The following is a 47774-nucleotide window of genomic DNA, read 5'->3' on the forward strand; positions in this document are numbered from 1 at the left end:
TCATTTGGGATGGTGAGGTTGAGCTACCATCAGGCACATTTGATTTTGTTCCTACCAACAATCAGTCTGCAAGTTATGAGATCAATAATTTCACCGATCTTGGAGCTCTTGTGACTGCGAATCAAAGTGCTGGTTTTAGTATCAACATAACAGACGAATGGTACGCATCATTAGGTTCGTTCTGGATCGATGGTATTAATGGAACTAACAATGAACCATGGGGTCCTACCTCTAAATCATGGTCGATCTTGATCAATGATGTGCCAGCTTCTGAAGGACTTAGTAAGAACAAGCTGAGGAATGGGGATATTGTCAGTTTCTGGTTCTGTCCAACGAACAGTACGACATATGAACCCATCATCGATGAAGCAACATATGTCCTGAACATCACTCTGAAACCTACAACTGTCATTTGGGATGGTGAGGTTGAGCTACCATCAGGCACATTTGATTTTGTTCCTACCAACAATCAGTCTGCAAGTTATGAGATCAATAATTTCACCGATCTTGGAGCTCTTGTGACTGCGAATCAAAGTGCTGGTTTTAGTATCAACATAACAGACGAATGGTACGCATCATTAGGTTCGTTCTGGATCGATGGTATTAATGGAACTAACAATGAACCATGGGGTCCTACCTCTAAATCATGGTCGATCTTGATCAATGATGTGCCAGCTTCTGAAGGACTTAGTAAGAACAAGCTGAGGAATGGGGATATTGTCAGTTTCTGGTTCTGTCCAGCGAACAGTACGACATATGAACCTATCATCGGTGAGGCAACATATGTCCTGAATATATCTGCAGCAATTGAAAGTAGTACTAAAAGTAAAAGTAGCGGTGGTGGAACGGGTAATGCCACTATTTTGAAAGTTGTCGATGAAACACAACCAGAAGAAGATGAAGGCCAAATTGCACCTGGCAAGGATGCGGATGCAGGCTCTGCAGAGCAGTCTGATGCACCAATCGATGAAGCCGAAGAACCCAAAAAAGGTCTGCCTGGATTTGAAGGAATAGTTGCAGTATTCGGTTTGTTGCTCTCAGCTATCTTTATCGTGAGAAGAAGGATGTGATAAATCGACATACAAATATTGAGACCGTGTCGGGAAAGTGATGAAGAGCATTTTCCGATACTCTCATATTGAGATTTGAAATATAGACGTTGGGGGGGGCTAAATGGATGAACAAAAAAAATAAAAACGTTTTCGCTTTTTTTTTGAGTGCAATACTATTCATTTGTATCTTGTCGGGTATAGCATGCGCATCTGATTGGTCTCAGTTCCAGAAGGACAAAATTAACTCCGGAATTACAAAGGATGAAGCACCGATATCCGATCCGATGACTGGTAGTTCCTTATCATGGGAAAGGAAATTATCTTCTAACATCGACATTGCACCCATAGTTGTTGGAGACCTTGTATACGTGGCAACCGGTGACAACAAAGTGTATGCCATCGATAAAGAGACAGGAAACATCACATGGGAAAACTCTTCAAGCGGTAGCGGTTTCCTTCTTGCAAATATAGCCTACGGGAAGAACATGATCTTTGTTCCCACTAAAAATGGAAAAGTATATGCTTTTGATGCAAAGACAGGAGTTGAAATGTGGGATGTTAAAATATCCAGTAATCAACTGAATACGCCTGTTACATACGACAATAAACGGATATTTTTCGGGGATGCTGTCAGTGGTGGCACTGGCTCATCCACTGATGGAACATACTATTGCTTTGATGTGAAGGACGGTACTGAGCTCTGGAGTCGTGACTCTACCAGTGGCGGAGGTTATTACTGGGCAGGCGCAGCTCTGAAAGGGGATTATCTGATCTATGGTGATGACAGATCACATCTGACATCGGTTGAAAAAGATACGGGTAATACCACTGATGAAATAGATGTCTCTTCCGTTTTTGGTGTTGATGTAAAGGAGATCCGTTCCTCTATTGTTTGGAACAGTGAAAAGTTATATTTCACATCAAAAGGTGGATATTGTTTTGTCCTTGGATTCAATCATAGCAGTGGCAAGTTTGACACCATGGATAGTTACAACACGTATATAGGTCCCAGTGTATCCACACCGGCAATCTACAATGGAAAGGTCTATGTCGGAAGTGCTGGAGCTTTATCCTGTTTAAATGCATCCGATTTAACTGGTATCTGGACTTTTGCAGTATCTGGTGATGTAATGTCCTCTCCTGCTGTATCGGAACGTTATGATACAGGAAATGGCAACGTTTACATCTATTTCACAACAAACGATGCACATGGAATGATATATTGCCTTAAAGATTACAATGGGAACAGTAATCCTGTAGAACAATGGTCATATGGGGAACCGGGAAAAACAGACTGGTCTCTTGCAGGTGTCGCGATATCTGATGGATGGATATATTATGGTACTGACACGAATTATTTGTTTGGCTTAACAAACAAAAAAACTGTTATTGATAGTGGCGGCAGGAGAGGGGGTGGGGGTAGCGGTAGCAGTGGTTCAGCAAACATCTTATTTAGTACTGGAGAAGCGCCTGAGAATATCATTGCATTCGAAACAAGTATAAGTTACATGGCATTTGGTCATAAAACAACGTATGAGTTCTATAATCCAGATAACTATATCACCTCAATATCATTTGACGCGAAGCAGAATTGGGGGAAACAAGCTGCCGTTGTTGAGATATTGAATTCCAATTCTACGTACGGAACATCAATAGAGAAACAGGTCTATAAGTACCTAAACATCTGGATCGGTAAAGCTGGATTTGCAAACCCTGTACGCATGGATAATATAACTGTAGAATTCAAAGTTCTTAAATCAGAAATCAACGAAAGTACTGTAAACAGATCCACGATCACTTTGAACAGGTTCTATGATGATAAATGGAACTCTCTAAACACAGAGGAACTCGAGGACAGGGAGGATAATGATACCATCTATTTCAGAGCAGAAACCACCGGTTTTACACCATTTGTCATATCATATGAAAATTTTTCCGAAGTTGGTGTTTTGGAGTCTGATCATATAGATGGATATAAAGTTAATTCTTCGTACACAAAAACAATAACCGGAGATTACCAAAATCTTGACATCTGGTCTGCTCTGGTTGGATTTACAACGCCTGAACGCACGGAAAATATGACCATAGAGTTCAGAGTACTAAAATCAGAAATCAACGAGAGTAATGTAAACAGGTCCACGATCACTTTGAATAGATTCTATGATGATAAATGGAACTCTCTAAACACAGAGGAACTCGAGGACAGGGAGGATAATGATACCATCTATTTCAGAGCAGAAACCACTGGTATTTCACCATTTAAGATCACAGCTGAAGCGACTCTGGAAGTGGAGGATGGAAATCGAAACCAATAAAAGAAGGACGGTTTGTTTCTACAGATCTTTGTAGATGTGGGCTGAAAAGTTATCAACATTTTGTGGATTCAAATTTGAGGTAAGTGAGGGTCAAACGATTCTGTATCAAGGATGAATGTAAAATGAACAAAAAAAGAATATCTAATAAAGCATTCGTATTTTTTTTCATTTTTATATTTTTAACTTCAATGTCGACAGTCGCCACATCGTCCGATTGGTCACAGTTTCAATCTGACTGGGAACATACCGCATTAACACAGGACCCTGCAGTCAAGGATAATCCGGAAACAGCCTGGAGTGTTACCACCTCTATGTATGAAGAGAATGGTATCAACGCCCCACCTATAATTGCAGACGATCTTGTGTATATCTATACAACGAATGGTTCCATCTGGGCATTTGACAAGAACAATGGGGATCTGGTCTGGAGAAATAAAACCACTGGGGGAACTGCACTTCAATCATCGACACCAGCTTATGGCAATGGAAAGATCTTTGTTGCCAGCAATAGTGGTGACTTGTTTGCATTCGATGGATTAACAGGTGAAAAGCTTTGGAATGAGCATGTGACTGACAGCAATTTTGAATGTCCTATAACCTATTTCGATCACATGATATATATCGGAGATGGACTTAAGGGCGGAGTTGCTACAAAATATTACTATTGCTACGATGAGAACGGACAACAGCTCTGGAAATATGCTAATGAGCGATCTGCAGGATTCTTGTGGAATGGTGCATGCGTTATAGAGGATTTCATTGTATATCCAACGCACGAAGGTAAGTTGGTAAGCCTCGATAAAGAAAACGGAGGCCTTGTAGATGAGATCGATCTCTCTTCTGAAGTTCTCGATTTTGCAAAGGATGATCCTGGAATGTTCCGTTCATCTGTAACATATAACGATGGATTCGTATATACTACCTCAGAAAGGGGACAGTCTTTAGGATATGTATGGAAGATCGGATATGATAATGGAAAGTTCATCAATGATGGTTGGTCTACTCAGAACGGTTTCAGTACATCAACACCTGCTATCCACGATGGGAAAATCTATGTAGGACAGGGGGAACATGGTTACACAGGTAATCTCACCTGTTTGGACGATTCAACCGGAAATATTTTGTGGTCTTATTTTGTTGATGCGGGTGTGAAGTCGTCGCCAGCCATTGCTGTGGAGGGTGAGATGACGTACATTTATTTTACAGGGGCAAAAAGTAATGGTTCTCTTTATTGCCTGAAAGAAGATGGTTCTCTTGCCTGGGAATATAATCCACCGGATGATGGATACATATTACAAGGTGCCGCAATATCTGATGGAAAAATTTACTTTGGAACGGATAGTGGATACCTCTATTGCATTCAGGAGTCAATCCCAAAAGAGTGGGAGCAGTTCCATAAGGATGCTCAAAATACTGGATATTCCCCATCTGATGCCCCGAATACGAACAACATATTATGGGCCAGCGGAGATATAGGGGCAGTAAAAGGTTCATCACCTGTTATCGCTGACGCGAAGGTTTACGTAAACTGTGGAGACTACGTTAAATCTTTGGACCAGTATACCGGTGAGTTCCTGACAAATCACAGTAGAGGTAGCACCAAATATAATTCAATAGCTTCTCCTGCCTACCACAACGGCAGTGTGTGGTGTGGCTTGCCTGATTCGGTTAATAGCGGTACAACAGTGGCAGATGGGAAACTATTCGAAGGTGAGTGGGACGGTCACTATTACTGCTTCGATGAAGTGACCGGAGAGGAGTTATGGAATTTTAGTGCTAATGGGAATGTACAGGCGACACCTGCGTATGAGGAAGGCAGGGTTTATTTCACAAGCTGGGAATATGGGCAGACCTATGCAGGGTCTGTCTACTGCGTTGATTCAAATACAGGAAACCTGATCTGGAATCAGAGTGAAATTGTGTATAACTGCTGTGGTTCTCCAACGATCTATGGCAATATTGTTTATGTGACTACCTACAATTTCTATGGCGAAGGCGAGATATACGCACTGAACAAAAACAATGGTTCCATTTTATGGAAAAGGTCGATACATCGGACAGATTCAACACCAACGGTGGCTTATGGCAACGTCTATGTTTCCGGAGGAATTTATGGATACACTGATCTACAGACATACTGTTTCGATGCAACAACCGGAGATCTCAAATGGAACACGACTCCCGGTGATGGGATTGGGGGATGGCTCTGTTCGGTTGCCGTTGCAGATGAAAAAGTATTTGTAGGCACCGCTCTTGAGACAGAAGATGATTATACCGGACTTAATGGAACATGTGCCTTGGACGCATTTACCGGGGAATTGATATGGAATTCGAAATACGGAGGATCCTCTCCAGCCGTTTCGGATGGAATGGTATTTACCATTGCGGATGGCAGAGTCTATGCTTTTGGTGATGTACTAGCTAGAGATGAATCAACTAATGAGGAATCACCCGGTTTTGGATCATTCGTTGCAGCATCAGGATTGTTGATTTCAGCCATTTATATGATGAGAAGAAAAAGGAAAGACTGAATTGTTCTTTACGGAAAAGATAATTGCTGACAGGACTTTAACCCCCAAGCAAATTTGTAACGAGTTTGATGCCTCCTACAGTATAACTATAAAACAATCGGATCTGATCGAAATACTTGAAGACCTGAATGAGAGGGGATGTATGGAGTGCATTGATGATAAAGAGAATATATTATGGAGAAAAGCCAACGTTTCGAAGTAAATCGTGGATAAATACAGTAGTTCGCGAATTTCGGTTTAAACTCATATAAAAGAAATCATACTATACATTTACACGTGGTATAATTCCTCCGCATGTATTCCCAATTGCAAAAAAAGCCTCTTCTACTCGATTTAAATTAAATTTTACCGAATGCGCCAAAAATACACTACAACTTTTTTGAGCGATGAAGTTTGCCAACCAAAGTATCTAATATTAATTATATTTATGAGTGTTTCAGACAAACCATATATTAGCTAATCTAATGTATATTCTGTTGGGGTTTTAAAATGTGGAGTTTTTCAAAAATAGACACCGAAAATCTGAAAGCTATCACTGATCTAGAAAGCAAATTAGGTATAACCTTAATTGCTTTTTCAGATGATGGAATCGAGTATGCAGACTTAAATGAAGATGCTACTAAAGAAGTAAAGGACTTAGAAAAGAAACTGGGTCTTTCACTGGTAGCCATTAAAGCATAATAACATAGTGGATTGCAATATTTTGCACCCACTACCTTTTTTCAATATCAATGCTTCCTACGTTAAAAAGTTACGCTTTTAAAACGAAAAGCTAATTTGATGACATTTTTTTTAATAACATCTTCCAAATGATACCAAATATCAGATGATTGCGGAATGGATCGTAACCTCCATCCACAGAATCGAATTCAATATTATTACAACATATTATAAATATTAATGCGGTTGGGCAGGTTTATCGGAATTCTCTACAAAGTATAGTAATAGTGCAAAATAATTTTGTTTGCCATTATGATTTACATATTTTTATCTGCGAAATATCTATGATATCAACACTTTTTGCAGTTCCCACATCGATATCTTCTCACGATTTATGCACACGGAGGAAATGTGAATTTTGGTGGTTAATATTCAACACCTTCCCTTGCCGGGATGTTTTTTTCGTAAGGATGCTTCAGAAACCTCATTTCCGTTACAAGGTCTGCCCTTTCTATCAGTTCCTTGGGAGCCCTTCTTCCTGTCAGGACTAGTGTAGTCTCCTCCGGGATATCCTCCAACAGTTTGAGGATGTCTTCAGTCTTCAGAATTCCAAAGTGGGCCGCAAGGTTTATCTCGTCCAGTATCAAGAGCCTAGGTCCCGTCTGGATAGCTTTCTTTGCAAATTCCAAGGCCTCTGCCGCCAGCTTATAGTCCTCAGGCTCAGGAGTCTTGAGGTTTATGAACTCCTTCCTCCCGAACTGGTAAATCTCATACTCTGGTGACAATCTATCCTTTATCTTGTACTCCCCTATGTATTTTCGATCTTTCATGAACTGGATAATTATGACCTTGTACCCGTGGCCCACCGCCCTAAGAGCCAATCCAAAGGCGCTTGTGGACTTCCCCTCACCTTCCCCTGTGTAAAGATATACCATGCCTTTACCCACTTAAACACCTCCGAGGGGACACTCCTCGGTAATACAATCTCCAGAGAATTCTGAATCCGCCACAATTCCCTCCTCCTTATCTTTTCTTAAACCAGCTATCACTAAAACCTGCTTGGTCTTGCTCCCGTAGCGGTAGACAGTGATTCCCTTGCACTTCAGCTTATAAGCCATCACATAGATTTTTCTGACGTCTTCTAGGGTAGCGTTGGCTGGCAGATTAACTGTTTTGGCAACAGCATTGTCCACATACTTCTGGAAAGCCGCCTGCATCCTGACATGCCATTCCGGGGCAATGTCCAAAGATGTGACAAATACACGCTTAATATCCTCGGGTATCTTCGGGATGTTCTTAATAGACCCTGTCTTGGATATCTCTATCAGGAGGTCAGTGCTGTAGAATCCCCTCTCCTTTGCGATTTTCTCGAACACCGGGTTTACTTCCAGCAACTGCGTCCCCATGACATTTCTTACAAAGGATAGGGCAAAGATGGGTTCTATACCGGAACTTGTATTGGCAATTATGCTTATGGTCCCAGTGGGAGCTACGGTATTTACAGTAGCATTTCTCATGGCCTTGTAATCATTCGCCCACATGCTACTCTTGAAGTTCGGAAATGATCCCCTCTTCTCACCAAGTTCCACTGATTTCTTCACCGATTCGTCCCTGATGAACTTCATTAATTTTTCGGCGGTCTTTATGGCTTCCTCCGAATCGTAGGGTATTGCAAGTATGGTGCACATCTCAGCAAACCCCATCACACACAGGCCAATCTTACGGTTATTTTTTGTGATCCTGTCAATCTCTTTCAAGGGATACCTATTGGCATCAATCACGTTGTCCAGGAAATGCACACACAACCTCGTGGTCTTCCTTAGCTTCTCCCAGTCAATCTCACCGTCCCTTACCATCTTGGACAGATTGATAGACCCGAGGTTGCAGGATTCGTATGGAAGGAGGGGTATCTCACCGCATGGATTGGTGCTTTCAATGATACCAACATGAGAGATGGGATGTTTTCGATTAATCTCATCCAAAAAGACCATCCCCGGATCTCCAGTCCGCCAGGACATGATTACTATCAAGTCAAAAACATCCCTAGCCTTCAGCTTTCCTGTGGATTTTCCCGTCCTAGGGTTTATGAGGTTATATTCCCTGTCCTCTTCAACCGCTTTCATGAATTCGTCTGTAACACCCACGGAGATATTGAAGTTGTCCAAGAAACCCTCATTTCCCTTAGAGATTATGAATTCGATTATGTCAGGATGATCAACCCTCAGGATGCCCATGTTGGCACCCCTCCTCTTCCCACCCTGCTTTATCACTTCAGTAGCCTGGTCAAAGATTCTCATAAAGGACACCGGCCCCGAGGTCACGCCCTTGGTAGACATTACTATGTCCCCCCGAGGCCTTAATTTCGAAAAAGAAAAGCCAGTTCCACCCCCTGATTGGTGTATCAGGCTCATGTTAGTCAAAGCCCCAAAGATGCTCTTCAAGGAATCCTCCACAGGTAACACGAAACACGAACTCAGCTGCCCTAGGTCCGTACCAGCGTTCATCAGTGTTGGAGTATTGGGCAGGAACTCCAGACCTGCCATCATCCTGTAGAACTCCTCTTCTGTCTTTTTCACATCCCCTCCGTATCTTTTATCAACTGAGGCTACAGCCTTGGCCACCCTCTTGACCATCCCGGCAGGGGTCTCTATGATGTTGCCTTTCTCGTCCTTCAGCAGAGATTTTCTCTCCAGTACCCTAATAGCATCGATACTAAGCTTGAGCTCATCTTTTTCCACTCCCAAAAGCTTCTTTGCTTCCCTCACATCTGTCCTTTTCTGGCGATACAGAATATAGGCTTTGGCCACCTTGGCGCATCCATTCCTGATTATAATCTCTTCAACTATATCCTGTACATCTTCTACACCAGGAATCCTGTCTTTGAACTTATCTTCAAGAGCCTCCACCACTTGGCAGGATATTTTACTGGTCAGGTCGCCGTTCTTTTCCCTTACCGCCAAAATGGCCTTCTGTATTGCTAAAGTAATCTTTGCAGAGTCAAATGCTACGATTCTACCGTCCCTTTTTCTTATCTTTTCCATCTCGCACCCCAATTAGAGTTGATAAATGTTCCAATTAAATGTTTCCCCATTATATTGTTAGGAGACTTCAGCTCTGTAGAATTCCTCTATAAATGACAGCAAAAATTCAATACAATGGTAGGTGGCAATCAAAAACTATAACAAAAAATACCTGAATAATATATTGGGGGTAAATAAGTGAAAATATGTGTAACAGCTACGTCTGGAAATTAATTCTTTTATCGAGTTCCCCATACATGTGGGGATAAAACGGCACGAACCAATGGATTCCAAGGCAAACGCAGAATTACTCATGCATCAATTCCCAATTGTAACAATTGTACCAAATGAAGTGAAGACATTTTCTGCCAAAATTTATCATTCCGATTAATCGACTCCTTGCCTTGATTCCATAGATTATAGATTTGAGATCTATCATATTGAGTTGATATTTTTAACTACTATTCGACCACTCGCTCCCCATGGGAGACGGCCTTTCCATTCAGCACAGGCAGGATTTAGACCCTCTTAAAATTCTGCCCATAGGCAATCCGACATCTCAACAAATGAACTAGCTGTGATATTCTACCTCGAACTAATGGGCCGATAGCCCGCAGGATACCAATCACTCAACATATTCCCAAAGACCCACCGATGACGTCAAGTAGGACACTTGAGCTACTCAGACCGACTAACCTTGCGATGAAGTATTTACTGGTTGTCCGTCCGCAGGTGAGATACCCTCCCTATCAAAATAATATACATCATCATCCCCTATTACACGTCCCAGCATGCTCAGCTCGAGGTCAAGATGTTTCACGCTCAAAACAGAATCAATGGATCAGAGCCAAGACATTCGGTGTCGTGTCGTTCGTCTTATTCATACCACACGGTCCAGTACATTACAAAGCTGCTTCTCATTGGAACTGCCACTAAACGCAGGTCTGCGTTGAGTGTGATAGTAACACCATTTCTCCCACGGACGCTGCAAGGTATTCAAGGCTGAGCAGTTGTGGAGTACAAATTGAAGTGTCAATAACAGCTGATAACTCGCATCAAAATACCAGGGGGGTGTATGTATTATTGTTGTTACCCCATTTACCCTCGCTTTTCCAATTTTTGAAAATAACGTATTTACTGTTACAAAAAACACACATAGTTATAAACACAAGCATACGTATAAAAAAAATGGTGCGAGGGGTGTGATTCGAACACACGAATTCCTACGAAAATGGGTCCTAAGCCCATCGCCTTTGACCTGGCTGGGCAACCCTCGCATTGAGAGATGTAATTAAACGCGTTTCTGAATATTAACGTTGCGCTTTCTATGTTGCTAGTTCCTTTGAAATATTACGAAGCCCTTTGAATAAAGTCCTAAGCCCTGCGCCTTTGGCCAGGCTGGGCAACCCCCGCAAAAAAGAACAATCTCTAAACTCATTTTTCATATTTAATCTTATGCAATGATGCGACAAGGCATATCTCTGCATGACCTTATCGCAGCCTTACAAAATTTATTAATTGACTTCGTTCGGAGGATGTTTGAGAATTTTTATTTCTTTCAGGAACATGACCGCCACAACTGCGAACATCAGATATATACCCACAGGGGCTGCCATCCAGACACCTGTAAGACCGTAGTATCTCGGCAGGATGAACAGTAAGGGAAGAATGAAGATGAAGATCTTGCCGAAATGGATGAACAATGAAGGTTTTATCTTGTTCACTGACTGGTAATAGACAGCCACGGATATGATGACACCCTCAACAAGGATACCGAAAATGAATATCCTCATGCCTTCGACGGCTGTTGCTAGCAATTCGGGATCATTGCGATTGAAAAGCTGGATGATCGTTTCCGGGAACAGGTATAGTAGAGTGAATCCTGAAAGCCCTACAAAAAAACATGATAGTATGGCCATTTTGGTAGCACTGTAAACCCTGTCGTAAAGTTTTGCGCCGTGGTTGAATCCTATTATCGGCTGTACACCTCCGGAGATGCCTTCGAATATCATGTAGAAGATGGCGAACGAATACTCGATGACACCATAAGAAGATACAGCAATTTCAGAACCGTATTTCAGGAGCATATAATTATAGCTCAGCACAAGCACTCCAAGGGATGCCTGCATGACGAATGCCGGAAAACCAGTCTTTAATATGCCTGCAATGATCTCAAGGTCAGGGCTTATGTCGGAAAGGTAAAGTCTCAACTGCGCATGCCTGCTGAAGAAATAGGATACGAATGCGACCATGGAAACTGCAAACGCGATAATAGTAGCAATGGCAGCACCCTGCATACCCATACCCCAGCGCATGACGAAAAGATAATCAAGCACGATGTTCGTCACAGCGCCCACAAACATCATCTTCATAGCAAAGTTAGGGCGACCGTCATTACGCACAAGAGGATCAAGCCCTATACCTGCAATGAAACAGATAGAACCTATGAACATTATTTGAAGATAGTCGTTCGCCATAACGAAAACAGTACCGGTAGCACCTACCATCCTGAGCAACGGTTCAGTGAAGAACAGCCCCAGTATAGCAAAGAATGTACCCACCACAAACATCAAAGGCAGCATATCAGAAGCGATCCGATGGGCACGCTTACGATTACCATTCCCAAGCTCTATGGCCACAAGGGAAGCACCGCCCGTTCCTATCAGCATGGCAATTGCAATCATACCAATGAGCAAAGGATATACAAGTGTCACCGATGCGAGACCAAGAGTACCTACGCCATTACCGATGAAATAGCCATCAATGGTAATCTGCACACCACCGATAATGAATCCCACGACCGCAGGAAGTGCAAATTTTCTGAACAATTTCCCTATACTTTCAACTGCTAATTCGTCTCCGCTCATTTCCCACCATCCCCTTCAAGATTAGAAGTTATCTTTTCCCACAAGCCTGAAAATACCTCGAACTCATTGTCATCAAGAATAGCACGGACCTTGTTAAAGAACAGAACATCGCCCGAACTGGCCACACTGACAACTTCCGTCCCTTTAGGGGAAAGTTCTATCCGACACACTCGCCGATCATCTTTAGAGCGAATAACTTTGACAAGGCTCTTTCCAACAAGCTTATTCACCATATTGCTTGCAGAAGGCTTTTTCACATCCATTGCAGATGCAAGTTCGGATAGCGTAGGTTTATCAAGGGACATAATTTCACGAAGATACAGAATCGAACTAAAGCTCACATCTTCACACATTGTAGAACTATCATTGTTTTTCAACATACTCTTATAGAATTTGTCTACTTTTTCAAATGATAATGGTTTTTTCATGATCGTTAGTTAGACTAACTAATATTTAAACATGGTGAAGTGTTAATCAATAACTTAAGACGCCGAACATTAGAAAGTCACAAAAAACCAGCTAGTGGATAGACAATATTTAAAGAATAATTAACAAAAGAATAGGATGCGCCAACCGGGATTTGAACCCGGGTTTAGGGCTTGGAAGGCCCCAGTCAACGCCATTTCGCAGCGCAGCGTATCGATTCCAACTCCATGAAAAGTTGTGCAATATTTTACAATGATAATCGTGAGGATTTCACATCATGGATCCTTGCACGCATGTCTAAGGATACCGCCTTGAAGTATATCAGATATACAGATCGATATCTTACAGATCTACCACTTCAGGATCAATGCGACATCGTTCAACTTTCATCCACTGTCCAGACAGGATGGAACTGGTATGCTAAAGCATTACGGAATTATATCCATTTTCTTGAGGATCGTAATATCCTCACGTCTGATCAGGCTATAGAATGGAAAAAACCGTTGTCCATGAAAAGCACCAACCCTGACACATGGGTTCCAGATGTTGAAGATATACAGAATGTCCTCAAAGCTGCTCAAAATCCAACATATGTACACTTTATGCAGCTTTTGCTATACAGTGGTATAAGGACAACCGAAGCGATCCATATCGTCCATAATTTTGATGTTAAGCGTTTACATTTCAGCGGGGATGTTGCGTACTATGACATTGACTGGAACCGCGGGAACAAACACGCAATAAAAGCATTTATGCCGTCTGACTTTGCAAGGACATTGCAGCGCACACCCGACATCAGTATCAATGCGGTTCAGAAATACTTCAGGGTCCGTGGGATCGGGCTGAAATATTGCAGGAATCTGTTCATAGATCAATGCGTCAAGGTAGGTATATCAGAATCCCTTATCCAGTATATGATCGGACATACAAACGGATCCGTGCTTATGACCAACTACCTAGAAAAGCTCAATAATTCCACGGTCGCATATGCTAAAGTATCCACCAATCTACAGGATATAATCAATACCCGTAAACAATGATAACATCAACATTGCGTGCAAGCATATGAGAACAGACCTACACTGTGGATAGTATCAGTCCATTTCTGTCCATGTGTAGGGTTATATTTTCCCCAAGCCCTAATCCCTGGTTCAATTCCCGTTTGGCTATTTCTGGGCGTTATTCAATACATATGCGACACATTGGACGTATCAAAATCATTGCGACACACGTTACACGTAATTATCCATGCGACACATGGAAAAATCATTATCACGGACATTATGGTAAAATGTCTTACCTGAAATAATAGAAATAATATCCAACCCTAATGTATGGTTGAATCTATAGGTATACTTAACCCGTACATGTATGGAATTGCATTGATTCGTGGATCTACAATAGTTGTCGATATGCCAATATCTAACGTTGTTTCCATTTCATATGGGTTAAAATATCCTATAGATGCTTTTTTGTCTATAGCATGGTAGCACATAACTTTTGGCAAAGTCGTATTTATTACACATTCGTCTCAAATATAATATTGGTTCTGGCATACGAATGCTTAATATTATCCATGCGTTGCAAAGCTAACATCAATTTTCGCACTGTTACTAGCCTGAAATTTAACAAAAGTAAACGTAAAAAAATCTATAGATATATCGAATTTAATTCTTGTTCGTTGACAGAATTAACCATGTACCTGCAATAGTGGGAAGAAATATAAAAAATGTTGTATGCAGAAAGTTGCAGAGGAAAAACAAGAACCTCTTGAGCAAAGGTGTAGTTACTTTAGAAAGCCACTTGGTCCAAGGGAACTCAAACACGAACGAACTCTTTTTGTAAATTAATAAATATCTCAATTATTTTTCATTTAATCGATTACGAACCATATATAGAATATGATGAGGAAATTACATAACATATATAGAAATTGTAAAGAAAAAAATAGTAGCTCTTTTTTGTTAGTCAACTTAAGTAAGCATAATTGTATATGTGTCAAGTTTGTTTAATAACATCATTCGAAACTTATTTATGAAGGTTAGAATCATTAGACAAACAATCAAATTTAAAAGGAAAGTGATATTATTAATGGAATGATAGGCTACCTTCTTGAGCATTATATAAATCCAATAATTGTTCTTTTTATTGTATCTATAGCATTTTCTGCTGGTACTGATACTACTAATGGCGTATTATTCTCATATCTTGAGAAAGTGCCATCGATTTATTATATGCTCATCATCGCTTTTGGAATATTATGGATTGTTGGCATCTTCATATATAAGCGTAGACAAACCCAAAAAAAAGGAATCGGATTGATACCAACTGGACATCCTATCCATGGATGGAAAATTCTTGGAAATATTGAATATAAAGACGTTTTATGGACAATGCGCATTCCTAATAGAACTCCTTGGTCCATAGGAAAAGAGCCTTTAGATTTAGATGATATTGACATAAAAATACCCCCAATCTGCCCGAAATGTAATACTGAACTAAATCAAAAAGATAATGTGTTTGGTCTTTATAATTGGAATTGTCCACATCCAAAATGTAGTTACAAGAAACGATGGAATTTTAGTAGCTGGTATTCTGAAAGAGAAACGGTTAAAAAGATTGCTAAAACAGATATTCGATCAAACTCCAAAAAAAGAAGAATATAAGATTATTAGATTCAAGAATTTTCAGGTAGCATGATTGTATACTTACCAAGCTCGTTTAGTGATATGAATATCTGCTGTTTCTTCCCACTGGACAATTCAATATTACCTGAATAAAACGATTCAGACTTATCCTTGAACCCATTAGATGCCTTCCAATAGTGTTAGCTTGATTCAAAAGGTCTAACAGGTTTGGGATATTAATCCCATCATCCTGCAAATATCCTTGAGCCATCAGGTTAGTTGTAATGTACCTAAAGATTCCGATCTCCCATTTAGTATTGACTTGCAGGATGTCGAAAAGGATACCATCTTCAACAGCTTGTTCTGAAGTGCAAGTATAGACAACTTCACCAAAAATATCATCCACACAATCACATCCTCTGCTGGATTGTCACAACAAAGGTTGATCTGTCTGGTGCGATAACAACTAAGCCATTATCATTAGACAGGACTCCTGCTTCTTCAAGTGTCAGTACTTCATAGGATAGTAGTTCTCTATCTTCATTATCTTCATCATCTTCATCTTCCCATGTTTTGTTCCATATTGCGTTCTCAAGAAATGTCATAAAATCAGATTCGGTAGTCATAGTTTATCACCGAAAAAATTTATCCGAGACACTCCTAATGTAAAATTTGAAAGATTAATTGTAATGTGTGGTTTCAATGAGGTAGAAGGTATGTAATGACATTGAAATTAAATAGGGTAATCATATAAAAAAAACATCACGATAGAATATTTGTCAATTCAACATAATAAAATAGGAACAGTTATGTACTAGCAAGATAACCAAAACAGTATAAACAAATGTACATTACAGTTAGCTAAAATGGCGATGAAAAATAATGATTAAAAAAATAAAAATTGAAAATTTCAAATGTTTTAAAGGTGAATTTCAACTCGAATTAAATGAAGGATTGAATATAATAGTTGGAAACAATGAGGCTGGTAAATCCACAATTATTGAAGCCATTCATTTAGCATTAACTGGAATATTAAATGGAAAATATCTAAAAAATACACTCACCCAGTACTTATTTAATAATGAGATAATAGATGAATATATAGCTAATTTGAATAATAATGGAAAAAGTGATCCACCTCATATACTAATTGAACTATATTTTGATAATGAGAGCATTCCAACATTTATGGGAAGTAGCAATAGTAGTAGAGATATGAATGGGTGTGGACTCGCATTAAAAATAGAGTTTGATGAAGAATACAAGGAAGAATATGAAATCCTTGTTAAAAGTGATACCATCAAAACACTTCCTATTGAATATTATTCTATTAAGTGGTCAACGTTTGCTAGAAAAGACATAACGACTAAGAGTATACCTGTAAAATCAGCATTGATTGATTCATCTTCATGTGGTTCTCAAAACGGATCTGACATTTACCTATCACGAATTGTTCGACAATATTTAGATGCAGAAGAAATTGTGCAGATATCTCAGGCTCATAGAAATATGAAAGAATACTTCATGGATGATCCTACTATCCAAAAAATAAATGAAAAGATAAAAGATAATATCAACATATCAGAAAAAACAGTAGAATTGTCTGTTGAACATTCATCTAAAAACTCTTGGGAAAATAGTTTGATGGCACATTTGGATGATGTTCCATTTCACTATGTCGGCAAAGGAGAACAATGTATTATAAAGACAAAGCTAGCACTCCTCAATAAAAAAACAAAAGATGCCCCAGTTATTCTTTTAGAAGAACCCGAAAATCATCTTACACACACAAAACTAAATCAATTGATTAATGATATTAAGAACGATTGCCAAGAAAAACAAATTATTATTTCTACACATAGTAGCTTCGTTGCCAACAAATTAGGTTTAGATCATCTTATTCTTTTAAACAACCAGAATCAAATAAAACTGAATGATCTAGAAAAATCTACAAAACAGTTTTTTGAAAAAATATCTGGTTATGACACTCTAAGAATGATATTGTGTAAAAAAGCAATATTAGTAGAGGGAGATTCTGATGAATTAGTCGTTCAAAAAGCATATATGGATGCTAAAGAGGGCAAATTACCTATTGAAGATGAAATTGATGTTATTTCAGTCCGCAGCTTGGCTTTCAAACGGTTTTTGGAGATTGCGAAAATAATTAATCAACCCGTAGCGGTCATAACGGATAACGACGGTGATTACGAAACAAAAATCACAAACAAATACAAAAAATATGAGAGTATAGGGTGCATTTCAATTTTCGCAGATGAACGAAATGCATTAAGAACGCTTGAACCTCAATTTGTTGAAGCCAACAATACCGATTTATCTGCATTATGCACAACAATTGGAATCAACAACATAGATTATGATACAGAAGAAAAAATCACCGAATACATGAGCAAGAACAAGACGAAATGGGCACTTTGCGTCTTTGAAAGTAACAATAAACTAAATTATCCTAAATACATAATGGATGCTGTGAAGTGGTGTAATGAGTGAAAACAAACTGATTATTGCCGCTGCAGGTTCTGGAAAAACGACTGAGATAATTAAAGAAGCACTAAAACAGCGCGATGGTAATATTCTTATAACTACATATACGCAAGCAAATGAAGAAGCCATTCGCAGAAAAATTATTGAGATGGAAAAATGCATTCCAAAAAATATCACTGTTCAAACATGGTTTTCATTTTTAATTCAGGATGGCATTAAACCGTATCAAGATTGTCTATTCGTACATAAAATAAACGGAATGGTATTAGTTAATGAGGCATCAGGATATCGTTTTACAAACAAGAATGGTCAAAAAATCTGTTATCCAGAGTCAAATTTTAACAAATACTATTTTACGGATGATTTTTGCATCTACTCTGATAAAATAGCTAAACTTGTATTCAAACTTAATGAACAAAGCGAAAGTGCCGTAATAAATCGCTTAAGTAAAATTTATTCTCATATATTTGTAGATGAAGTCCAAGATTTAGCAGGATACGATTTGGAATTTATAAAATTATTATTTAGTAGCCCCACAAATGTGATTTTAGTTGGAGACCCGCGTCAAGTAACATACCTTACTCATAATGAACAGACACACAAACAATATTCATATGGCAGAATTAAAAATTTCATACTCGATAAATGTGAAAATGAGAAATGTGAAATTGATGAGATATCATTAAATATTTCACATCGAAATAATGGGCTTATATGTGATTTTTCATCAAGACTTTATCCAAATTACAATGAATGTAATTCAGACCAACTCACAGAAACAGGTCATGATGGTATTTTTTTAGTAAGAATGTGTGAACTTGATCAATATTTAGATACTTACAGACCTCTTCAACTTAGGTATAGTATCACAGAAAAAAGAGTAAGAAAAGACTATTCAGTCATGAATTTTGGTGAATCAAAGGGTTCTGAGTGTGATAGAGCAATTATTTACCCAACTATTGGTATGTTAAAATGGGTATTTAATAACAATACAAATTTAGCAGACAAAACGAAAGCTCAATTTTATGTCGCACTAACAAGAGCAAAATACAGTGTAGCTATTGTATGTCCTGATAAAGTTAGCAAATCTGTTGAGGGGACACAACTTTATACAACTTTAAAATCACTATTCTCTTTTTTCTAATTGATGGAGATTTTATCGATGAAAGTTTTATTAAACTTTTAGGTTGATTATAAAATAAATAGGAACTGTTATAAGAAGGTATAATAACTATAGACTATGATTTTCGAGTATCTTCCTCAAATCAGCTTTTTAATATTAAGTTAACTTTTACACTTATATCAATTTCAATTGCATTCATTTTTAAAAAATATGTACTAACCCAAGTTTGACAGTTTTTACCTTTTTCTAAAGAGAATGTCTTCTCTTTTGTTCAATTTTTTACTTTTTTTGTCAGGATATCCTATTTGACAGTTTCAACAAATTCACTCAAATCGTCATGAAATACCCCATTTTGACCTCAAAACTAACCTATTTATCGCATCAAAATTGGCATAAATGTACTTTTTTGATTTTCTCTGCCATGAATCCACGGTAACTGTCAAATTCGAAATGGATTTTTTGATGAATTTTGTTGACGTATGTTTCAACTCTGCAAATTCATATCGCATCAGCGATATGAACATCTGTGCAATAAACCCAATGATAATCGCACCATAAATGCTATCATCCGTCCACACTCTCAACGGTTTGATCTCTATCTCATTCTTCAGAGAATGAAATATCTTCTCAATGGAATCTTTTTTTCGATACGTTAGAAGTGCCTGTTTTAATGTCAAATTCTTGCTTGATTTTAGGCAGAAAAATCCCTCTCTTCCAGTGATGAGCTTGTCTTCAAGAAGTTTAATCGCTTCATCTTCACTGAGTTCGATCAGTTTCGTCTGAAATGAATAGCTTACATCAATCAGTACATTATTGATCCTGAAACGTTTTGGGATCTTCTTTTTCCTGTCAATGATCTCTTGCAACTCTTTAGCCTCATGAATTTGTCTCAGAACTTTTCTCCCCTTTGACTCAAGTTGTTCCTTTTGAAGCTTCTCTGAGAAGTAAAAATAATTCACACTATTGGGTTTAGTGATCTTAATTCCATAGATTCCATTCTCTGGATTAATTATCTCTGGACAATATTCATAAAAATCTGCGATGATTTTATCATCGCTCTTATTGAGCTTTTTTGCAGTTATATATTGCATTTCATCTGCTCTGATCAAAGCAGTATTCTCTATACTATTTGCACCTTTATCAAATACAACAAGAGAACCTTTTCTAAGTCTCCTATTAACCTGATGATACGTCTTCTTAAAATGAGTCTGATCATTCAGGTTACCTTTCTCCACAGTAATCCCAAAAGGAAGGTTGATGGGATCAGCGAGTTCGCTGATCCCTATGGTGATTTGTTTCTTATCTGGCCTATGATCACGGCTGTAACCATATTTTCCAAGTGGAGCTTTATCTCCATGAAGAACGACACTGGTCCAATCCATATTGATATTAGTATGTTCGAAATCATACCTCTTGAACAAGTTATCCTGGATATCTGAAATAATCTCATCTCGATTTGCACCAATTATTCCAAGTACTCGATAGAGAGTTCTTTCGCTGAATTCATCAAGGTCAAAAAGATCAAGAACTTCATCACGATTTATCCATTCATATGCTTTTTTGATGCTAAAATTATCTGTGAGCTTATAGCTCACAAGAGCTTTCAATAGACTGTTGATGTTAATCCCGTTCTTTTTGTGTTTGCCAAAAACAGTGGAAAGATCAAGGATATCATAGAATTTTTCAACGGCCAGAATGGTTCCAATCGGAAAGGATATATTGGTGTTAGGAACTATTTCGTATGTTCTTAGTTTGTTTTGTTTTGTCACGATTCAAATCAGCTAAGGACACTTATATTTATTTTGATTGTCAAACTTGGGTACTAAATAAAAAAAGATATAAATAATTTCAGCTTATTTTACATGTCCAACCACTTTTCTCATAGCAGGAGTATCAACTGTAAAGTGATAATTTTTTGAGAGCAATTGTGTTCAAATTCAACTTTTCACTTACTCGGATCTTTTTTTAATTTCTTGAAAAGTATTCCTACAAACTCCAAGTATCTCGGCTTCTTTCTGTGGCATTTCAAGAATGTTCCTCTTAATCTCTTCCACATCAACAAACTCCTGAGCTTTCTTCACATCTAATTCCTGTTCATCAATATTGTTTGCTTCTTTTCCAATATATACATATAAAAGAATCAGCATGAACCCTTTCAAGAACTCAAACATCACCATCAAACTTTAGATTCAAGATGTTCCATATAATGCATTATTATCCTGCTTAATGGCTTGAAATAATGAGATAATTCCTTGATATCTCCAGTTTCATAGTTAATGAATAGCTCATGAGCAACTTCTATGTATTATTAAAAAATGTTAGATATATCTAGAGATTGTCCATTGCCCAGGTATGGCATCAAATTCAGAAATATCGGCGAATTATGTCAAATACAAAACGACTACATCAAATAGAGTCTCTTTCAGATATGTTCAGATGAGATAAATAAGATGAAATGAAAACGAAAAGTTTGTTCTATTTACATAGGATAAAAGTACATCTGATATAGTTCAGCTGAACATTAAATCAGATTAGATCATCTGATTTCAAGAAGATATCATGTCTCATAATGAATTTTATTTCATTTTCATGTGATGCAGGTTAGTATTCCCTGGATTCATTAACACATTATTTAATTCCATATGTTTGAAAAAGGTAAGCAATCTATAGATATCGCTTCTTTTTGTATGCGTGGTATCATTTATCCTGGTTTATCAGTACATATTTCCTCATTAGTAAAGCATTTATATCGAATCCTTTTGTCCAGACATGACTTTAAATCAAGAACAATAAAAAGTAAGTTGATTTTGAGTTATTAAATTCAAAATCATTTTGCTACAATCATTTCCCTTTCTGAATCATAACGATAATCGATAATATCACCTGAGATGATGAATTCAATAGTTTCTTCTATCACATCTAAAGGTGCTATAAACCATTCTCGTGGTGAGTGACGTATCTTATTTTTATCAAATATATCAAAATTCAAGCAAACTTTTCCAAAAAATGTATGAGTCAATTGCTCGAGTTTTTGTGAGTTTAGGTTATAACATTTGAATTCTGATACAATTTTGACGGGAGCCATCAAATATGTTGGTTCTTGTTCCGCATTTTTTATTCTTTCTTCAACTGATATATTTGAGTATCCAATCTTGTAAAGATTTGAGATATTTTGAATTTTTGGGTTACTGCTCAATGACTTTAAGATGTAGATGGAACCTGTTTCTTTGTCCTCTTCAGTAATGGCATTTGAACCACCAAATAACCCATCTTCATTTTCTGAAACCCTTCTGCCGTTTTTATAAAGTTCCGCTGATAAGGAACGAAGGAGCATGTCGGATTCAGTTCCATTCTCAAATATGCATCTTAAACGAGCATTTATTTTGCCTTTTTCACTGATTTTCTCCCCAACGTAATCAACATAAAGCAGAACTCCTTTTAGCACAAAGAAATGTCCTTGTTTAATATCCTGTTCATTTTTGAATGGATATAATCTGCGTTTTTTGTTTGACAGTTCAGATTGACATTTTATAAAAAGAGGTTCAAAATCCTCAAAGTCTGTGCACTTCCTCCTACTTGCAACATAATCAGGCATATTTGTCTCTTTAGGAACATGCTTAAAATCAAACAAGCCTTCTGAATCTCCTCCAAGGAGGTTTAGTTCATCAGCTCTAAAAATATCATCAATGGAGTTAATTTCTATCCTTTCATCTTTGAGTAAGCCATACTTATCAAGTGATTGACAAGCCATGTTATTTTCCTCATCTTCTCTGAAAGCTTTCAAACGGCAGTAAAGTATGTGTTCAGATATATCCTCCCTATTTGGCTGGGGTTCTCTTTTATGCTTTTCAAAGAACTCATTGATCTCTTGAAAGGATGTAATTAAACGCTCATCACTGCTCGAAGCTGAAGATCTTTTAGGTTTCACATCAAGCAAACCCAAAGAGTCAGAGTCAAATATTCCCTGCAAAGCTTCATTCTTATCCATTTTAAGCACCCTGATTTCTCTTTTGCTTTCTCAGATAGATAAGGCATTCAGCTAATCTTCTTTCCAATGGATTATTTGATCCAAGACTTGGTTCTTTGCTATAGGTTTTTACAAACTCCTGAATTTTAGGCCATAGAATTATTGCTTCCTCAGTATCCATATTGATCCTGGTTGCATCAATTGATTCTTGGATAATTTTTAGAACTTGTGTAGTAACTGATTTAGAGAGGAACTCGAAAGCTTTTTGGAACGGATTCACCTGATCAATAAGATCGATATGTAAATCATCAATATTCACAAAAGTGTCGGCCATTCTGATAAAACGTTTGTCTCCAGATTCTTTGATCTCTTCAGGATTAACGACCAAAGCAATTACTACATGCTGACGGACCTCTTCAACTTCATTATCAGATAGATCAGGATATCTTATTCTGATAATCCTTGGTATTAGAACTTTGTTAATGACCTCTGGGTCCACACTGCCAGGCATGGCTTTAAGCATGATGTCATCTTGAAGTATATTTGCTGTCAAATCATTAATGTCTGATTCTAGTATCTCTTTGACCCTTTTGGAACTTGGTTTTTTGTAACCTATTATTTTGATTACACCTGATTCTTCTTCTTCTTCATCCGAAAGTTTAGTCTTAAACTTCCAATTTGGAGCCAGGACCTGTTCCATCAACAAGGAAGCTGTAATAGCTTTGAGCATATTGTTTACTGAGATCTTCACCTGATTATCGTTTGCATCTGGTTGAGCTATCAGATTCGTGAACTGAGCATGTGTTTTGTTACTGCTGTCTCTGGTAGCACGACCAATTATCTGAATAATCTCTGTCAATGAACCCCTATAACCAACGGTCAAAGCATGCTCACAATAAGGCCAGTCAAATCCTTCCTTTGCCATACCAAGCGCTATGATCAAATCCATATCATCCATTGATTTAATATTTCGTAGGTAATTGACAATCTTATCTCGTTCTTTTGGAGTATCTTCTACTAAATCAGCAACTTTCAGGATTTTGTCATCAGATTTTCGTTTGACGTAGATTACTCCAGTATCAGCATCTTGATCGATCACAGTACCAATTTCATCTAAAATGAAATCGACTTCATTGTGTTTGTCTTTAGTAGATTCCCCACAGTTGACGCTTGGAATATGCAAAATAGTCTTTTTATCAGTATCCAATACTTCTAAAATAGCAGATGTGTATTTACCTTGATAAAAATGATAGCCTATTCCAAGTGATTTCAAGTAAGTGTATCCATTTAGCTGTTCATAATAATTGTATGTGACTTTTGTAAATTTAGCTTCATCTTCTGGCTTTAGAACAGGAGCACGATCTCCCCTGAAATAAGATCCTGTCATGGCAATTATGTGAGCTGACGACTTAAGCATTATATCGCGTAGTAGTTCTCCCAAACGGCTGTTTACGTCAGCTGAAACATGGTGGAATTCATCAATAGCAAGCAAAACATTATTGAACTTGGATTCATCCAACTCATCACAGGCAAAACGGAGGGTGGCATGTGTACAAATGAGAATCCGCTCATCATTGTCCAGAAAATTGTGAAATGCTTCTACTTTGCTTTTGTTTCCTTCACTTCCAGGTGTGCAAAGATTGTACAAGTCATTAGGTTCCCAATTAGCAAAGAAACCATGTGATTTTAAATCTGTTTTCTCAAACGAGCTCCCAATAGAACGTTCAGGAACAGCTACAATAACTTTTTTGACTCCTTGATTATCCAATTTATCCAAAGCTAAAAACATCAAAGCACGAGATTTTCCCGATGCAGGTGGAGCTTTCAACAATAAATATTGTGCATCCCTTGATTCATAAGCACGGGCTTGCATATCACGCATACCCAGGAGGTTATTTTTGGTACTTTCGCCTGTTTTCCTATATGTTACATGTACTATATCCGTCATATTTTGTCCTCAATTTCAACATATTCTATTCATTTATACAGAAGTCATTTTTCCATAGAGCTTAAACATGTATTCCAAACGCTCCTCATCACTTTCAAAAGGCTTGCTTCGATAGCAACGCTCAACCGCCAAATCGTTTAATCGGTGTGCTTCACGTAAGCCTTCAGGCATTTTATCAGGATCGTAGAGCTGTGCCAAGGTTTTTGGAGAATTTTTTTCTCGCTCTTCTATAATTCGAAGTGTAGATTTAGTTATTTTCTCTTTACATTGTTCAGAGATAATGAAGGGAAAATTATTATAACAAAGAGCAGAAGAATATCTATAATCTGACTTCAAACGACCAGAAACGGTTTTGACCCATAACATATGCATTTTTGAAGAAACTACTCCAAATATCCAATAATCAGTACTATAAATTACACTAGAAGAATTGGATACAACTGTATTAGCATTTACATGCCCAAACGGAATATATTCCCTCCTTTCCGAAGAAGTTAAAGGAACTATAATCGCTTGAGTTTCTTTATATGTTATTTGCCTGAATCTATTAGGATAAATCGAATAATCAACAGTTGATTGAGCTTTACTTTTTTTACGAAAAACAGCAACTGCTTTTAATCTTTCATATATTGGAGGTATGGTTTGAGCACTTTCTAGCTGATCATCTGTAATCCAAAGGCACCAACGTTCATTGCCGTTTAGAAAATCAGCTCCACTACTAAATTTCTTAATATATTGTAATGAAATTGGGTAATTTGTTGATATTTCATCAACTTCTTTTTTATCTAATATTAAATTGCCACCATCTGTTGGCTTATTGCCATAAAGCATTTCAGGGATTTTACTGATGGGTTTGTTTCGTCTGGGCAAAGTAATGTTAGAACCCACTGTTAAGTATGGATTAATATTTGGAACTTCTTGCATTAAGCCATCTACAAAAATATACTTTGGATTCTTTGAAACTTTTCTAACACCCACAATGATAACTATGACAGCTGCTTTCTTTTTTGCACTATTTGTCCACTTGAAAGACTTATAAGCAAAATCTATTTCTAAATTTTGATGAAAAACATAGGGCCACAATAAGTTAACTTGTTCTCCTTGACATATTGAATTTGTAGAAACAAAGGCAAACTTTGAATTTGACTCATTAACAAAGTCTGCACCCATTTTAAACCAACATGCAATATAATCAAGATTCTTGTAATTTTTAAAGCCTTTAAAAACAGTTGCTAAATCTGCCTTTTGACTTTGATCTTGCATACTTGAACCTAGATAAGGCGGATTCCCCAAAACATATATCTCGTCGTCTTTCCTTTTAGGACAAACAGTTTCCCAATCAACCCTACAAGCATTTCCTTGTACAATATGACCTGCTTCTTTTAGTGGCAGAGTTGGATTAGTACATCCGAATTCTTTAAAAAAATCTACGTTCATCTGATGTTCCGCCAGCCAGAGGGATAGTTGTGCAATCTCATGAGCAAAATCATCGAGTTCAATGCCGTAAAATTGCCCTAAAGAAATACCTGAAATTGGTAAAGAACTACCTTGTTCTTTGAATATTTCCATTTCTAGTCTACGTAGTTCCTTATATGCAATAATCAAGAAATTACCGCTACCACATGCAGGATCAAAAATTTTTATAGAATATAGGCGTTTTAGCAACTCGTTGCGTTTTTTTTGGTTACCTTTAGCCTTCTCAAAATCCTCTTTCAAACCATTAAGAAAAAGTGGTTCAATTACTTTCATGATATTAGGCACAGAAGTGTAATGCATGCCTAAACCACCACGTTGTTCAGGAGATATCACTGCCTGCATCATGGACCCAAAAATATCAGGATTGATGACAGACCAATCCAGTTTTCCACTATCGATAATAGCATTATATGATCGCCTGGTAAATTTTGGGATCTGCATTCTTTGTCTGAACAAGCCACCATTTACGTAAGGGAAAACATTAAGGTATGCAGGCAAGTCCTGGCGGTCTTTCTTGGAAGTATTAAGAACAACAAACAGCTTGTCCAAATAAGCATCCAGGTCACTTCCATCACCCTGAGTATGTGAAGCAACAACATTAGTAAATTGGCCTTCCTCAAAAATGTTAGTATCTTCAGCAAAATAACAGAAAAGCAAACGACAGAGGAATACATTTAATCCATGGATAAACTCTGGTGAATCGTCTGGGTTGTCCTTTTTGATTTCATCAAAGAGCTTTGCCATTTTCTCGGCTGCTTTAACATCAGCAGGGTTTTCGTTTTGATGTTGGGTCTTTTCCATGCCAGCCCAGGGTAAAAAGAAATCATAGTGCTTGGGGAGATCTTTCAGCTCAATGTCCAGTTTATCCTGTGTTTTGGTATCAATTGCTAAAAGTGTCTTATAATCGGTAACAATTACAAACCTTTGGTCATGTTTAATGTTATCGATTAATGAAGAAATGGCAAGATGTAGGTCTTGATCGAAGATCTCTTTGAAAAATAGCTTCTTTTTCCAGGATTTTTCCCCATCTACTTTTGAAAGGTTCAGATTTCCTTTCTTTAATCGTGTAATTGATGATTTAGGTAATCCATAAGATAAGAGCAGATCATAAATAAAGGTCTCTTCTGAGAAAGAGAAAATTAGCTCTTGCAGGTTATTTTCAATTTGTGAAATATTCATTAATCTATTCCCCTGAATTACGGACATGCCATGATGTAATCGTAATAATCCCTCTCATTATATTTATATTTTGATATCACAAATTAATGAAGTTCCCATATACATTACTAGACCAAGGTAGAATGACCACATTTTCCACTGCAAACAATATCTTCGTGGGACGACATACATTGCCCCATAGTGAACAGTACGCGTGGGGAAAAGCCCCACTTATTATTAATCCAAGTATATTTTTGCAGACGATTTAAGGCCAGCATGAGTATGCCTGCATACAGGTACCTCACACATAAACATCTATAAAGTGTAGAGTTATGCAGTAATTTTATTCATTAATTATCAAATAAAATCTCACCTCAAATGATGTGGCTAATACTGTGGCAGCAAGTGAGTCTCATACAGTCAATAACAAAAGACAGACGACATCTATAGATGATATATATCCCAATCCATGTTGGTGATGTTTGATTTATATTAAGAATTGCGATTAAATACGGCATATGAATTTTATAGTAGATGTCGACCGCATCAATCAGTCAACCAACTTATCATTCGTATATATCATCACCTGAAGTTTTTTCTGATCAATTATTTGTGAAAATCTCTATTCAATTGATGATCTCGTTCGATTTCATCCTGTTCACTTGGAATTAATTCAAACTATAGACGATGCTTGTTTTTATTCGACAGACTTCGTATATTTGATAATATGTATGACTTCAATCCATCTATATTGTTGAAATCATACCAATTGGTTTTCGAAATATCAAAATGTAAAACTAACGGGAAGTCAACTTTCCGTATCAATGACAGTATTTTTTACGTAAATGAACACACACAGTAACAACACACATAGCTTTCGAAAAAAGGTACCCTGAAAAATAATCGTATCATTATCTCCCATCATATTAGGATTTAGATAATTAAAAATGAATAAACTATATATACTATTAATTGTATAACTCTACAACATAGCTTTAGCTCATAATCTCATCAGCTTTTTCTCAAGCTCTACGACGACCCCCTAATCAAAGATTTGTTTTTCCCATAAGAATACGAAACAATCTATAGGAAATTTAACATAAAAAAAAGAAGAATGGAGTTGTCTTAATAATATATGAATGAGATCGATCCTGTTGATTCACTCATTAAATCTTGTATATAATCAGTTTATTAGACCATATATGTGGCATTCATTGTCAATTGATTTAATGAATTGTAAGAAAGAATCATTTGCATCCTATCTTTATAATAGACCTTGCAGTGCTTTATTTGGAGTAGATGTGTAATTGTATGCATAACTTTAATCATACAATACAAGTTGGCTTGTAACTACTAGCATCTGACCAATAATCTGCTATGATTTTACATATTTCCAGGTATGCGACTTCGAATTTTTTATTGTATGAGTGGGTTTTAATTTGGTGGGTACCTTTTTTTGAAAGCTGTGTGTGTTGTTACTGGGGGTGTCAGCTTACGTAAAAAAGAAGGGTACTAATGTCGAAATCCGTTTTTACGTTAATTTTAATTGTCGATTTTTAGAACAAAGAAAGGTAATGCAAACCAATTATCCTGGATATCAGCAGAATTGTAAATGAAAAATCATCCACAAATATCTCCGATAATACAGAAAATATATAGGTTACGTATCCCTCGACAACATGGATGTATTCCATTGATGGCAAATATATGAATCATGGTTACTAAAAATGAACATTGGCATAATTTATATTATATACAGTTAGTTTTATATAATGTGGAAATAAATAGATTGCTAATATACCATCACTGACTGGAGATATTTAGAAATGAATATATTTGAAAACATTAGTAACTCCATTTTTCGCGATATACGTTGTCTTGAAAATGATTACATTCCATCGAAATTAATTGGACGTGATTATGAAATTGGTGAAATTGCCGATGCATGCAAACCAATATTCATCAACGGAAAACCACGTAACTTATTCTTATTCGGAAAACCTGGGACTGGGAAAAGCGTCACAAGCGCATATGTCATTAATCAGTTAAAGGAAAGTATTAAAAAACAAAAACTCGATATCGAAGTGGTACATTTTCGTGTTTCGTGTAAAGATAAACCAACAAGTACCGCAGTATTACGCGAATTAATCAAACAGGCTAAACCTGGCACACGGTTACCAGGTCGTGGTCTTGGTTTTGATGATTATCTCGAATATTTTTCAGACATATTTTCTAATGATTCTCATCGATTGATTATCGTTGTGCTAGACGAAATTGACTGTTTGAAAGACGATAAGATTCTGTACATTCTTTCAAGAGCAGACGAGATGTGTTTGTTACCAAAAAACACGAAGTTTAGTATTATAGGAATATCAAATAATTTCGATTCCAAAAAATCGATTGGTACAAATGTTGTATCTTCTCTTTATATGAAAGATATTTTGTTTAATCCATACAAGGAGGAACAACTGTTTAGTATACTAAATGATCGCCTAGATGCATTTTGTGATGATGTTGTTGATGAGGAGGTGATCTCTTTGTGTAGTCGATTATCTGCTGAAAAACATGGTAATGCTAGAGAAACTATCCAATTATTGAAAGAAGTTGGACATTTAGCTGAAAATAATGGTGATTCGAAAGTAAAACTAAATGATGTCCATATAGTAACTGAAACGGCAAATGTAGCCTATCTGGGTGACGTAATTATGAATCTACCTGAGCTAGAAAAAAGAGTGTTTCTAGCAGTTGTGCAACTATCCAATCATACCCGTTGCAAGACTCAAATCAAAACGGATACCGTTGTTTCAAAACAAGATGAACTATCTCGTAAATTTAAAATGAAGCCATTATCCAGACAAGACGTATCACAGATGCTGAATGGTCTTGCATTAAGTCAATTAATATCCATACAAAAGGGCAATGATGGTAGAAAAAACACAAGTATTATCAAACTAGATGAAGAAGTCAAAAAACAAAGCTTAGTGATTGAAAATGTCTTAGAGAAATCAATATATGAATCCCACATATAAATGTAAACGTGAGATGATTAAAATGAATGTATGAACGCATTGATGCAAGATCAGTAGTAAAGTCAAAACTGTGAATTATCGGTCAAATCGATTTTTCGGACAAAACGATAAAGAAATCGATAATTCATAAGATATAGTGATGTAAAATACAACCGTTTTTTGTTTGGGTACCTTTTTTCGAAAGCTGTGTGTGTTGTTACTGGGGGTGTCGGTTTACCTAAAAAAAGTAGCTAAGCATATCGAAAGAGGTTTTTACGTTAATTTTAGTTTCTGGAAAATCGATTTTTGTAAAACATCTTTGATGTTATTTTTGAGTATACATATGTAATCTATTCAGTAATTATCTATTCCATACATCATAATGTAGAACATCACAACAAATGTGGTGAACTACAATCTTAGGAGCGATAAATGAAATAAGAGTGACATTGGATGTACGGCTTGCATGATCTGTTCATCCAGTGTCACGGCAATTCCTTAATTGAAACCACTCTGGAAATGAAGCCTTTTTTACAAAGTTAAACTGGCATCCTGTGTATGATTTCAACTTTATATAATGCGAATAGAATTTAATTTCACATGGATTTTCCGTATATATTTATGTCACGCGCATTAAATAATTTAGTATGTCAGAAGACAACATACTACCAAATATGAGAATACTCGACGAGCCATATCCACTTTCAAAATCGCAATGTGATGCAGTGCTATCAGATGCTGATCGACTCCAGATCATTGCTGGTCCTGGAGCAGGGAAGACAGAAGTAATCGTGAGGAGGGTATTACATATCCTTCAATCCAAAGAGGTGGATCCTGAATCGATTGTTGTGATCACGTTTACTGAAAAGGCTGTGAAAAAGCTCAAATCTCTTATATATAAGCGAGCAGAGTATTTTGATGATGGCAGTCTTCTGGATAAGGTAAACCGATTGAAGATACATACTATTGACTCATACTGCAAGAATCTTATCCAAAGTAATGGAGGATTTGGTAATTTCGACGTCATATCTCCTGAAATGGAAAACGGATTGCTGGTCCGATACTGTTTCAATCTTGGTCTTCGAACTCTGGGGTCAGACCCATCAAAGTTCAAAATGATCACGATCAAATACTTTCTGGATACCATCGATCTTATCGAGAACGAGATGATGGATATTGATTATTTGAAAATAACTGATCCGTCATTCATGAATGTCATGGACAATTATTATCGTTTCCTTGAGAAACACCGATTGATGTCATTCAAAATGATGACAAGGGCTGCAATAGAATATCTTGAAAGGGAGGATTCCGTCAAGCCACATATAAAATATATTTTTATAGACGAATTCCAAGACATCAATAAAAGCCAAGAGAGGCTTATTCGTCTGCTCTCTAGAGGTGCTCAGTTAACCGCCGTACATGACCCTTGGCAAGTACTTTTTTGCTGGAGAGGTTCAAATCCGAGCTTCAGCAAAAATTTCGCGAAAACATATCAGTCAGCTGTCACAATCAAATTAGATGAGAACTACCGCTCCAGGCAAGCCATTGTTCATTTCATAAACGATGTCAAGGGAACTAGCATCTTTTCATCTGGTAGGCCAGTTGATCTTTGCCTCACACCGACCAGGGAAGGGAACAATAATATCTATTCAAATGAGTTCCCTACAGAAAATGCTGAAGCGAGATGGCTCGTTGACAGCATTGAAAAATACGTGACTGATGGTGGATTTTACAAAGATGTTGCAGTCCTATTTAGGACCATGAAATATTCAGAACCGTTTATCTCCGAGATCCGAAAGCGTAACATTCCATACCATATAGCAGGTCGTCAGGGATTATTCATCCGAACTGAGGTAAATGCTGTTGCAAAGCTCATGGCATGGCTATCTCCAAAAGGTTTCTTTCGTGAAAAGAAGTACGAAGACAGTATAAACCAGGATGAATTAGTTGAATCAGCTCTCAGTGACTGGCAAACACAATTTCCAGAATCAAATCTGGACTTGAAGGTCAGGTCTCACCTTGAGGACTGGAAACAGAAAGCTGTATCAGGTGAGTATGATAGTTTCAAGTCGGTATATGAAGCGTTGCTCAACATACTGAACTTCAAACATCTTGATGAAAATGAAATGGAACAAAGGTTGATCATCATTAACCTTGGTCAGTTCTCCACCCTCCTGAACGATGTTGAATATACTATCAGATTGAGAGGTTTTAAGAGGAATTGGGAACGGGATTTCAAGACACTCTGTCTTTACTTAGACCATGCAAAATCCTCCATTTTTGGCAATGGCTCTGACGAGTTACCAGATGAGGATTCGATTACGATTTCCACTATCCATCAAGGCAAGGGTTTAGATTGGAATGTTGTTTATGTCCCAGCTTTGGTTGATGGACATTATCCTTCAAGTATGGTTGGTAGGTCGAAAAAGTACCTGATTGACACCGATTACATTGATGTCGAGAGATATGCAGGAACAGTCCTGGATGAAGCATATCTGTATTATGTGGCAATCAGCAGGGCAAAGAATACACTTGTGCTGAGTCATCATAAGACCAATTACGTAAAGGAGACGGAAATCAGCCCCTTCTTAAATGAATGTCTACAGTTTAATATCATAAGGTTAAATGGAATGTCTTCATTCCCTGACTTCCAGATCGATCCGAACAGTCATTCTGAAAATGAGATGATGTCTTACGGTCTATCAGAGCTCATACTTTACAACAAGTGTCCGCATCTATACTGGCTTCGTGAGAAATGTGGTTTTTCATCACAATTTTCCCCTATGCTCGGTTTCGGGAAGGCTCTCCACTACAGTCTCCAGATTATCGCATCAACTTCTGGTGTTGATCCAGATATGATCGTAGACGATATAGTTGAAAGTTGCTTTTATCTCCCGTTCGCACCAAACGTGTCAATTGCGAAGAAGAAGGCCAAGAAGATGCTACATCAATACATCAGTGAAAATCCAGACGATATGGCTAACATATCTGATACGGAAGTCCCGATAACGCTTTCTTTCGAAAATTATCTTGTAGAGGGGAAAGTGGATGCTGTGCTTGATGATGATGGGTCAAAGGAAGTACGTGAGTACAAAACATCTGATACTGTGATGTCAATAGATGACATTTCACTTCAGGTCCAAGCATATGCAATGGAACTCAATAAGAGGGAAAATACCATTCGTAAGGGCAGTGTTGCTTTTCTTGATAAAGGGAAAGTTGATGATGTGGATATTGGCAGGGAAAGTCTTGATAACGCGAGACAGAAACTCGATAAATGTGTCAATGGAATTCAAAGGGCATCTTACCCAGCCAAACCAACGGAGTTCTGTGATAATTGCGATATGAGGTTTATCTGTAAATATACCAAAATAAAGTAATTATTTAAAATGAAATGAATGACAGTTCCAAACATCGTAGTAACAAAAATAAAAAGGTTACTACGATGAATACTGGAACAATCAATGAACATACAAAAAATATACTGATGTCATCTGACATCCCCGATGAAATGGCATCAATACTCGCTATTCTTTTAAGCGGAAAAGGTAAAACTGCAATGGAATTGAAGCAGATGACATATTTAGGAAACAATGCATTTTATGATGTATTGTCAGACCTTCGAACATTAGGTTATGTAAACGACTTTCATATCCTCATTGGTGAGAGAGGTCATCCGACAAAGGTCTACTTCCTGAGTTCAACAAAGGATGTTTTCCTCAAACATCTTTGCAAACAAGTTTCGAATTCCCGTTATCTGGAAAACGATGATCAAATGTTTGAACTTCTATTTTATTTACTGTCCAAACAAGAGAATAAGGTCAATAAAAGATTGGCTATTGATGATTTGTCAATGAACAATAAGCATGTTCGAAGGATTCTGAATAAAATGAAAGAAAGGGGCTGGGTCGAGGAGGTGATGCCATTTACGTATCAAATAAGCAATGAATCTTTCTTACGGTTGAACGTTTCGATTGATGAATTAAATGAATATTACCGAACGGAAACTGAAAGGAGATAGGAGATCTTACGGGATCTCTGATCCTTTTAATGGTTGAGATGCTTGCATGGGAACACACTTTCAATGAATCTCTGACAATCATAATTTCCATGTATGGGGACATTTGTTCATATGAAGGTGTGAGTCTACTATATTAGAGTAGTCATGTCCTTTTATAAAACAATTAGTTGAAAGAACAGGAATCAATATTTGGATTATCTCAATCATTTTCTATATTTCAGGTTCCGTATATTAATTTTGGGCTTGGCAGAAATAAGTTGAACATCTGGTCCACACTCAATCATATGCGGATGCAAATATCTCTTGATGATACGCGCACCTCGATAAAATAGGATTTCCTGAATAATTATGATAGTAATTTTACTGCAACTATTGAATAATTTGTAGATTCCATCTCGAATTTATACCATTTTGTTTAAAACATGGGTTAAAATTGCAGTTCACCGCATGTATATCAATTGTATTTAATTTTTGTTATACAAATGCAAGCATTTATTACCTTTGAATTATTTCCTTATAAATGTAATTATATATTAAAAAAATAAAAGTATTGGAAAATAAAATATGTACTGTAATAAAAATACACCAATCGATCTCGAGAAGAGAATTGCAACTGCTGAGAACGCAAAGACCACAGAATTGAATGCCCTAATTGAGAATGTTCCTATGCCAGCTGGAATGTGGGAACCTGCAACTAAGATTACAACGATAACAGCCGAAACTATACTTGGCCGAACCATTGCCGTTTTCATTATAATGGGACTCGCTGACTACACGTTACCTTACTCAATTAAAGGAAATTGTGCAAATCGGGTAATGGAACGCGGTCTACACTTGGGTGTTGTGACTCCAAAAGACTTCTGCATAGGATGTGGAAAATTCACCCCTAGCTTTGGTATGGACTATGAAATCGTTGAGGATGTATTGTGTGACGATCCGATAGCACTTGAGATTGCAGATGAATATATCAAATATTTGTTAATGAGTGGTGAATTTGCAGACCATGTCAATCACTTGAAAGAGGAGGAAGTTTTTCGTAACAGATATGAGAACTAGTGCAAGGGTATGTGACCACCCATAGTGGTTCCATCCTTTTTCCATCCCATATGTGATAATCACAAAAAATAAAATTACTGGAAAATAAAATATGCAATTCAATGAAAATAAATCAACAGTTTCTGACTATGAAGCTCTAGCTAATGAAAAAATCAGTGAATACCTGTCCTTTGCAAATGAATTCGAAAGAAAAATGGAAAACTTTTCACTGTTTCCAGAAGAAGCATTTAGTTCATATGCAGATGTATTTCCTATATTAGAAGCTGCTAACCAGACTGGTAAAACATTCATCACAATTTTAGCAGATTCTGGTGCCAGAATAAGTGAACTTGAAACACTTTGTATCAAAGATGTTCAATTTGATGGGGAGCTTGCAAAAATCAATGTTGTTGGAAGTATGAAACCGAAATGGATAAACTTGACTTATAGTAGCCTTATATTAAAAGGCTTGTTGCTGATGCATCATCCACTTCATTCGGGTCCAAGTTCGCCTTTATGGATTAACCTGGAAACAGATAGATATGGTGAGACCTTAAGCTCTGAAGACCTTCGAAACATTGTTGCTGATGCAGGTGAAAAGGCAGCGTGGGGCCAAGAGATTATCCCTTATCTTCTGAGCTAATAAAGAATCATGGCTTTTAACAAACATTTAGATGCCTTCAATCTGTGTACCATTTTGGGTAGATTCAGATGTATCTTTGATTATACCAGATTCTGGAATACTTTGATGGTGTCCGAAAGTGCAGATGAATCATCTGCACATACCTTCTTATTTTTACAATCGGATTTTCTTCAAAGAGAATTTTTAGAGGGTTTGAAAGTACTATTATATTTGTCCCACATGAACGCAGACCTTATCCAAATTAACCCCCACGAACTCACACAATTAGCATTACATCAGAATAAACGCATTTAACTGAATGGGGAGATTATTATGAACAACTCTGTAGGATATGCAAGAACTTCAACCAAGGGCAAAAAAGGCGAACGTGAACAGAATATCGATACACAGATATTCAAGCTCAAGGAGCTCGGGCTACCAACCGAGCACATATTTTTTGATGAAGGTATCAGTGGATCCGTACCCGCTAAGGACAGGAATGGATTCCAGGAACTGATGAAATTTGCACGTGTCAATGAAATTGACAAACTGTACACATTCGAGATATCAAGACTCGGAAGGACATTCTATGATACATTGATATTATACATGGAACTTGAGCAGGCTGGAATCCATGTCATATCATTGTCACCAAATGAAGCATGGACAAAAACTGACGATCCAAATGTTCGAAAGCTCTATGTATCGCTGTTCTCATGGGTTGCCGAGAATGAAAAACGTGCACTTAGTGAAAGAATCAAATTGGGTATCGAACGCCATAAAAAAGAGCATGGGTCATGGGGCAAAAATAGAAGAGAAATAAACAGACGCTCTGTAGCACAATATCGTTCACGTGGGATGTCCTGGGAAGAAATTGCAAGGAAAATAGATGTCCCAACAAGTACACTACGTGACCATAGGCACAGGTGGGAGAAGGATGATCAACTGAAGCGTATAAAAGATGCTGGACATTCGGCGGTTGAGTGTTTCAATGATGGACGTGAATGAGTCTTTTAGGAATAGAGTCTGACGGTTGATCAAGAAATCCTACACGAGTGATTCTAAAGGATATGGGTAACTTCAATTTTGATGTAACAAGAATGAGTTATTATGGCATGAATATTGTAGATTGCATAGATATATAGGTACCAATGTTAAAGTTTACTCCACACGCAAAAATATATTGTAATGAAATCCCCTCGAAAAATGAAAAATATCGAAAAACGCGGTTTACTCCTTTTTCGCGGTGGTTAGTATATATCTAAAATATGAGGGTTAACCGTGGTGGTTTACAGGTGTAAACCGCGTGGTAATTTTTCGGGTATTTGAGAGTTTAATTGAATTAAACATGGTGAACTTTTCATTTGATATAAATGTCCTGAATATTCAGCCTATATATTTCACCTGAACTTTTCAATTGAGTTATATCATCTGAACTTTTGAGTCATGTAGTTCAAACGTAAGAAAAAGGAAGAAGTAATATTTAGTAGGACAAGCGAGAAAAATCTATAGAAGTGTCTCGTTTGGATAAGGAATCACAAAATAGGTTCTCGTTCGTATATGTTTAGAGTTCGTCCTGTTAGTTCAGATGAAAGTTTGTTCTGAATTATAAGGTAATGATTACATTTTACCATCTAGAGCAGTTTCGTTCAAATTGTCTGCATTCATCTTCTGTCCAATTAGGATGAATATATTTTGAGTTCAGAGAAGGGATGGGAATATACCTCTGTGGAATTATTTTTGCACCCCATTCTATCACCGTCTTTCTTCGAGATTCGACTTCATTAAAAGAGTCGTTAAAATTATAAAGCATGAAAACTCCAATTTTATTCCGCTTATAATCAACCAGCTAATATTAGGTACTCTAATATTTGTCATACTACACCAACCGTGAAAGAAATCACATGGTTTCCTCACAAGTGATGCCAAAATCTCCGCTTTCATTATATATCTCAAAAACGACCGTGTTTACACGATGAGGGACTGTACTATGATTGACCGAAATATTTTCAGATTCAAAGTAAAAATCCCACTCATTCGATGGTTTATTTCTACGTGGGTTTGAGGTTAATGGTACTATTTTTGGCTTTTCTATACGAATTACTTGATCAGCATCAAGTTGATAAAGTTCCCCCATGTACAAATCATCATTTGAATCAATTATCTTAAGTGTTGCATTATGTGGATATTCATCATAATTTCTGATTATACAAAGTGGGGATATGCTATCGGTTGTGTCCGCGATATAATAATACAGATGGGGGAACAGGAAGTATGTCAATACCAATATGAGAATTATACCCAATCCTTTTATGTATCTCATTTGTTATCTCCCTTATATTCACAAGCTTGTAAAATATATTGGGAGGTGTCACTACATAAAGACATTGGGTAATAATTCTATCAATTATGGATATTATTTGTGAAGTTTTAGTATAGAGTTAGTTAATATAGGCTCTGTAGAAATCCTCAACCAAGCTAAACACACAACCTTGACAGTCTTAGGTTGTGTCGATTCGACTCAAGAAACAGTTGAATCCATAGAATACCTCATTAAAACCGTGGAAGGGTTTTCGTCCAGCAAAGTAATGGAATACTTGGGATTCTTGATAGCTTCTTTAACCTTTTCCAAATATTCTGCTTTTTCATTTCCAGATAGTTCTATTTTCATTTATGTAGATTCTCCAATTATCTTATTGTAATGTCTGATATACAAGATACCCAGGATAGGCATCAATAGGAAAAATCCCATATATGATATGTTAAAGAATATTTTAACCCAGAAAAATTTAATCATATTCTCATCGATTAATCCCAGACCCATTTGAACTACCTGTAGAATCACTGGGATAATAGCACAAAGCAATGGCAACAACACAATCAATTTCATTTCCTTTGTAATCTTCATCCTATCATAGCCTACGGAAGGCAGCAAGTAAATAAACAGGGTGATGGGAAGAATGATGACATATATTATGATCTGAGGTAATGTGTTATAAGGAAATCCCATATCAAATATTTCACGAGTTATAGGATATATTGCAATTTCCACGAGTCTCTGAATTGGAAGCAGCAAGTTATAAATCAACGAATCATGGGGAAATGTAGTTGTCACGATATGAGTATGTCCAATTATAGCTATTATAGTATGGAACATACCAATAATTAGCAAAGGTATATAGTACAAAACCTTTCTAATATCTCTCCTGTTCTTAACAATATTCTGCCCAATGAAGCTTATCGGTACTAAAAACAAGATAAATAATCCCAGTGTCATTACCAATGCATATATATCTAGATCAGACTGGCTTTTTGTCATTATCATTCCAAATATTGTTAAAATAATAACAGCTACCCATATATGCACTATAAAGAAAAGAAGTGCATCTAACGGTATTTTCGTTCTAACTTTTAAGACAAGATTATCAATCAAACGTTATTCCCCCTGATTCATTTTTGAGATCTTCGTAACACGAAACCCACGCACGCAAAAACAAGTACTAACCAATAGCTTCCAATAAACGGAATCGTATTATCAGATCTTGCCGTTGGTACAATCTCACTTTTGTTGGATTTCCCCATTGATTCAAGTTCACTTATTATTTCACCTCTATCGGCAGTAGGATGCTTCCCTGGTTCACCGATCGTTACTTTGAATCTGTTTTCAGCTACGTTTATGTCCTGAAGCATCAGTATTACCGATTCACCATTGTAAAATCGAGGTTCATTATTGTTGATATACATAGAACCCCTTTCCGTAATTACTTCAATTTCATTCGACGGAAGTGGTCCCATCAGCCATTCGTCTACTTTTATTGTTACTACTGAGTATTTGAAATGTTCTTGGACATTGGTTACATTCCCAACAGCGATTCGGTCAGAATCATTGATCTGATATGAGATCATGCCTGCTTCTTGAGTAAATAATGCATGTGCATTTGTTGCAGCAATCAAAAGTAAAAAGATCGTGAGAATGAATATTTTTTGCATTTTTGACACCTATATTGGCACATATAAGTTTATCTGAATATGAAATTTTCAATGAACATGATACAGTTCAATTATCCACCATTATCAGTATCCCACCAAGCACAATCAAAGATCCTATTGGGATCCATAAAAATCCCATAAAAATGAATCCAGCTACACCAGATGCAATAATCACAAGTACGGAATTGCAAATATCTTCCGACAACTTGTACGCTGATATTATCCCAATAATTGCAAGTGCGGTCGATGAAAATGTATTGATTGCCAATACGGTGATCGGATCAGAGATCCATAATATTTGTTCTACGGAATATCCAATGAACATACCATTGGTAGGTATTATTCCTGTAAGTGTACCGAATAGCCCTAAACTTATACAAATACCTGAAATTCCACCAATTGCTACTAAGTACCTTCCCCTATTTTCCATCATTTAAATACCCCATATTAAGTTGGTATATTTGATAAAAAATGCTACAGCTTGTATTATGAAAAGAAGTAATGCGATAGCCAAATATTTTCTTTTTCTAAATGCAACCAAATATCCCATAAATACGTGGGCAAATGAGAATGGTAAAAATTCAATGATATTACTGAATGTTGTGGACCATACAATAAGTCTACCAAATTGTTCAAATTGGGAAGTAAGAATTGTATGTATGGGTGGACCATAAAATATCATAAGTGGATACATCAATAATCCCAATGCTGCAGATGAATATTTATTTCCAGTGTAGTAGCCATAACAAGCCAATGCGATAAATGGAAATATGAATATATCGAACAACAAAAATGGGCGAAAAATATAGATCAGAGGTCCTATTGTTTTTGACAGTAAACCAATTTCAAAAAGCACCCATATTAATGCAAATATGAATGGCAATCCCAAGATGACAAATATGGAGTACTTTGGATTCTCGATAGCAGCTTTGATCCGATCTAAATATTCAGTTTTCTTATCTGCGGATTGCTTTAGTTCCATTTGTGTAGAACCCCCATTCTTTGGTTAAATAAAACACAGGAAAGATGTTTGTTCACTTTATCATTCTTCTTACTGATCTTTGATCTCAATTCTTAGAATTTGTTATCATTTCACAAAAGATTTCAATTCATTCATCTTATGTACATATCCCAGTAGAACAATAAATGTAGCTCCACCGATTGCCATTAACAAAAGTATACGGTTAATCATCATTTCCCATGTATAAATCTCATGAATATATGAATTGAAAATCAATACGAAATATCCACAAAAGATTCCAGTGATAACCATCAAAGCAACCACATGATAATCAAGCTTCTTCAACATCCTTTCTGTAATCATTATTAACATCCATGAAAGCAATTCTCGCATCATTCAATTCTTTTATTATTATCATATATCTCAAACACAGACAAGATTATTACCAATTAGAGCTATTCATTATATATTTAATTGCAATCCCATCTTATATATTTATTATGTTACATTAACTCATTTCATTTATTTTCTATACTTTGTTTTTTCACAAATCGATATTGAACCAATTAATATCACAGATATCAATGTAAAGTATAGCAACAATGACTGAAATTATCATTAAACCACCATTGATAAGCATGATAAATTGCTATTATAAGAGGCACTAAACGGTATATTTTTCTAAATAGTTTCATGATGAGTTTCCCAAAATTTCCCTATATTTTCCTTCATTTTAATCCATTGTTTTAATCAATGTGACTGACAATTTCCATGAGCTGCAGCACAAAGATAAGCAATGCAATTGCCAAATATGGCTTTTTCTTGAATGTAAATAATAATCCGATTAGTGAATGGGCAAGTGAATACTTCCAAAACTCATCAATAATCATAAATATGTATGACCATTCAAAATATCTCCAAAGTTGGTCGAATTGGAAATTAAGAATTTCATCAATAGGTTTGAAATAAAGGAGCATAAGTGGAATTATCAATAGTCCAAATATTGCAGAAGATAGTTTGTTTCCAGTGTAGTAGGCATAGCAAGCCAATGCAACAAGTGGCCCAACAAGTACAATGACCATACCAAATAGTCCAAATAATACCCCTAATAACGCAAGTATGAATGGTATTCCCAATATGATGAATATGGAGTATTTTGGATCCTTGATAGCATCTTTGATCCGATCTAAATATTCGGTATTTTCATTTGCATGTTCTTTTAGTTCCATTGTCCTCAATCCCAGCTTAAAACATGAACATCAACAACAAATTCACCGCTATCATTGGTGAGTGTGTAAGTAACCGTATTTCCCCAACTGGATTCAGTGTGAAATGAAACTGAATGATTTTCGGATTTGAAATGATATCCCCATTTAGGTTTGATCATTTCAGACTTCAGTTTTGGAGGTGTATTCCATTCCAGAGATTGTCTGCCTACCCTGATGCGTTCCCCTGCTCCGAGACTAAATGTTTTATTTACATATATGCTACCATCGTGTCTCGTAATCTCAATACTTGCATCGTGTGGATGTTCATCTTCGTTGACGATTGTGAAAATTGGTTCACTTGGTCCCGCAAGTAACAATGGGATTGCATACAATACGATGAATATAAACACTGCTACAATTGCGAATAGAGTAATCTGATTTGGCATTTGATTTTTTGGCATGATACCTCATCTCCCTAATTTGTGTACTACGCATTAGTTCCTGAAAATGCCCATTTAGTGATTCACGAGTTCAATCGTTTTTGCTTTCTAAGTGCGAATAAAAGTGCCATTACAAGTGAAGGGATGGTGAAGCCTGGGGCGTTAGGAGTCTCAACGTCATCCTCTATGAGATCTTCACATGGTGCTTCATCTTCTACGGGCATCTCATCAAATTCGAATTTTACTGGTATGTTATCGATACCATTCTGAACAGCTTTCTGGTCAATTGTCTCATAAATTTCATCCATCAAAGAACCATTGATCTCAGATCCTTCCAGGAATGTTACTGAGATATAACCATCATAACCTTGCCCGTAAGAAATAACAGGACCATCTGGATACATGTATTTCTCCATATCATTTCTTATATTCCTCATACTCTCAAGTTCATCAAGCCAACTTCGTCTTTCATCTTCTGTATAAAAATCCATTTCTTTTCCGTAGAATGTTATAACTTTATAGCTACTGTTTTGTCTTTTAATATTATCAATTGCTGATCTTGCAAGAATACGTACCCTATTTGACCTATCGTCCAGAGTTTTTGTAAGTGGTTCAATTGCTCTTTTGTCATCGAGTTCTCCAAGTGCCATTGCAGCATTTGATCTTACATTCTCATCTTCATCATTGAGTAGTTCAATTACAGGTTCAATTGCTCGCGAATCACCTGTTCCACCCAGAGCTCTAGCTGCATATGCCCGTACAAGTGGATTATTATCTTCTAAGACATCGATAAGGGGTTCCACGGATGGTTCTCCGATATTGCTTAAAGCTTCAGCAGCATCTACACCACCTGTATATCCAAGCATTTGAATCAATGGCTCTACTGCTCTTTCATCTCCGATTGCCCCAAGAATTCTTATTGTGGCCAAGTGGATGGGGAAAATTTCATTTTGATCATTCATGGCTCCAACCAGAGATTCTACTGCTGGCTCATTTATATTCCCAAGGGCAATTTCCGCAGCACGTTGGACTTCATTGTTTTCGTCACCCAGCAATTCAATTAGAGGTTGTATTGCTCTTTCATTTCCAATTTTCCCAAGAGCAGATGCTGAATTTCCTCGAATTTTAGGGTTTTTGTCATTTAGTGCCTGGATTAGAGGATCTACTGCAGGATCTCCAATTTCAACAAGGTTTTTCACAGCATCTAGTCTAATAAACACATCCTGGTGACCCATATTCTGTATCAATGATTCCATCATTATTTCATCTATAACAGTTTCATCAGAACTAGCACATGTAGAAACTGTGCCGAATATCAGAAGAATGGCTGATACAAAAATACATATAATTTTTACATACATGGTTAAAAATATGTGCAATATTATTAAAAATAATTGGTATGTTCTGTGATTAAAACAAAAATTACCAATTCATCCTGATGTTTATGGATTAAATTGAAGATGTTTGCTCAATTTCCTAGTATAGATCTCGCCTCATCCCCAGCCTACAACACTGATTAGTCGTGAAAAATAAAAAAAGTAGGAATCAGAGGATGACTTCCCTCATTCCATTGATTCAGCGATTTTTATGAGTTCATCTGAGTTCACTGGACCGCTTATTATCATTCTGGCATTTTCTATGTTCCATGAAAGGGATGCATAATCGTCACCAAATGGCGAAGAAACAACCTGGCCTTCATGCCCATTGATATCCACAATCTCACCCCTATTTTCCATTATTGTAGGAGATTCTTCCCCATAGAAAATTTCACTGATGCGGAGGGCTTCGGAATCTTTTGAATAGGTTATGGAAACAGTTTCCTGCACTTCGCCAAAAAATTGGGTATTATTATTAACTGTTGCAACTTCAAATTCATAGCCTTCAGTAATGTAGGAAGGAACCAACACATCATATTCAGACAACTCCTGTGCTTCATCAAGAGTTACTTCCTCGGGAATTAGGTCCTCAAGGCCATCAAGAGTGACCACTTCCGCCCCTTCGGGAATCTCAAACTCAAATTCCGAATCAGGAATACCTGTGTTGACTTCAAAATCCCTGTATTCTGTCACAATCATGAGATTGCCTTCATTATCATACATTTCGAACTTGAGAGGCATCCAGGTTTCCCTGTCAATCCACGTTTTCATGTCAACAACTAAGCCAGACGTTGAATTCTCATTTGGTTTTATGGATATTACATAACTGCCTCTGCCGTCAACGGTATCTATGCCATCTAAAGTGTAATCGTTATCATCCAGGAAATCCTGCATTATACCTGTATAATCCATTTGGCTGGCATCAAAATCTCCCATGGAACCCAGATTCATCGCCATCACAGAATTCTGATCGGGATTATATGTCCACATTGTTTTTCCGTTGGAAACCATAATCATACCTTCACCCTGTTCGGCTTGTATTATGGTGGTTTTCGTCTTATCAGGCATCTTTTGGGACATTGAAGAAATTGATGTGATTTCCTGCTCACCCAAATACGTCGTCATGTAAATGGTGGCAGAATAGTCCTCAATGTTTGCCTGCTTTTGCTGATATTCCTCAGCAATCTGTGCGGCTGTGAGCTCTTCACCAATACATCCTGCTGAAAAGAGCATGAGTGATGTTATCAGTAAAATAAGTGTTAATTTTTGTGTATTCATAGTTCCACTCCATAAGTTATGGAATAAAACCATAGTCAGGTATAAAAATTTAACGATTTTGTAAAAAATAGATGGAGTGCTACTAATTTTTCATGGACTGTAAACCTATTCCCATTTTTCTTCGGTAAGACTTAGGAAATTTCCAGTTGTACTAGGTATGTTGACCGATGTCCGAACCTAGGACAGAAAACAATATCTTGCACCCATATGATACGTTCGATTCATTTATTTTCTACACTTCGCTTTTTTACAAATCGATCCATTGGACCAATTAATATCACAGATATCAATGTAAGGTATAGCAACAATGAACTGAAATTATCATTAAACCACCCTTGATAAGCATTATATAGTGCCAGTATGAGTGGTATTGTACGATATATTTTTCTAAATATTTCCATGATGAGTTCCTCAATGTTACTTATTGACTTTTCTAAATAATACTAGAATAAAAGCTATCAAAACAATTATTGCCAACGCATAAAGGACACTGCCAATGATCTGTCCTGTAAGCATAAAGAACATGCCATATTTATTTGGATAAAAATACTCCATGAAATGGTATAAAATTGCAATAAGCAATAACAACAATCCAAATGATGCACTTATATAATTGTGATAAAGATGTCTTGCGATATTTTGTATTAAATCCTCAACTTCTTTCAGCATACTTGTCCCTCATCCCCAATATGTGATCTGACTAGATAGTAATACAGCACCGCACCTATGAAATTCAGAAAAATTAGAACGAGCGACCAGATCAGTTTATCATTATCCCCTTGCTGGGAAAATCATCAGTGTTCCTCTGAAGGCAGTCACATAACATGAATATCCAGAAAACAATAACTATTGCGATAATTCCCCATAATAGTTGACCTATGTGATATGTAAAAACAAGTATGGCAAAGAATACCATAAGTCTGACAATTGCCCATTTTGATTTTATTTTGCTCACGCTTATGCCCCCATATTGTTAGCTTAATACATCTTAGTCTCGTATTCAGTTTTAGTCAATATCTCATCACAAAATAGGACCACATTTGTTGTTCCGTAAATGGAATGCTTCTGAGTTCAATCAACAAATCCCCTTATAAAAAATACTACCCAGAACAGAAAACAGCATATCGCAAGAATATTGTACTGTATTTCTTTTATTGATGCAAAATAGCCTTCCAAGCCACCGAGGATAACCAGAATTCCAAAATAAGTAAGAATCTCCATACTGATAAACTCTCTCGATATAATTGAACTCGAATAGAAATAAAGGAAAAGTCCGACTACAGGTAGCACTCCAACTATAACGGATCCGATCTTATCCCTCGTAATCAATCCATACATGATAGGGGCTAGGGCTAAGAGAAACAGGCTAAAAACCTCAATCAGAAATGTCAATGAGCCACCAATTATTGTATCTAATGTATGTCCAAAATGGATTGCTCCAGTTGTAATAACGATGATTACTGAAGATATGATGATTGAGAGAATTAATTTTTTTATGTTCATTTATCACCCTTCACAATACTTGAAAACATAAATTTAGCAAAGTCCCCCTTACTGAAGTCCCAATTTAACAATAGTCCAGTAGGTAAGAAACCCGTAAAGAAAAGACCCCACAAGTGATATTTCGATTAGCAGATTGTCATGTACTACATGTTTAGCCACAACTCCAGAGAGTACGATTATAGCAATAACCGTAAAAATTGGAATTACAAGTCTTAATGTTTTTTGTCTTTCCATGTTATTACCAAAGAATACAAATTATCACCATTCTCAAAAATTCTCAATCAGTATTTTTAAGAATCATCTTAATTGACCGAGTAAAACAATTTTGCTACTTCTTCACTGGGTATAAGATATCCATTTACCTCATCTAACTTAGGATTCGATGGATCTACGCCATATTTACTGATGTAATCGGTTTCTGCCTTCTCAATAATACTAATCATTTCAGCTTCAGTAATTATGATGTCATAATCCTTGCCATGTTCCATCCCTTCAGGGGGTTTGCCGTCTTCTGTAACAAGCACTTGGCTGTCACTTGAAAGTATGGTCCCTTCAAGGAAATTGGGTAATTCATTATTGGCGAATTTTATATCATTTTCTGTAATGTTATATTTTCTATACATATCCTGTAATTCTTCGGAGGTATAATTTGTGTCT

General features: G+C 36.9%; 39 protein-coding genes, 2 tRNA genes and 3 pseudogenes. 16 read left to right on the forward strand and 28 right to left on the reverse strand.

All coding sequences use genetic code 11. The annotated features are described in order from the left end of the window. The 5 genes and pseudogenes from KDK67_RS04555 to KDK67_RS04570 all read left to right on the forward strand — a co-directional run. Window positions 1-1070, forward strand: a 1070-nt coding sequence (locus KDK67_RS04555; RefSeq protein ID WP_250867654.1) for a PGF-CTERM sorting domain-containing protein, incomplete at its 5' end; no start/stop codon positions are given. 266 nt (window positions 1071-1336) lie between these two features. Beyond that, window positions 1337-2713, forward strand: a pseudogene (locus tag KDK67_RS14515) (outer membrane protein assembly factor BamB family protein); the annotation flags it as partial. A gap of 366 nt (window positions 2714-3079) precedes the next feature. Then, window positions 3080-3367: pseudogene (locus KDK67_RS14520) on the forward strand (PGF-pre-PGF domain-containing protein); the annotation flags it as partial. Between the two features lie 188 nt (window positions 3368-3555). Next, on the forward strand, window positions 3556-5898 hold the full coding sequence (locus tag KDK67_RS04565; RefSeq protein ID WP_250867658.1) for an outer membrane protein assembly factor BamB family protein: 2343 nt from the start codon (window positions 3556-3558) through the stop codon (window positions 5896-5898). A 489-nt stretch (window positions 5899-6387) separates the two neighbouring features. Next, window positions 6388-6579 (forward strand): hypothetical protein, encoded by a 192-nt coding sequence (locus KDK67_RS04570; protein ID WP_250867659.1) that lies wholly within the window; start codon window positions 6388-6390, stop codon window positions 6577-6579. 404 nt (window positions 6580-6983) lie between these two features. Here the strand turns inward: KDK67_RS04570 and KDK67_RS04575 are convergent, their stop codons facing one another. The 6 genes from KDK67_RS04575 to KDK67_RS04600 all read right to left on the reverse strand — a co-directional run bounded on the left by KDK67_RS04575 (window position 6984) and on the right by KDK67_RS04600 (window position 13073). After that, window positions 6984-7505 (reverse strand): cob(I)yrinic acid a,c-diamide adenosyltransferase, encoded by a 522-nt coding sequence (locus tag KDK67_RS04575; protein ID WP_250867660.1) that lies wholly within the window; start codon window positions 7503-7505, stop codon window positions 6984-6986. Next, the gene (locus tag KDK67_RS04580; protein WP_250867661.1) at window positions 7506-9599 is read right to left on the reverse strand and encodes an adenosylcobalamin-dependent ribonucleoside-diphosphate reductase; all 2094 of its coding nucleotides are present in this window, start codon (window positions 9597-9599) and stop codon (window positions 7506-7508) included. Between the two features lie 1168 nt (window positions 9600-10767). Then, window positions 10768-10855: transfer RNA gene (locus KDK67_RS04585), tRNA-Leu, on the reverse strand. A 237-nt stretch (window positions 10856-11092) separates the two neighbouring features. Further along, on the reverse strand, window positions 11093-12445 hold the full coding sequence (locus KDK67_RS04590) for an MATE family efflux transporter (RefSeq protein ID WP_250867662.1): 1353 nt from the start codon (window positions 12443-12445) through the stop codon (window positions 11093-11095). Continuing rightward, window positions 12442-12873: a MarR family winged helix-turn-helix transcriptional regulator gene (locus KDK67_RS04595; RefSeq protein ID WP_250867663.1), complete on the reverse strand. Its 432-nt coding sequence runs from the start codon at window positions 12871-12873 to the stop codon at window positions 12442-12444. Before KDK67_RS04595 ends, KDK67_RS04590 begins: the two co-directional genes overlap by 4 nt. A gap of 137 nt (window positions 12874-13010) precedes the next feature. Next, window positions 13011-13073 (reverse strand) — tRNA-Gly (locus tag KDK67_RS04600). On the opposite strand from KDK67_RS04600, the gene KDK67_RS04605 reads away from it, so the two are divergent. The 3 genes and pseudogenes from KDK67_RS04605 (at window position 13045) to KDK67_RS04610 (ending at window position 15537) form a co-directional block, all read left to right on the forward strand. Further along, window positions 13045-13911 (forward strand): integrase, encoded by an 867-nt coding sequence (locus KDK67_RS04605; protein WP_250867664.1) that lies wholly within the window; start codon window positions 13045-13047, stop codon window positions 13909-13911. The two genes, KDK67_RS04600 and KDK67_RS04605, sit on opposite strands and share 29 nt — an antisense overlap. A gap of 654 nt (window positions 13912-14565) precedes the next feature. Next, window positions 14566-14721: pseudogene (locus tag KDK67_RS14525) on the forward strand (SEC-C metal-binding domain-containing protein); the annotation flags it as partial. 246 nt (window positions 14722-14967) lie between these two features. Continuing rightward, window positions 14968-15537, forward strand: a complete 570-nt coding sequence (locus tag KDK67_RS04610) for a hypothetical protein (RefSeq protein WP_250867665.1) — start codon at window positions 14968-14970, stop codon at window positions 15535-15537. Window positions 15538-15592: 55 nt separating this feature from the next. Here KDK67_RS04610 and KDK67_RS04615 read toward each other — a convergent pair whose 3' ends face one another. Next, window positions 15593-15904: a hypothetical protein gene (locus KDK67_RS04615; RefSeq protein ID WP_250867666.1), complete on the reverse strand. Its 312-nt coding sequence runs from the start codon at window positions 15902-15904 to the stop codon at window positions 15593-15595. A gap of 4 nt (window positions 15905-15908) precedes the next feature. Continuing rightward, complete coding sequence (locus KDK67_RS04620; RefSeq protein WP_250867667.1) at window positions 15909-16124, reverse strand: hypothetical protein; 216 nt, start codon at window positions 16122-16124, stop codon at window positions 15909-15911. 256 nt (window positions 16125-16380) lie between these two features. Between KDK67_RS04620 and KDK67_RS04625 the strand changes: the two genes are divergently transcribed. Both KDK67_RS04625 and KDK67_RS04630 read left to right on the forward strand, forming a co-directional pair. Continuing rightward, window positions 16381-18006, forward strand: a complete 1626-nt coding sequence (locus tag KDK67_RS04625) for an ATP-dependent nuclease (RefSeq protein ID WP_250867668.1) — start codon at window positions 16381-16383, stop codon at window positions 18004-18006. Next, window positions 17999-19144: a UvrD-helicase domain-containing protein gene (locus tag KDK67_RS04630; RefSeq protein ID WP_250867669.1), complete on the forward strand. Its 1146-nt coding sequence runs from the start codon at window positions 17999-18001 to the stop codon at window positions 19142-19144. Before KDK67_RS04625 ends, KDK67_RS04630 begins: the two co-directional genes overlap by 8 nt. A gap of 314 nt (window positions 19145-19458) precedes the next feature. On the opposite strand, the gene KDK67_RS04635 is transcribed toward KDK67_RS04630, so the two are convergent. The 5 genes from KDK67_RS04635 to KDK67_RS04655 all read right to left on the reverse strand — a co-directional run bounded on the left by KDK67_RS04635 (window position 19459) and on the right by KDK67_RS04655 (window position 27693). Further along, entirely contained in the window at window positions 19459-20895 is a 1437-nt protein-coding gene (locus tag KDK67_RS04635) for an IS1634 family transposase (RefSeq protein ID WP_250867694.1), read from the reverse strand. 177 nt (window positions 20896-21072) lie between these two features. Further along, window positions 21073-21300, reverse strand: coding sequence for a hypothetical protein (locus KDK67_RS04640; RefSeq protein WP_250867670.1), 228 nt, complete (start codon window positions 21298-21300; stop codon window positions 21073-21075). A gap of 650 nt (window positions 21301-21950) precedes the next feature. Beyond that, window positions 21951-23111: a GIY-YIG nuclease family protein gene (locus KDK67_RS04645; RefSeq protein ID WP_250867671.1), complete on the reverse strand. Its 1161-nt coding sequence runs from the start codon at window positions 23109-23111 to the stop codon at window positions 21951-21953. 1 nt (window position 23112) lies between these two features. Next, window positions 23113-25038, reverse strand: coding sequence for a DEAD/DEAH box helicase (locus tag KDK67_RS04650; protein WP_250867672.1), 1926 nt, complete (start codon window positions 25036-25038; stop codon window positions 23113-23115). Window positions 25039-25071: 33 nt separating this feature from the next. Next, window positions 25072-27693, reverse strand: coding sequence for a class I SAM-dependent DNA methyltransferase (locus KDK67_RS04655; protein ID WP_250867673.1), 2622 nt, complete (start codon window positions 27691-27693; stop codon window positions 25072-25074). Window positions 27694-29498: 1805 nt separating this feature from the next. On the opposite strand from KDK67_RS04655, the gene KDK67_RS04660 reads away from it, so the two are divergent. From KDK67_RS04660 to KDK67_RS04685, 6 genes are all read left to right on the forward strand, one after another. Beyond that, complete coding sequence (locus tag KDK67_RS04660) at window positions 29499-30701, forward strand: Cdc6/Cdc18 family protein (RefSeq protein WP_250867674.1); 1203 nt, start codon at window positions 29499-29501, stop codon at window positions 30699-30701. Between the two features lie 626 nt (window positions 30702-31327). Then, a complete protein-coding gene (locus KDK67_RS04665; protein WP_250867675.1) occupies window positions 31328-34063 on the forward strand; it encodes an ATP-dependent helicase in 2736 nt (911 codons plus the stop codon). Between the two features lie 14 nt (window positions 34064-34077). Then, window positions 34078-34704, forward strand: coding sequence for a hypothetical protein (locus KDK67_RS04670; protein ID WP_250867676.1), 627 nt, complete (start codon window positions 34078-34080; stop codon window positions 34702-34704). 564 nt (window positions 34705-35268) lie between these two features. Further along, window positions 35269-35760: a hypothetical protein gene (locus tag KDK67_RS04675; protein ID WP_250867677.1), complete on the forward strand. Its 492-nt coding sequence runs from the start codon at window positions 35269-35271 to the stop codon at window positions 35758-35760. A gap of 91 nt (window positions 35761-35851) precedes the next feature. Next, window positions 35852-36382: a site-specific integrase gene (locus KDK67_RS04680; RefSeq protein WP_250867678.1), complete on the forward strand. Its 531-nt coding sequence runs from the start codon at window positions 35852-35854 to the stop codon at window positions 36380-36382. Window positions 36383-36694: 312 nt separating this feature from the next. After that, entirely contained in the window at window positions 36695-37369 is a 675-nt protein-coding gene (locus tag KDK67_RS04685) for a recombinase family protein (protein ID WP_250867679.1), read from the forward strand. 892 nt (window positions 37370-38261) lie between these two features. Here KDK67_RS04685 and KDK67_RS04690 read toward each other — a convergent pair. The 15 genes from KDK67_RS04690 to KDK67_RS04755 form a co-directional block, all read right to left on the reverse strand. Continuing rightward, window positions 38262-38684 carry a hypothetical protein gene (locus KDK67_RS04690; RefSeq protein ID WP_250867680.1) on the reverse strand — a complete coding sequence of 141 codons (423 nt, stop codon included), beginning with the start codon at window positions 38682-38684 and terminating at the stop codon, window positions 38262-38264. 198 nt (window positions 38685-38882) lie between these two features. Further along, complete coding sequence (locus tag KDK67_RS04695; RefSeq protein ID WP_250867681.1) at window positions 38883-39032, reverse strand: hypothetical protein; 150 nt, start codon at window positions 39030-39032, stop codon at window positions 38883-38885. Beyond that, complete coding sequence (locus KDK67_RS04700) at window positions 39033-39794, reverse strand: hypothetical protein (protein ID WP_250867682.1); 762 nt, start codon at window positions 39792-39794, stop codon at window positions 39033-39035. Between the two features lie 17 nt (window positions 39795-39811). Then, window positions 39812-40351 carry a hypothetical protein gene (locus tag KDK67_RS04705; protein ID WP_250867683.1) on the reverse strand — a complete coding sequence of 180 codons (540 nt, stop codon included), beginning with the start codon at window positions 40349-40351 and terminating at the stop codon, window positions 39812-39814. 67 nt (window positions 40352-40418) lie between these two features. Continuing rightward, a complete protein-coding gene (locus KDK67_RS04710) occupies window positions 40419-40784 on the reverse strand; it encodes a hypothetical protein (protein WP_250867684.1) in 366 nt (121 codons plus the stop codon). Continuing rightward, window positions 40785-41333, reverse strand: coding sequence for a hypothetical protein (locus KDK67_RS04715; protein WP_250867685.1), 549 nt, complete (start codon window positions 41331-41333; stop codon window positions 40785-40787). 725 nt (window positions 41334-42058) lie between these two features. After that, window positions 42059-42541, reverse strand: coding sequence for a hypothetical protein (locus KDK67_RS04720; protein WP_250867686.1), 483 nt, complete (start codon window positions 42539-42541; stop codon window positions 42059-42061). 5 nt (window positions 42542-42546) lie between these two features. Beyond that, window positions 42547-42981, reverse strand: coding sequence for a hypothetical protein (locus KDK67_RS04725; protein ID WP_250867687.1), 435 nt, complete (start codon window positions 42979-42981; stop codon window positions 42547-42549). 62 nt (window positions 42982-43043) lie between these two features. After that, entirely contained in the window at window positions 43044-44321 is a 1278-nt protein-coding gene (locus KDK67_RS04730) for a HEAT repeat domain-containing protein (RefSeq protein ID WP_250867688.1), read from the reverse strand. 201 nt (window positions 44322-44522) lie between these two features. Beyond that, the gene (locus KDK67_RS04735; protein WP_250867689.1) at window positions 44523-45614 is read right to left on the reverse strand and encodes an outer membrane lipoprotein-sorting protein; all 1092 of its coding nucleotides are present in this window, start codon (window positions 45612-45614) and stop codon (window positions 44523-44525) included. A gap of 417 nt (window positions 45615-46031) precedes the next feature. Next, on the reverse strand, window positions 46032-46283 hold the full coding sequence (locus KDK67_RS04740) for a hypothetical protein (RefSeq protein ID WP_250867690.1): 252 nt from the start codon (window positions 46281-46283) through the stop codon (window positions 46032-46034). Next, window positions 46277-46378 (reverse strand): hypothetical protein, encoded by a 102-nt coding sequence (locus tag KDK67_RS14430; protein ID WP_338101231.1) that lies wholly within the window; start codon window positions 46376-46378, stop codon window positions 46277-46279. The genes KDK67_RS04740 and KDK67_RS14430 overlap by 7 nt, the downstream gene beginning before the upstream one ends. After that, a complete protein-coding gene (locus KDK67_RS04745) occupies window positions 46375-46569 on the reverse strand; it encodes a hypothetical protein (RefSeq protein WP_250867691.1) in 195 nt (64 codons plus the stop codon). Before KDK67_RS04745 ends, KDK67_RS14430 begins: the two co-directional genes overlap by 4 nt. A 116-nt stretch (window positions 46570-46685) precedes the next feature. After that, a complete protein-coding gene (locus tag KDK67_RS04750; protein ID WP_250867692.1) occupies window positions 46686-47117 on the reverse strand; it encodes a hypothetical protein in 432 nt (143 codons plus the stop codon). Between the two features lie 302 nt (window positions 47118-47419). Beyond that, the coding region (locus KDK67_RS04755; RefSeq protein WP_250867693.1) for a hypothetical protein at window positions 47420-47774 on the reverse strand (355 nt) is incomplete at its 5' end.

The sequence above is a fragment of the Methanococcoides seepicolus genome, assembly GCF_023684405.1.
Taxonomy (GTDB): Archaea; Halobacteriota; Methanosarcinia; order Methanosarcinales; family Methanosarcinaceae; genus Methanococcoides; species Methanococcoides seepicolus.

Excerpts from the sequence above, each read along its gene's own strand:
- KDK67_RS04565 (WP_250867658.1), top strand. The coding sequence starts at position 3,556 with ATGTCGACAGTCGCCACATCGTCCGATTGGTCACAGTTTCAATCTGAC.
- KDK67_RS04570 (WP_250867659.1), top strand. The coding sequence starts at position 6,388 with ATGTGGAGTTTTTCAAAAATAGACACCGAAAATCTGAAAGCTATCACT.
- KDK67_RS04580 (WP_250867661.1), bottom strand. The coding sequence starts at position 9,599 with ATGGAAAAGATAAGAAAAAGGGACGGTAGAATCGTAGCATTTGACTCT.
- KDK67_RS04590 (WP_250867662.1), bottom strand. The coding sequence starts at position 12,445 with ATGAGCGGAGACGAATTAGCAGTTGAAAGTATAGGGAAATTGTTCAGA.
- KDK67_RS04595 (WP_250867663.1), bottom strand. The coding sequence starts at position 12,873 with ATGAAAAAACCATTATCATTTGAAAAAGTAGACAAATTCTATAAGAGT.
- KDK67_RS04610 (WP_250867665.1), top strand. The coding sequence starts at position 14,968 with ATGATAGGCTACCTTCTTGAGCATTATATAAATCCAATAATTGTTCTT.
- KDK67_RS04620 (WP_250867667.1), bottom strand. The coding sequence starts at position 16,124 with ATGACTACCGAATCTGATTTTATGACATTTCTTGAGAACGCAATATGG.
- KDK67_RS04625 (WP_250867668.1), top strand. The coding sequence starts at position 16,381 with ATGATTAAAAAAATAAAAATTGAAAATTTCAAATGTTTTAAAGGTGAA.
- KDK67_RS04630 (WP_250867669.1), top strand. The coding sequence starts at position 17,999 with ATGAGTGAAAACAAACTGATTATTGCCGCTGCAGGTTCTGGAAAAACG.
- KDK67_RS04640 (WP_250867670.1), bottom strand. The coding sequence starts at position 21,300 with ATGGTGATGTTTGAGTTCTTGAAAGGGTTCATGCTGATTCTTTTATAT.
- KDK67_RS04645 (WP_250867671.1), bottom strand. The coding sequence starts at position 23,111 with ATGGATAAGAATGAAGCTTTGCAGGGAATATTTGACTCTGACTCTTTG.
- KDK67_RS04650 (WP_250867672.1), bottom strand. The coding sequence starts at position 25,038 with ATGACGGATATAGTACATGTAACATATAGGAAAACAGGCGAAAGTACC.
- KDK67_RS04655 (WP_250867673.1), bottom strand. The coding sequence starts at position 27,693 with ATGAATATTTCACAAATTGAAAATAACCTGCAAGAGCTAATTTTCTCT.
- KDK67_RS04660 (WP_250867674.1), top strand. The coding sequence starts at position 29,499 with ATGAATATATTTGAAAACATTAGTAACTCCATTTTTCGCGATATACGT.
- KDK67_RS04665 (WP_250867675.1), top strand. The coding sequence starts at position 31,328 with ATGTCAGAAGACAACATACTACCAAATATGAGAATACTCGACGAGCCA.
- KDK67_RS04670 (WP_250867676.1), top strand. The coding sequence starts at position 34,078 with ATGAATGACAGTTCCAAACATCGTAGTAACAAAAATAAAAAGGTTACT.
- KDK67_RS04675 (WP_250867677.1), top strand. The coding sequence starts at position 35,269 with ATGTACTGTAATAAAAATACACCAATCGATCTCGAGAAGAGAATTGCA.
- KDK67_RS04680 (WP_250867678.1), top strand. The coding sequence starts at position 35,852 with ATGCAATTCAATGAAAATAAATCAACAGTTTCTGACTATGAAGCTCTA.
- KDK67_RS04685 (WP_250867679.1), top strand. The coding sequence starts at position 36,695 with ATGAACAACTCTGTAGGATATGCAAGAACTTCAACCAAGGGCAAAAAA.
- KDK67_RS04690 (WP_250867680.1), bottom strand. The coding sequence starts at position 38,684 with ATGAGATACATAAAAGGATTGGGTATAATTCTCATATTGGTATTGACA.
- KDK67_RS04695 (WP_250867681.1), bottom strand. The coding sequence starts at position 39,032 with ATGAAAATAGAACTATCTGGAAATGAAAAAGCAGAATATTTGGAAAAG.
- KDK67_RS04705 (WP_250867683.1), bottom strand. The coding sequence starts at position 40,351 with ATGCAAAAAATATTCATTCTCACGATCTTTTTACTTTTGATTGCTGCA.
- KDK67_RS04710 (WP_250867684.1), bottom strand. The coding sequence starts at position 40,784 with ATGATGGAAAATAGGGGAAGGTACTTAGTAGCAATTGGTGGAATTTCA.
- KDK67_RS04715 (WP_250867685.1), bottom strand. The coding sequence starts at position 41,333 with ATGGAACTAAAGCAATCCGCAGATAAGAAAACTGAATATTTAGATCGG.
- KDK67_RS04720 (WP_250867686.1), bottom strand. The coding sequence starts at position 42,541 with ATGGAACTAAAAGAACATGCAAATGAAAATACCGAATATTTAGATCGG.
- KDK67_RS04725 (WP_250867687.1), bottom strand. The coding sequence starts at position 42,981 with ATGCCAAAAAATCAAATGCCAAATCAGATTACTCTATTCGCAATTGTA.
- KDK67_RS04730 (WP_250867688.1), bottom strand. The coding sequence starts at position 44,321 with ATGTATGTAAAAATTATATGTATTTTTGTATCAGCCATTCTTCTGATA.
- KDK67_RS04735 (WP_250867689.1), bottom strand. The coding sequence starts at position 45,614 with ATGAATACACAAAAATTAACACTTATTTTACTGATAACATCACTCATG.
- KDK67_RS04740 (WP_250867690.1), bottom strand. The coding sequence starts at position 46,283 with ATGCTGAAAGAAGTTGAGGATTTAATACAAAATATCGCAAGACATCTT.
- KDK67_RS04750 (WP_250867692.1), bottom strand. The coding sequence starts at position 47,117 with ATGAACATAAAAAAATTAATTCTCTCAATCATCATATCTTCAGTAATC.